The sequence below is a fragment of the bacterium SCSIO 12741 genome, from assembly GCA_024398055.1.
Lineage (GTDB): Bacteria > Bacteroidota > Bacteroidia > Flavobacteriales_G > Salibacteraceae > SCSIO-12741.
The window spans coordinates 3,287,274-3,344,944 of sequence record CP073749.1 but is presented as its reverse complement, the minus strand read 5'-3'; the positions used below and the strand labels follow the sequence as shown (position 1 = coordinate 3,344,944).

Sequence of the window (57,671 nt, the reverse complement as noted above, 5' to 3'; positions counted from 1 at the left end):
GAGGAACATCGATTCTTTATTGACGAACAAAAGTTTGGTCCTTATTCTTTCTGGCACCATCAGCATTGGTTTGAATCTGTGGAAGGTGGAACTGAAATGCGAGACATTCTGCACTACCGCCTGCCCTTTGGCGTGTTAGGGAAAATGGTTCACACTCTTTTCATAAAGCAACAGGTGGAAAACATCTTTAGCCACCGCAAAAAAGTCCTTAACCAGCTCTTCCGTCAGCTGCATCCAGCTTAGGTATGAAAGCCATAATAATCGGTTCCGGAATTGCCGGATTGGCAGCTGCCATTCGACTCCGGATAAAGGGTTACCAAGTTCAGGTGTTTGAAGCTCAGAGCACCATTGGCGGTAAGGCCGGAGAGTGGCACGAACAAGGCTTTCGATTTGACTTGGGCCCCTCCCTACTCACCTTGCCCGAATTGATGGATGAAATTTTCATCCTGGCGGATCGTAATCCAGCGGATTACTTCAACTACGAGCAGCTGGACATTATATGCCGGTATTTTTGGGAAGATGGCACCCGATTCGACACACGGAGGAATGCTTCTGCCATGGCTCAAGATGCCTGGGAAAAGTTTGAGGTTCAACCTCAAATCTTGTCGAAGTATTTAAAATCTACCGCTGAAAAATACGAGCTCACCTGCTCCACCTTTCTCGAGCATTCCTTGCACAAGGTTTCTACCTGGACCCAATGGAAAGTCCTCAAAGCCTTGTTTAAACTTTCCAGACTTCACCTGATGGAATCTATGCATGAGCGCAACCTAAAGGCGCTAAAAGAACCTCACCTGGTTCAGCTGTTTGACCGATATGCCACCTACAACGGATCCTCGCCTTACCAGACTTCTGCGCTATTCAACCTTATTTCCTATCCTGAGTTGAAACAAGGCGCCTACTTTCCTAAGGAAGGCATACGCTCTATACCCGAATCGCTTCATCGGTTGTCCGTGGAGCTTGGAGTTGAATTTCATCTCAATCATTGCGTCGAAAAAATGGAGAACCAGAATGGGCAAGTTAGAGGCATACAATCCAACGGCCGATTCTATGCTGCCAATGTAGTGGTTAGCAATATGGATGTATACCCCACCTATCAAAAGTTGTTGCCCGAGATTCCCATGCCCAAGTATGTGCGACAAGGTGAACGCTCTACCTCGGCCGTCATATTCTATTGGGGAATGAACCGGACAACGCCCGAATTGGATGCCCACAATATCTTCTTTAGCGAAGATTACGTTGAGGAATTCCAGGGCTTATTCCAAACGGGAGTGCTTTCAGATGATCCAACGATCTACGTGCACGTATCCAGTAAAATCAATGCAAAGGATGCTCCTGAGGGTAAGGAAAATTGGTTTGTCATGGTGAATGCCCCTTCTCTGGAAAGGCAATCTGAGGATATTCAACTCGAATCACTCAAGGAAATAGTGGCTAAGAAACTGCACCGCATTTTGGGTTTCGATCCCAGGCCCTACATAGTTTGTGAAAAGGTGAGAGGCCCTCAGGATATTGAGAAAGAAACTTTGTCTCATCTTGGATCGTTATATGGAACAAGTTCAAATGAGTTGTTTTCCGCTTTTCATAGGCACCCCAATTTTTCGCGTCACTTGAAAGGCCTTTATTTCTGCGGAGGAAGTGTTCATCCGGGTGGTGGGGTTCCACTTTGTCTCTATTCCGCAAAAATTGCAACATCTTTGATTCCAGATGCTTGATCTAAAAAAGTACATATCCATAGGCTTTCTGAAGACCTTCATTCTTCTCTTGCTTTATGGAATTGGTTTAGGGATTAAAATTACCATGCCCGAGAAAAATTTGTGGGATCAAACCTGGATTATTTTGATCATAAGCTTCGCTCTGGTCTATCCTTTTGGAGCTTCTCTGCGATTTCATTTGACCAGCCTCCTGATTATAATTCTCGGCTTTTCCGTGGAGTGGTTAGGTGTGCACACCGGTAAAATTTTCGGATCATACGGATACGGAGAAAACCTGGGTTTCAAACTCCTTGAAGTACCTCCCATTATTGGTTTGAACTGGTGGATCGTAGTAGGTGGCGGATTGGCCATTAGCAAAATCATTTTCCCAAGATTTTCACACCCTTGGATGATAGCCCCGGTATTTCTATTATTCCTCGATTTCTTCATGGAACCCTTAGCTCCCGTTTTGGGTTTCTGGCATTGGAAAGATGGAATCATTCCGCTTCAAAATTTCATTGCCTGGGGAATTATTGGAGGCGTTTTTGCCTGGTTGCTTTATCGAAGTTCTCCGGAAGAAAACTTTCCTCGGGCGGGAACCTTATACCTTGTTCAATTGTTGTTTTTCGGAAGTTTATGTCTGATGCACCAGTGGGCCTAATTATTCTCAGTTTTATTCTGTCATTTATCGCCATGGAGGCCGTTGCCTGGTCCACCCATAAATTCATTATGCATGGTCCCTTATGGTCATGGCATCAGGATCACCATCAACCCACACCTGGATTTTGGCAACGAAACGACCGCTTCTTTCTTCTTTTTGCAATTCCCGGAGCCCTGTTAATGGTAGGTGGGTCGGTTTACCATTTTCCGATTGCCGTGTCCGCCGGTGCGGGAATAACGGCTTATGGAGTCACCTATTTTTTGCTCCACGATTTACTGATTCATCGCCGCTTGGTAATTTTTAAATCCGTTAAAAATCCCTACCTGAGAGCCATTCGAAAAGCACACCAGGTTCACCATCGCCACCGTGGTCAAAATCCAGGAGAATGCTATGGTCTCTTGGTTGTTCCCATTCGTTACTTTCGTGAAGCTTATCGCAAGGCCTAATGGAATCTTATCTCTATTTGCTCGTCAACGTGTTTACCATTGGAATGCCATTGGCCTTGAGCTTTGATAAAAAGGTACATTTTCGGCAGTACTTTCCCACCATTTTAAAAGCCCTCCTTTGGGTAGCCATTCCCTTTATCATATGGGACATCCTTTTTACCCATTACGGTATCTGGGGGTTCAATGAGCGGTATTTAATCGGCATCGGTCTGGCAGGTTTACCCCTGGAAGAGATTCTATTCTTTTTTACCGCGCCTTTTGCCTGCCTATTCATTTACGAATGTCTAAACGCCTATTTTGGCACCTCCAGAAAAAGTTTGATATACAGGGCCCTTTCTTTTGCTTGGGCTCTCCTCATATTGCCTTTAACCCTCATTCACTACGATGATGTTTATACCCTATTCGCGACGGGGTTAACCGTTTTGACCCTGGTTTGGATAGGTATTCAAAACGCCTCATGGACTGGTCAATTTTATGTATCATTCGCCGTTAGCCTTATTCCCTTTATTCTGGTGAATAGCCTGCTTACAGGTTCCTGGATCGAAGAAGAAATTGTGTGGTACAACCGCCTGGAAACTCAAGGTGCAAATTGGGGTACAATTCCCCTCGAAGATTTCTTTTATTGCTTCATTCTACTCTTTTGGAACACCTGGTTTTTCGAGCGTTTCAAACCATCTTCCCCAAAAAGCTGACATACCTCATATTCTTGTGTGACCTAGGACACACGCCATGAAAGTTTTCCGTTGTTCTTTTGTATGACAAGAAGGAAACTATGTACTGGGAACACATCATTTACTTCTTCACCGGGAACACTCTTTACGCACGTAATTCTGTAGTTTATAATCGGATACGCCCTAAAAACTACCCCGTTGATTACTTGCTGTTGGAGAAAAACAACAGACGATGAATTGTGCGCATTGCGGTGATGAATGTCCTGACAAAAGCCTTCAATTAGAAGACAAGTACTTCTGTTGTCAAGGTTGTCAAACGGTTTACCAAATTCTTCATGAGAATCAATTGGAGGATTACTACCTCATGGAGAATGCTCCTGGGCTGAAATTGAAGGGTACGGTAAATCAAGATCAATTTGCCTTTCTGGATGATCCGTCCATGGCTTCTCGCTTTATCCAATACGAAGACCATCAGGTGACCCGTGTATCCTTTATGGTACCGCAAATTCACTGTAGCTCCTGTATTTGGCTATTGGAAAATCTAAATCGATTGCAGCCAGGAATCCAGTCAGCGTCAGTAAATTTCCCAAGGCGCCGACTCGATGTCATTTTCAAAAACCAGGAAATTTCTCTTCGTCAGGTCATGGAACTTCTTGCTTCCATTGGTTATGAACCTGATTTAAGAAACAGCGGACGAACCGAAAAAGGTAAATCCGAATCACGTTCTTCTTCTGACAAAACCATTATTTACCAAATTGGTATCGCTGGCTTCTGTTTTGGTAACATCATGTTGCTGGCTTTTCCAGAATACCTGGGAATAGATACCAGTTTTGAAAGCTTCCGATCATTTTTTGGCCGCATTCAATGGGTACTATCCTTTCCCGTCCTGCTCTACTCAGGCAAGGGTTATTTGATTAGCGCCTGGAAGGGCATTCGTCAACGCTTCATCAATATGGATGTTCCCATTGCTCTGGGAATGATCACTCTGTTTCTAAGAAGCAGCTACGAAATTTTTACGGCAACAGGCAGCGGTTACTTCGACTCTCTTGCCGGGCTGGTCTTCTTTCTCCTCATCGGAAAATGGTACCAGCAAAAAACCTATCAATCCCTGTCCTTTGATAGAGACTTTAAATCCTACTTCCCCATTGCCGTGCACAAGGTTAAGGGCGAAGAACGAATTCCGACCAAGATCGAAGAGCTTAAACCTGGCGACCGGATTGAGTTGCGCAATCAGGAGCTTATTCCCGCTGACGGAGTGCTGCTTCAAGGAGAGGCTTGGATCGATTACAGCTTCGTAACCGGAGAATCCGATTTGATTGAAAAGAATGAAGGTGAATTGCTTTATGCCGGTGGTCGTCAAACCAGTGGTAAGATTCAAGTGGAACTTACCCGGGAAGTAGACAACAGCTATTTGACTCAGCTGTGGAATCAGGACGCCTTTAAAGGTCAGAGCGGAGCAAAAGACCTCAAGCAAATTTCGGATCAAGTGAGCCGCTATTTTACGGTTGTTGTATTGGGAATAACTGCGGTGACCGGTATTTATTGGTACCTGAATGATCCCAGCGTAATGTGGAATGCCATAACAGCTGTACTTATCGTAGCATGCCCTTGTGCCTTGGCTTTGTGTGTGCCCTTTACCCTCGGAAACTCCATGCGTCTCTTAGGGTCTCGTGGACTCTATTTGAAAAATGCGGCAGTCATTGAGAAAATGGCTCGCATTACCGACATCGTTTTCGATAAAACCGGAACCATTACCCTCAACAACCAAATGCAAGTCAAATACCAGGGTCAGCCACTTAATGATACCGAACAAAATGCCATTTACACCCTGGTGAGTCAATCGATTCACCCGTTGAGTACTGCCATTCACAAACACCTAAATGGTGCGCAGGAACTGGCTACGGTCAAATTTGAGGAAATCCCGGGCCGCGGAATTGATGGTCGTATTGGGACTGATCACATTCGAATGGGTTCAGCTGAATTTATTGGAGTTTCTCAACCTGAAGCAACCCTGACCTCCGAGGTTCATTTGGAGATCAATGGTGAGGTAAAAGGGTGTTTTCAGCTCAAGCAACAATACCGAAAAGGACTCAAAGATCTTTTAAGCATTTTAAAGGCCCATTTCGAGCTCTATTTACTTTCTGGCGATAAGGACCATCAAAAAGAGGAATTGAGGCAAAAATTTGGCTGGGAAGCCATGTATTTTGATCAATCACCCATGAACAAGCTGGAATTCATTCAGACTTTACAAAAAGATCAGAAAGAAGTTATGATGATTGGTGATGGACTCAACGATGCCGGAGCGCTCAAGCAAAGTGATGTTGGGGTGGCCATTTCAGACCAGGTTCATCAGTTCTCCCCGGCATGTGATGCCCTATTTGCTGCGGGTAATTTTAACCGGCTTCCAAGAATTCTGGAATTCGCTCGAAAAAACCTTGTATTGATAAAAATTGGTTTCGTCATATCCTTCTTGTATAACATCGTTGGATTGTCGTTTGCAGTAAGCGGAACCCTCTCTCCGGTGATCGCTGCCCTACTTATGCCGATTAGTTCTGTATCCATTGTGGTTTTTGCCACAATCGGAAGTAATTATTACGCCCCAAAAATCACCTAAATATTTTAAAAGCTATGAATAGAAATCGTGTCAATTCCGCAAACCCTTACACGCCAAAGGATACTGAAAAATCAGGGCTTTCGAGCCGATTTTAAAAAACTGACAAACATCAGAATTTTGTATGACTGCATACCTTTTTTAACAGTTGTTTATACTTTCTCTTTGTTGTAAATTGGGAACGCAAATAGAAGACCAATGAGTGTCATCTTTCTTTTAATTTTAGTCAGCCTCCTAGTAGCAGGCGGCTTTTTGATCGCCTTTCTTTGGGCCGTCAAAAGTGGTCAATACGAGGACGATTACAGCCCAGCTGTACGAATACTCTTTGACGATCAGCAGAACCCTTCTTCAGATAATATTTACCCTAAGAATAATCACGTAATCTCAAATGGAACCGGAGAAAAAGAGTCCGATTCCAAAACATCTCACTAATATGGAACTTCAGAAATTTTCCTACGACAACAGTATCGTCAAAAAATTCCTCGTTGCGACTGTCGTTTGGGGAGTAATCGGAATGATTGTTGGATTGCTGGCGGCCTGTCAGTTGGTTTGGCCAGATCTGAACCTCACTTCATGGCTCTCCTTCGGTCGAATCAGACCATTGCACACCAATGCCGTTATTTTCGCCTTTGTTGGTAACGGAATTTTTGCAGGGGTTTATTACTCGCTCCAGCGTTTGCTTAAAACCAGAATGTGGAGTGATGCCCTGAGTAACCTCAATTTCTGGGTTGGCAAATCATCATTTTAAGTGCCGTTCTCACCCTACCATTTGGATATACCACAGGTAAGGAATATGCGGAACTTGAATGGCCGATTGATATTGCCATCACCTTATTATGGGTAGTTTTTGGACTGAACATGTTTATGACCATTTTGGTTCGTCGGGTTCGTCACCTGTATGTAGCCATCTGGTTTTTCATCGCCACTTTCGTTACGGTAGCGGTTCTGCACATTGTGAACTCTTTTGAACTTCCCGTTTCCTTCCTAAAAAGTTACTCTTGGTACGCCGGGGTACAGGATGCCTTGGTTCAGTGGTGGTACGGACACAACGCGGTGGCCTTCTTCCTCACCACTCCTTACCTGGGATTGATGTACTACTTTATTCCTAAAGCGGCCAATCGTCCCGTATACTCTTATCGTCTATCGATTATCCACTTCTGGGCCTTGATCTTCATCTACATCTGGGCTGGACCTCACCACCTTTTGTACACCGCTCTTCCTGGATGGGCACAGAGTCTTGGTGTAGTGTTCTCTATTATGTTGATCGCTCCATCTTGGGGAGGTATGCTTAACGGACTTCTCACCCTGCGTGGTGCTTGGGACAAAGTTCGAGACAGTGCAGTATTGAAATTTATGGTGGTAGCAGTTACCGCTTACGGTATGTCCACCTTCGAAGGTCCAATGATGTCTCTTAAAAGTGTAAACGTTCTTTCTCACTTTACTGACTGGACCATCGCTCACGTACACGTAGGTGGTTTGGGCTGGAACGGAATGTTGACCTTCGGTATGCTTTACTACCTAGTACCTAAGATGTGGAAAACCAGATTGTACTCTGACGCTTTGGCAAACGCCCACTTCTGGATTGCTACTTTGGGTATTCTTCTTTACGCCGTTCCTCTTTATTGGGCTGGATTTACCCAAGGATTTATGTGGCAAGACTTTAACCCGGACGGAAGCTTGACCAACAAAGACTTCCTGGAAACTGTAACTCAGTTGCGTCCATTCTACATGATGCGTGCTGTAGGTGGTGGATTGTACATCGTAGGTGCCTTGATCATGGTTTACAACTTGATCAAAACAGCTGCCATGGGAACCTTTGTTCCAAATGAAGATGCTGAAGCTCCTGCTCTACCAAAAACAGTTACTACTCACTCTGGAGAGTACTGGCACCGTTGGATTGAAAGAAAGCCTACCCAAATGTTGATTTTGAGTTTGGTTATGATCCTTGTTGGTGGTATTGTAGAAATGGTACCTACCTTCTTGATCAGCTCTAATGTACCTACCATCGCAAGTGTAAAACCTTACACTCCGCTGGAACTTGAAGGTCGCGATATCTATATCCGTGAAGGATGTTACAACTGTCACTCTCAAATGGTACGCCCTCTACGTTTCGAAACCAAGCGTTACGGTGAATACTCTAAAGCTGGTGAATTTGTTTACGATCACCCATTCCAGTGGGGTTCTAAACGTACCGGACCAGACTTGCACCGTGAAGGGGTTGGTAACCTAAAACAAAACAAGAGTAACTCCTGGCACTATGATCACATGATTGATCCAGAGAGCGTATCTCCAGGTTCTATCATGCCAGCCTACGAGTTCTTGAAGGAAGATGATCTCGACCGTTCCATGACGGAAGACAAGATCGGAGCCATGAGAACTTTAGGAGTTCCTTACCCAGAAGGGTTTGAAGAAAAGGTTCAGGGTCACATGGATGCTCAGGCTTCCAAAATCGCTGAGGACATCGTAAAAACTAAGATGGGTGGTGATGGTACTTCTGATCAGGTTGAGAATCTGAAAAACAAAGAAATTGTTGCCTTGATCGCCTACTTACAACGCCTTGGATCTGACATTCACAATACCACGAATGATCCGTTGAACGAACAGATTTCTGAAAACAGCAATAACTAAAAAAGAACGATCATGCTAAAATTTATCAAACATCACATGACAGGAATCGAAGGGATTGAAATCTTTCCCTTGATATCGATGAGCATATTCGTTTTGTTTTTTACCGGACTTCTGGTTTGGGTGATGGTAGCGAATAAGGAAAAAATTAAAGAGATAAGCGATTATCCATTAAACGACTAATAAAGAAACAAGCAGATTATCATGGAAAAGCAATGGATATTTTGGACTCTGGTAGCAATGGCAGCCCTGCTATTGTTCCTAATTGTATTGACCGGATCAGCTATCAAAGGATTGCTACGAAGCGATGCCTTTAAGAAAAAGTTAGAACGGTCTAACCGCCAATCAAATAGTAACCTAAATGCGTTACTGCTTTTGATTGGGCTATCTCTTCCCACATTCGGATTGGCTATGTCACCAGCTGCTGAAGCAACCGCCGAAGCTACTGGTTTTGTACCAACAAATGAGATGATTCTGGCCGCCTTTATCATCAACTTGATTTTGCTCTATTTCCTCTACTATTTGAGGAATATGTTGAACTCTCTGATCAACGTAGACAAAACTGAGGAAGAATTGGCCAAAGAATCTAAGGAGGCTTCCGAGCGCTGGTCTAAAGTGCTTACCGACCGTGTTTCTATGGAAGAAGAAGGTTCTATTCTTATGGATCACGACTACGACGGTATCCAGGAGTTGGACAACAACTTGCCGCCTTGGTGGAAGTACGGATTCTATTTGTCTATCGTATTCGCAGTGATCTACCTATTCAACTATCACGTGGTAGGATGGGGTGATCTTCAACACGTAGAATACACCAAAGACAGCCTTAAAGCAGAAATTGAAAAAGCAGCCTACCTCGAATCTCAAGCAATGAGTGTAGATGAGAATACAGTTACTTACCTCAGTGATGCAGGAGCTCTGGCTAGCGGTGAAAGCCTGTTCCAGCAATATTGTAAAACCTGTCACTTAGACAAAGGACAAGGAAACATTGGTCCTAACTTGACAGATGATTACTGGATTCACGGAGGTACGATCAACGACGTTTTTGCCACTATCAAGTATGGTGCACAAAACGGTATGAAGAGTTGGCAGGATGAGCTTAACCCAATACAGATGCAACAGGTAGCATCTTACGTAATGTCTCTAGAATACGTAGCACCACCAGAAGGGAAAGATCCGCAAGGTGATTTGGTGGCTCCGGTAGAGGAAGCTCCAGCTGCCCCAGTGGACAGCACACAAGCTGAAGAAACTCCTGTAGCAGCGGCGGATAGTACCGCCACTGCTCAGGTTGAGGAATAACATCACTTTAATGGAGGAACAAAAATCCTTTAGGGATTCCATAGCAACCGTTGACGAGCAGGGTAAACGGATTTGGATATTCCCTAAAAAACCTTTCGGAAAATACTACGACAAGAGAAAACTACTCAGCTACCTGCTGCTGCTCTTGTTATTTTCCGGACCTTTTCTACGCATCGGCGGGGAACCCGTCCTGATGTTTAACGTGCTCGAAAGAAAGTTTATCATCTTCGGGCAAATCTTCTGGCCACAGGACTTACACTTGTTTGCCCTGGCCATGATCGCAATGGTCATCTTTATCGCACTATTTACTGTGGTATTTGGCCGATTGTTCTGTGGATGGATCTGTCCCCAAACCATTTTTATGGAAATGGTTTTCCGGCGGATCGAGTATTGGATTGAAGGCGACTGGAAACAGCAAAAGAAACTGAAAAAGGCGCCTTGGAATGCAGAAAAAATCCGTAAAAAGACGATTAAACACGTCATTTTCTGGACGATTTCCTTCTTGATTGCCAATACCTTTTTGGCTTACATTATTGGAAATGTAGAGCTCTTCCACATCGTTACCGACAATCCGATGGAGCATATAACGGGCTTGATCAGTATTGTCATCTTCACCACTGTATTTTACCTGGTATTCTCCAAAATGAGAGAGCAGGTTTGTACCGTAGTGTGTCCCTATGGACGTCTGCAAGGAGTGCTATTAGATAGCAAGTCCCTGGTGGTAGCCTACGACTATGCACGTGGAGAAAACCGGGCAAGATTTCGTAAAAACGAAGACCGCCAGGAATTGGGCAAAGGAGATTGCATCGATTGTAAGCAATGTGTACACGTCTGCCCTACTGGTATCGATATCCGAAATGGAACCCAGTTGGAATGTATCAACTGTACAGCCTGTATGGATGCCTGTGACCACATGATGGAAAGCGTGGGTCTCGAAAAAGGCCTTATTCGTTATGCATCTGAAGATGGAATTAAGGACAAAGCACCTTGGAAATTAACGTTAAGAATGAAGGCTTACATTGCGGTTCTATTCGCATTGTTGGGCTTACTTGGTTTCTTGATTGTAGGTCGTTCTGATTTTGAAACAACCATTTTGCGAACTCGTGGAAGTTTGTACAACAAGGTTGAAAAAGGAGTTTACAGTAACGTGTACGATGTTACCTTAGTAAACAAAACAAACGACGACATGCCCATTGAGATAAAAATTATCGATGGAATTGGAGAATTGCAACCTGTTGGTGATCCTTTATTCCTTCACGCTCAGGCGGAAGTAAAAGGGAAATTCATCATCATTGCTCGTCAGAGCGATTTTACGGGAAGCAAAACCCCAATTACACTCGGTATCTATGGCAATGGTGAATTGATCGAAGAAGTAGAAACAACATTTTTAGGACCATCACTATGAAGCTTAACTGGGGAACAGGCATTACCATTGCCATAGTAGCTTTCATGTGTTTCATTCTTTATTTGGTAATCAGCATTAGCAGTGTAAGCACTGATTTGTATGCTGAAGATTACTACCAGCAAGAGATTGAATATCAGAATCGTATCGATCAGAAAAAAAACAGTAATCCCTACCAGGATCAATGGAAGGTGAAGGCAACCGCACAGGAGGTTTCTCTTGAAATGCCTGCCGCCATTACCTCTGGGGATATACAGGGAAAAGTTCAGTTTTATCGAGCAGATGATGCCTCCATGGATCGCCTTTTTGATTTGAAATTGAACAATCAGCGTCAGACGTTTGACCGTACGGCCTTTTCCAGCGGTAGATATACCGTAAAAGTAGAATGGACTCATCAAGAGGTCCCCTACTTCTTGGAAAAGGACATTTATATACCCTGATATGATCTATCTGGGCGGAGCCATAGCAATAGGATTACTCAGCAACTTGCACTGCTTGGGGATGTGTGGTCCTATTGCCTTAGCTCTTCCATTAAACCGAAGCAACTTCTTCACCCGAACGTTGGGAGTATTGGCCTACAACAGTGGCCGGATTCTCACTTATGCAGCTCTGGGTGCTGTTTTAGGTCTGTTTGGCGAAGGCTTACATTTCTTCGGATTACAACAAACATTTTCCATCGTACTGGGCGCTCTCATCATCCTTTTTGCGCTGCTCCCGGGATTACTTCAGAAAGAACAAATCGTAGGGGGCGGAATTTATCGATGGACCCAAAACCTGAAAACCGAGTTTGGAAAGCACTTCAGGAAATCGTCCTATTCCTCCCTGTTTATGATCGGCCTGCTCAACGGTCTTTTGCCTTGTGGAATGGTTTACATTGCGCTCGCTGGTGCCTTGGCAGCCTCCAGCTGGCAGCAAGGAGCCTTGTTCATGGCCTTGTTCGGAGCTGGAACCTTACCCGTTATGTTTTCACTCCCGTTAGTGGTGTCTAAACTAACCTCTCCTCTGCGGGCTCGTATTCGTAAATTTCTTCCGATTATTGCCATCGGTATGGGGCTATTGCTAATACTGAGAGGATCTAACCTGGGAATTCCCTACCTCAGTCCAAAGAGCCAACCCAATGCGCAAACAGAAGCCCCGGAATGCCACTGATTTATGGACAAAGCTCTTATTCGCAAATACAACGTTCCTGGACCTCGTTACACCAGTTATCCTACAGTTCCTTATTGGAACGAGGCGGGAATTGATCCTCAAGACTGGATTTCTACGGTAAAAAAGTCATTTGAGGAAAGTCAGGACCAAGGAATTAGCCTCTACATCCATCTTCCCTTTTGTGAAAGCCTTTGCACCTTTTGCGGCTGCCACAAACGAATTACCAAAAACCATGGGGTAGAAACACCCTATATCGATACCGTTCTGCAGGAATGGAAACTCTATTTGGATGTACTAGGTAACAAACCTCTCATTCAAGAAATTCACTTGGGTGGCGGAACCCCTACCTTCTTTTCACCCGAAGAGTTGGAAAGAATGATCACCGGGATTTTGGAGACCTCCAAGGTGGCTTCCAATTTTGAATTTGGATTTGAAGGCCATCCTAACAACACCACTCGTGAGCATCTCCAAACGCTCTATGATTTAGGGTTTAGAAGAGTGAGTTTTGGAGTACAGGACTACGCACCGAAAGTTCAGGATGCCATCAATCGAATTCAATCCTTTGAGCAGGTAAAAGAAGTGCACGATATGGCTCGGGAAATGGGTTATACCTCGATAAGCCATGACCTGGTTTTTGGCCTTCCCTTTCAAACCCTGGACGACGTTCGCGACACCATCAACAAAACCCGGGAATTGCGCCCCGATCGGCTTTCCTTTTACAGCTATGCCCACGTACCTTGGGTAAAAGGTGTAGGTCAGCGGAAATTTGATGAAAGCGATTTACCTCTTGGAAAGGCTAAAAGCACGCTTTATGAACGAGGGAAGGAACTTCTTGAAGAGGCTGGCTACGTGGAAATTGGCATGGACCATTTTAGCTTGACAACGGACACCCTTTACCAAGCCTGGAAGGATAAAAAATTGCACCGAAATTTCATGGGTTATACCACCAATACCACTCAGCTAATGATTGGGCTTGGGATGTCCTCCATTTCGGACAGTTGGTATGCCTTTGCCCAAAACGAAAAAAAGGTTGAGGACTATCAAAACCGGGTAGCCGAGGGAAAAATCCCCATCTTCCGAGGTCATCTTCTTACGGATGAAGATCGATTGATCCGCCAAAAAATCCTGGATGTTATGTGTCATTTTGCCACCGACTTTAGCTCCGTTGGTCGTGGAAGCGATCAGGTTAATTTTCCAGAAGATTTCGCCGAAAAAATCAAAGAACGTCTAACACCACTAATTGGAGACGGTCTCCTTCAGATGGAGGAAAACGAGCTTTTGGTCAATGACTTGGGGAAACCATTTGTCCGGAATATTTGCATGTGTTTCGATGAAAGACTACACCGCAATAAGCCTGAAACCCAGCTCTTTTCTATGACCGTATAGGCTCAATAAAGTCTCTCACGGAGAATCTCCGCATACTTCGGCCTTTTACCGCCTGTCTTTTTGGTATTTTCGTCCCGAATCAGGACTATGGCAAAACTTTCGGTCATAATTGTTAACTACAACGTCAGGCATTTTCTGGAACAATGCTTGGTTTCTGCACTCAAAGCTTCGCGGCAAGTGGATACAGAGATCATTGTGGTGGACAATCATTCCCTGGACGGATCGGTTCAAATGGTGGAGAATCGATTTCCAGAAGTTAGGCTTATTGCCTCCAAGCATAATCTGGGTTTTTCCAAAGGAAACAACCTGGGAATCGCTGAAGCCAAAGGGGAATACATCCTGTTGCTCAACCCTGATACCCTGGTGGAAGAAGATACTTTCACCCGAGTCGTTCAATTCATGGACGATCATCCAGACTGTGGTGGATTAGGGGTAAAAATGATTGATGGAAAAGGGCGTTTTCTTCCCGAATCCAAAAGGGGCCTTCCTACTCCACCCGTGGCATTTTTCAAAATGTTTGGTTTGGCCCGGTTATTCCCCAAATCCAAAACCTTTGGGCAGTATCACCTGAGTTTTCTGGATCCCAATGAGATTCACGAAGTGGATGTGCTTTCCGGGGCTTTTATGTTGCTTCGAAAAACGGTTTTAGACAAGATTGGTCTGCTTGACGAGACCTTCTTCATGTATGGTGAAGACATCGACCTTTCCTACCGAATTCAAAAAGCGGGCTACAAAAACTACTATTTCCCGGAAACGAAAATTATCCATTATAAGGGTGAAAGCACCAAAAAGACGAGTATCAACTACGTTTTTGTGTTCTACCGGGCCATGGTCATTTTTGCCAGTAAGCACTTTTCCAAAAACAACGCTCGCCTCTTTGGAGCGCTGATCAATCTGGCCATTTATTTTAGAGCCTCTCTCACCTTACTCACCAATTTTATCCGGGAAGGATACCTTGCTATTTTGGACGGATTCGTCATCCTCCTCGCCTTGTTTGGGGTGATGCAGCTGCACAATCACCTAACCGGTATTGACACTCCGGATCAGCTTTATCAGCTGTTTTTTCCGGTGTATACTCTGGTTTGGATCATTGCTATTTTGTTTGGCGGAGGATATGATAAACCCTATCAGGTCAAACGCTTTTTGCTGGGCACGGCCGCAGGAACCGGAGTCATTCTGATCCTCTACTCCCTATTGCCCGAGAGTTACCGATTTAGCCGAGCCATCATCATTGGAGGAAGTTTATCTGTCTTTGTATTGGGCACGGTGCTTCGCTACCTGCTTCACCTTACCGGATTGTGGGGCTTTAGACTCGGAGCAGTTAAACACAAACGCATTGCTATCGTAGGAAACAAACCTGAAATTCAACGGGTTATCGACTTACTCAAGCGATCCTCCTTTCAGCCCGATTTCGTTGCCCGAGTTTCTCCGGAACCGCACAATGAAGACGAGTTTTTCGTGGGACACTGGGGGCAGCTCCGCGAGGTAATTTCGATCTTCAACATTGACGAAGTCATTTTTTGTGCCGAGGATTTAAGTTCTTCTTTCATCATTGAGCACATGTCTCAATTGGACTACAAAAATCTGGAGTTCAAAATCGCTCCTCCCGAGAGCTTGTTTGTGATTGGAAGTAACTCGATCAATACCTCTGGAGAACTCTATTCCCTATCCAGTATCAATTCTGTGACCAGTTCCAGAAACCGCAGAAACAAGCGGATGATTGACATTTTCTTCAGTTTATCAGGGTTGATTACTCTTCCATTGAGTATTCTATTCGTTCAGCGAAAAATGGCATTTATCGGAAATCTGTTTGGAACCCTCTTCGGGCAGAAAACTTGGGTAGGCTATGATCCGGCAGGAAAGAATATTCATGAGCTGCCCACCATTCGCCAAGGGGTTATATCTCCTTCTCAATCGTTTGAAAAAGCCAACCCAGATGAAGCAGCACGCCTCAATGCCATGTATGCCCGGGATTACAGAGGCTATTTAGATCTGGTATTGATTTTAAGGAATTTTCGGTCTTTGGGGAATTGATTTCCACTTATTCGGATTTGTAATCCGAATGTTTTGAGTCGCGGATTTCAAACTGAGCATGAGACCTTATTCCCCATATTCATTCGGATTTGTAATCCGAATGCAAAGAGCCGCGGATTTGTAATCCGCAGTTCCGACTTTCAGATTATTCCCTACCGTCATGAGGCAGTTGCAAATCTGAAAGAGTAAAACTCATGAATTTCTATTCTTCTCGTTACGCCGCAAAAAAAGCTTTCAACGGATTCCAATAATACTCTTCCCACCCGTTTGAAATCGACTCGACATATTCTTCGGGAATTCCCTTATGAATAAAGGTCAAATAAGTTCCTCCATCCAGGTAGGCCATTTTAAACTGAACCGTTGAAAAGTGGTAATCCGGCCAGTTTTCTTCAATAGCCCGCCATTCTTGCACGATCATTTTACCTCGCTCAAGGAGTATGTTTTTGCCTACGATGTAGCCATTGTAAACGGTGAACTGACCTCCTGGATTAGGATCAATTTTAGCCTCTCCCTCGGTAAAGGCGGCATGTTGCTCAGCGGTCATGAGTGCATCATATAATTCCTCAGGTTTTGCCTCAAAATAGACTTCCTGAATAAGGTCTCGTGTTTTCATTCGATGTAATCTTTTTTGAGTACCAGGGCATAATGACCATTGCCGATGTCCAGGTAGCCTTGTTCGTAACAGAAGTGGTATTCTTTTCCGGTTTTGGTTCGGTAAATGTTGGTGTAGAAATCGAAATTAAAGCCCTCTCGATGCAGCACTTTGCGTGTACTTTTCGAAGTTCCTTTGGGGTTAAGCTCTTCGAGAATTCTTCGGTTGTTTTTTAGGATTCGGTTTACTTTTCGCATATAATTTCCAGTGGTTCGGTTGTGGCGGTTAAACCAGGCGTTGCGACAACTATCATCACAGTATTTCTTGTCCGCTCGGCCTCTAATTTCTGTACCACATTCCTGGCACACTTTTACATCGTTAGTAGTCATAGAGTTAGGTTAATCTGCATTAAATGTATGAAAAAAGGTTCTTTCGGCAGGAAGCTTGAAAAATGTCGCCACTTCAAATTCTCCTTCGATCTATGATTTCAGAAATAACCCTATTCCCAGAAACTTTCGTGTTAGAGTCCTCGTTCCGGTAAGTACAAACAGCTGTTCTCTCCAAAATGGATTAGCTTTGAATAACGAACAAAATATCTTCCATGAAAAAGATCTCCTACCTCCTCCTAATCACCCTTCTCACCACCTTCATTTCACAGGCACAAGTCAAAAACGAACAGTTTGAAGTAGACTATGGAAAACTCTTTGAACGTAAGGCTACTCCCGATGTCCAAAATATCTTTAAAGTAGGTGATGACTATGTGGTTGTTCGCAAGGAGGCGATTAAAGGTCCTGGAGGCTATCGCTATTTTGTGGAACTCTACAACGAAGATCTCAGCTTTGAGAATGAAATTCAACTGAAAAACTCCAATGAAAAAAAGGAATTCCGCGTAGAAACGGTTTTCAAGGTTCAGGATGATATTGCTGTACTCTACAGTGTGGTAGACAAAAAGGCGGATAAGGTCTTCTTCTTCGTGGATCGAATTCAAGGCGAAACCTTAGAACCCAAAAGAATGGACCTGTTTTCTTTTTCCAGAGAGCATTACCAGGAATACCACCGTATCGAAATTGAAAGTTCACCGAATGATGAGTACTTTCTGCTTACCTATATCGAGGGCCTTTACCAGGGAACGATTCAATTCGTACTCTTCTACGATTCAGACTTTAAGATGATATCCAACCTCTCTCAGGCCATCAAAAATTACGACAAACAGATTTCTCTCTTCCAAACGCTCCTGGGCAATGATGGCAACGTGTATTTCGTGGTTAAAGAAAAGCAGGAAGGCAAGGTCATGTTTGACGGGGTTCAGCAGGAATACGGAGATTTTCTTATCCTGATTTTGGACGGAGATCAATTTACACGAGTCGAAATGGAGATTGGCAATTTGCACCTAAGCCGCGTAGAACTGCGTAATACGCCAAATGGTGGAGTAAAAGGAGCAGCCATCTACGACTACTGCGGTGCCGATCGATCGGATGTAACCCTGGCAGGCTGGGGTAAAGGTGTTTTCACCTTCGAAGTCGATAAAGAGCGAGGCGATTTGAGCTATTCCAGCGGTCACCCGTTCTCGGTAGATATGGTTATGGACTACCGAAGCGAAGATGAACAAAAGAGCCTATCTAAGATCTACAAAGCCAACAAACTCAAAGAGATTGGACTTCAGGTGGCTGCCGGTGAAGAGGTGGATCGAACCGAAGATTTTGATGTGAGTGATCCAATGGAGACCAAAAACTACGTGGGTATTTACCGTCCTGTAATCCGGGATGTAGTTATTGATGAAGAGGATAATGTTTACGTGATCTATCAGGAGTTTGCCTTCGGATCTTATTACGTGAAAAGTCACCTTTTTTGCTCCAAGTTTGATGCTAAGGGCAAACATGTCTGGGATTCTAAGATCCCTTATGCTCGCAATGGTTCAGATTTTTACCCCGTTTTAAGAGCCAACGGTGGAGTTGCCATTCTCTTTTCCAATCACGGCGACAACCTCAAAGGAAAAGTATCCGGTCCTTTCACCGAATACGCCAGCTGGGATCATTTGGGAATCGGTACCTTTTCGGGACCTACAGCTGATGCAGGCAGTCTAATCGATTTTTCTTCCAAGAAAGGTTTTATCGCTCATGATTATGATTTTCCTGTAATCAACAACGGCAAAGAGGTACTGATCATAACCATGACTAAGGAAGACGGGTTTCAGCTAACCCGGATCCGGGAAAAATAAAAAAAGCGGGAATCCCAAATGGGTCCCGCTTTCCAAATCTTTCTTTTAGCTAAGGATTAATCCTCTATCGTAAAGGAACCCAGTTTTACTCGAAGCGGAGCATAAACGGCCATTACCCAAACGGTGAATTGCTTGGTTCTTTCATCAGCAAAGCTGAATCGTGGAACAGTTAACAACTCTACATCAGGCTCAGTAAACAGAACCTCTTTGGTTACCTCACCTTCGTTATCCACTTTGGTTAAAACAGTAGCTGCGTCCTTGCCTTTAACCCGAGCATCAATAATTCCATCACGCTCTTTACGGGTAGCATTTTCCTTACTGTCGGTATGCAAGAAGTAAAGAGAGTTGTCTGCCCCTTTCATGTATTGGAAAGATCCCCAACGACCGCCAAAAGTTCCGTCCAGGTTCTTCTTACCAATCTGGCTATTCCAACTCATTTCAAAATTCTTATCAAAGCGGGTAACCATAATAATACCATCCAATCCATAGGCACTACCCACTTGCAGGCCAAAGGAGGAAATTTCATTACGACGGTTTGATACTTCACCAATCAAGTAATAACCACCATCACTTAGCGGAATAATGTGACGTACCATAAAACCTCCTTGCTCAATATGACGATCATCGCCTTTGGCCAAATCTTTTTTAAGTGCTGCCCTATCTTTATCATTCATGAAGTAGCCAATATCGCTTTGGGTAAAGGGATATAACTCTGAGTTAAACCCAGAACCAGCAGACTCTTCTCGCATCACAAAGATCCCCACATTGTAATCAGTATTTTCCAATGAGTAGTAACCCATTACCACAACTTCGTCCTTTTCAGTCAGTACCAATTCTGCATCGTTCACATAGAAATCGATGTCTCCGATATCCAGAGGATTGATCTGCCCTTCAGCCATATCCACCAATACAGCAGCTTTCGATGGCTTTCCTTTTTGTCTTAGTTTTTTAGGAATTTCATAAACGTAAAAAGCCGCAATCCGGCCAGAATTAGAAATCACGAATTCACGAGTTCTCAAGTAGTCCTCACTTCCGTGCTCCATGCTCAACTCATCCTTCAACTCGAATGCATTGTCAAACACCCTCAAGGTGTAGAATCGGTTCCCATCTTTGATGTTATTGTGCGCAACCAGAATGTGTTCCTCATTTTCGGAAAAATAGAATTCTGGATGCTCCAAAAATCCTTCGCGTAAGTAGTTGATGGTGGTTAAGAATATAGGATCACCTTCTACCTCAAAGGTTTCAGTATTTACCTTTTGCAAGAAGAAATCAAAGCGTTTCTTTTCCTTCAATTCTACCCGGGTAATCATGTAGAAATCGCCATAGGCATTAACATGACTGGAGTAAATCACTTCTCCGTCAGCTGGGTGCATCCATTTAATTTCATGCTCTTCGGTCATCTGCATTTCGTCGTTGAATACACGCATGCTGATGTAGTTTTCATAAGCCCAGAACATACAGAACTTATTCCCAAATTTTTCTTTGTAAACGTTATTTAGTGTCTTGGGTTTCAATAAATTAGACCAAGCCAGGTCGGTATGTGCAACCTCTTGGGCATGCAATGAGAGTGTTAACCCCAAAAGGGCGAGCCAAATAGAAAATGTTTTCATGATTTTGGTTTTGATTGTTTTTGATAGATCCAGTGCGAAAATAGGTATATGCCGGAATTAAATCCAAGGAATTGCCTGTAGTATCGAAGGATTTCCATTTCTTTTACGTCTAATAGGCAGGTATGAACACCAAAAAGCTACAAGAGATTAGCGTTCTGTTGGTTGCGGCAGTTCTGGTATGGCTTCCGATGGGCAATTCCTGGGCGCAATCGGAGATCAACGTGACTTATATCCCTCAATTTGCAGGACAGAAACTATCCCCTAAAAACAGCGATTTTAGCTACCAGAAGAAGCCCTTAAAACTGTCAAAATTCCGATGCTATGTATCTGGCCTGGAGTTTTTAAAAAATGGTAAGGTCGTGTGGAAGGAAGAAACGCGCTATTTTCTGCTGGATGCCTGGAAACCAAACACATTAAGCCGGAAAGTATCACTTCCTCCCCAAGTGTTTTATGATCAGGTACGCTTTCAAATTGGGGTAGATAGTTTAACGAACGTATCCGGTGCCTATGGAGGTGATTTGGATCCCACCTTGGGCATGTACTGGACCTGGAACAGCGGCTACATTAACTTTAAGTTGGAAGGAAAAAGTGAACTCTGTACTACCCGGAAAAATCGTTTTCAATACCATATAGGTGGCTATCTCCCCCCCTATTCTACTGCTCAATCGGTAACGATCAAGAGCGCACCGGGAGAAAATCTTGAAATTGGCATTTACCTGGATGAATTCCTTTCGCAATTGAATTTGACGGAGGAACCTGAACTAATGATACCTGGACAAAGGGCCAGTGAATTGGCCACGATTAGTTCACAAATCTTTCGCACTTCACCTTGAAAATTTTGCTGAAATACGGTTCTCTAATCTCTGTTCTGCTCTGCCTATCCTGGATGGCCAAAAGAGAGGTGGGATATCAAATTCCTATACCCAAAGGTTGGCCGGATTCCAAATATGAAGCAACCCTCCAAAATCTTAGCCCAGCAAAAATTGAACTCGGCCGGCAACTCTTTTATGACCCAATCCTATCGAAAGACAGTACTATATCCTGTAGCAGTTGCCATTTGCAATTCACGGCGTTTACCCATGTAGATCACGACCTAAGTCATGGGATTGATGGTCGTATTGGAATTCGCAATTCTCCCGTTTTGATCAACCTGGCCTGGAGCGACTTGTTGATGTGGGATGGTGCAATTAATCACCTCGACGTACAAGCCTTGGCTCCTATTTCTCACCCTGATGAAATGGGCGAAGATCTACCTCAGGTACTAACCAAACTGCAAGGAACCAGGCGATATCCGCAATGGTTCAAAAAAGCCTTCGGTTCAGACAGCATTACCGGCGAACATTTGCTTAAGGCTCTGGCCCAATTTCAGCTCACCTTAATCAGTGCCAATTCAAAGTACGACCAAGTTAGAAGAGGAGATAGTGGTGTTGCCTTCACAGATCAAGAGATGAAAGGATATCAACTCTTTCAAAAACACTGCAACAATTGCCACACCGAACCTCTTTTTACCAACCATCAGTTTCGCAATAATGGCTTACCGGTGGATACTACACTCAACGACTGGGGCCGAATGAGAATTTCCCAAAGCCCAGCTGATTCCCTATTGTTCAAAGTGCCCACCCTGCGAAACATTGAATTTTCCTATCCCTACATGCACGATGGACGCTTCGAAAACCTGTATGATGTGCTTAAGCATTATTCAAAAGGCATCCAAGCTCACCCTACCCTTTCACCAGAACTTCAAGAGGGAATCCCACTTTCTTCCCATGATAGAATCGATCTACAGGTCTTTTTGCTTACCCTTACCGACAAGGAGTTTCTATTCAATCCAAAACACTCCTTCCCACGTTAAATAATACATCGCAACCTTCTTAATTTAAGATCGTTAAGGAAATTGTTTTATTTTTTTAGATCCTTCGAAGGAATTCGAAAAACATACCGTCTAATAGTACAGAAACAAATTACTCGGATATGAAAAGCATTCTCTCTCTACTCCTTTCTCTTTTGCTCGTTTCATGGGCTCAGGGCCAAATTTCCGACCCGGAAATAACCCAGTGGATCATCAATACCACGGGTATTACGGGGCAACATTATGTATCAGGAAACTCTACTCCTATTTCAGATACGGCCAAGGCCAATGTGCAAAAAATACGCTACTCCAACGACAATGTCTATGTCAATTGTAGTGGTATCCCCTCTTACATAATTGGTCCCTATTTAGATGGCAATCCCGCCATGGCGACCAATAACAACTGGTTATTTCAGATTCCAAGAAATCCGGTTAAAAACTCGGGAACATTGACCGAAACACCTTTGGGCCCCATTGGAGTATTCATCAATGGAGTGCCTATCTACGATTACAAGGATGGATATTCGTACAACAATGAAGGCGTTTGGAATCGGGATGCGATCGTGGCCGAAAATGATGGCTTTGACTGTGCCAAGGGACATCCCTCTCCCATCTTCAGCGGACCTCCGGGACCTGGTGGAACCTTGGAAGGCGGAAGCTATCATCACCATCAAAATCCAACAGCTTTTAATCTTGACCTTCAGCAGGTTTCCAATGTGTGTGACCTCTACCTTGCTGATGGCCTTTATGCGATGGACAGTACCAAACACTCTCCCCTGCTCGGTTATGCATTTGATGGTTATCCCGTATACGGAGCTTTTGCCCACGCCAATACGGATGGAACCGGTGGAATTAAAAGAATGGTTTCAGGCTACGAATTGAGAAACATTACAACCCGTACCACCTATGCAAACGGACAGTCAGTAAGTGCAGGCCCAGTGGTGGATGCCACCTACCCGCTTGGCTTTTTTAGAGAAGACTATGAGTTTACCGGAAATGGTGATCTGGATGAATACAATGGACGATTTGCCATTACCCCTGAATATCCCGGAGGCACCTATGCTTACTATACTACCGTTGATGAATTTTGGAATTCAGCCTATCCCTATGTGGTAGGCCCCGAATACTACGGTGTGGTCGAAGAAGATAATTTCGTAGCTATGGGCGGTCAAAACTCCGTTTCTATTAGCGAAACCGTGGACACCTACGATCCCTCTGGTGGAACCACATCAACTGAGAATGCAGCGAACCAAGACTACAAAATTCTAATCTACCCAAATCCTGCTACCGATTTTATTGCGGTTCAAGCTTTAGGTAATTTAGTAAAAGAAGAGATTAAGATTTCCCTATTCAGCATGGATGGTCGTTTGGTACAATCCAAAATCATTCAACCTGGGAGTACTATCAACTACTTAGACACCAGAACCTGTTATAACGGTGAATACCTAATCCGAGTGGAAAGGAGCGGACAAAGTCAAGTGCACCGAATAGTGATCTACAGGGACTAAAGAAACCCATTGACCCGCTCAGGGGGAGTTTTTGGGTCATGTGGGACCAAAAAGGCCGGGGAATGCGTCTCTCCGGCCTTTTTTATTTAGCAGCATCCACCACCATCATAAAACCAGGTGGAATCGGAAATAAATAAGTCAGAGCGATTTAAGGAAGCCAGTGCACCAGCCGTTTTATCACATACCGACAAGGGCTGATTCGGCATCATGATATGCCCCTTGTGATCATCCAAGTATTCCTCATTACCGTAATAAATGGCCGTTTTTCCCGTAAAAACGCACGGTCCATCTTCGGGCATTGGATCTTTAATGGCACATACCTCCACACTTTCAATGTAGATCAGCTCATTAGTATCGTAATGCTCCGGATCAAGAATACGGTAGGGTCTTTTGGCCCGTACTTCCACGGTTCCAAATCCAGCATCAGTAATCATTTTCAAGTAATCTTTAAGCGGCATAGCTCCACTCAAACACAAGGCACGTAGCTTTTCGTCCTTCTGTAAGTTTTCAGGCATCTCCTGATCACAAATCGGATCGGATAGAACCAAACGACCATGAGGCTTAAGCACCCGGTACATTTCGGCCAAGGCCTTTTTGAGATCTTCTTGAGTAAAAATATTGAACAAGCAATTCTGAGCAGCAACATCTACCGTGGAGTCTTCAATGGGAAGTTCCAAGGCATTGCCTTTACGTAAATCGATGAAGTCTTTCTTGAACCAATCGTTTTGAGCCTCCGCTTCCACAAAGTTTCGTTCGCAAGCTTCCAGCATTTCGTCTACTACGTCGAGACCAATAACACCGCCCTTACGTCGACTGAAATAACTGAATTGCAACAACTCCATTCCTCCTCCTACTCCAACATACAGTACTGTAGGCTCATTGACCAGGTCCCGGGAATTGACGGTGCTTCCGCAACCGTAATTCATTTCCTGCATAATCTTAGGAATCTCCAAACCTGGCAGTTGCCAAATGGGAGTTGTGGTACAGCAAAGCCCTACATCAGGAGTTAGGGCAGCTTCTTTGTATACGTTTTCAGTCGTCCGTAAATAGGAATCCATGTTCAATATTTTGATGCAAGTATAAAGGCCACCTCTTAAAAAGAGTGTTACCCAAATAACACTTCAGCCTTTTCCCGCATATTGTAAGAAGATGCCATTACTTCGGCATAGGCTCCAGCCGATCGTATGGCAATCAAATCTCCTCGTTCTGATAGAGGGAGTTCAACGGCTTTGCCAAAGGAATCTGAAGACTCACAAATGGGCCCCACAACATCATACTTTTCACGCTCACCGTCCAAATGTCCTTTACTCAAGTTCTCAATCTTGTGATAAGACTGGTACAAAGCGGGCCGAATAAGTTCAGTCATGCCAGCATCGAGCACCAAAAAATTGGTTTTGAGTCCTCTTTTCACGTACAGAATTCGTGAGACCAAGGTTCCCATATTGCCCATGATGCTGCGTCCCAATTCAAAATGAACCTGCTGATGTGGGCGCAATTTTAAAAATTGCTTGAACAGATCGAAGTAGGCTTTATAATCCGGGTAGGCATTCTCATCCGGATTCATGTAGTCAATTCCCAAGCCACCGCCCAGGTTAATATGATCTACAATGATTCGATGATTGTAAAACCATTCCTGAATCTCATTTACCTTATTGCATAGATTTTTGAAAGGGAATAGTTCGGTTATCTGCGATCCAATATGGAAGTGAAGACCTTTAAGCTCAATTTGCTCACATTCTTTGAGCAATTCCAACACTTGATCCAATTCCCAAAGATTGATCCCAAACTTGTTTTCCTCCAATCCAGTGGTGATATAGGCATGGGTATGCGCATTTACGTTGGGATTCAATCGTAACGCCACATTCGCCTTTTTGCCTTTGGCCCGAGCTAATTCGTTAATAACCTTAAGCTCTTCCAGACTTTCGCAATTGAAACAAAAGATGTCTTGATCCAAAGCATAATTGATTTCCCAATCGGCTTTACCTACTCCGGCAAAAACAATATGATCTGAAGGAAAACCACTTTCAACAGCAGCCTTAACCTCGTTTCCGCTTACGCAATCGGCACCCAATCCATAGGACTGAACAATTTCCAGAATCTTAGGATTGGTGTTCGCTTTTAGGGCATAGTGTACCTGGTAATCATGAGGATCACTGGCCGCTTTGAGCGATTCAAGATTTTCCCGAAGCAAGGGCAAATCGTAGAAATAAAAGGGCGTTTCATGCCCCTCGAATTCCTCTATCCTTTTTGAATTCATACTTACAGATTAAAAAGGTGAGTATTCAATTGCTGCAGGGCTTCTTGTTTGAATTCCGATTTCACGAGGACAGAGATATTGTGGCTGCTCCCGCCGTAAGAAATCATACGGATAGGAATGCTGTTCAAGGCCTCAAAAATGCGTGCAGCATATCCATGGCCACCGTGTACGAAGTCTCCAACCACACAAACAATGGTTTGATCGCTATCCACTTCCACATTAGAGATTTCTTCCAATTCTCTCACGATTTCTGCCAAATGAGTATCATCGTCAATGGTAACAGAAACCGCCACCTCAGAGGTGGTGATCATATCGATTGGCGTTTTGTAACGCTCAAAAATTTCAAAAACAGTTCTCAGGAAACCGTAGGCCATAAGCATTCGCCCGGAGCGAATCTTAATCGCGGTAATGCCATCCTTAGCAGCTACGGCCTTGAATCCGGATTGCGAAGTTTTGCTGTGAATCAAGGTACCGTGAGCCTCGGGCTTCATGGTATTCTTCAACCATACCGGAACATTTTGCTCCTTTGCTGGACGAATACTCGCCGGGTGTAGAATTTTGGCACCGAAGTAGGCAAGCTCTGCTGCTTCTTCAAAAGACAGTTCACTTATCGGCATAGTTTGCTCAACTACCCGAGGGTCGTTGTTGTGCATACCGTCGATATCGGTCCAGATCTGAATACTATTGGCCCGAATGGCAGAACCAATCAAAGAAGCCGTGTAGTCGCTTCCTCCTCTTTTGAGGTTGCTGATTTCACCATAGGCATTACGGCAGATGTATCCCTGGGTAATAAACAGTTCTTTCCCTGGATACTTAGAAACTTCAAATTCCAGATTCTCTTCAATAAAACGGCTGTCTGGCTCGTCTTTATCGTCTACCCGCATAAAATCGAGGGCTGGTAGCAACACAGCCTTTACTCCAATACTCTTTAGGTAGTAGTAGAAAATATGGGTGGAAATCAACTCTCCCTGAGCCAAAATGGAACGCTCAATGAAGAGGTTAATCTGTTTTCGGGTAAACGAGCGAATTCCATTGATCATGGCGAGAACAAGCTCCAATACTTCTTCCCCCTCACGGCTTTCTGTAACTAATTCCGAAATAAATTCCCGGTAACGCTCTTCGAGTCCGTCGATCAATTCAAGTGCACGATCCTGATCCTTCTTATAAAGAGACTGACAGATTTCAACCAATGTGTTCGTGGTTCCACTAACCGCCGACAACACCACAATCTTCTTCTCTCCGCCCGTAATAAGCGTGGCTATCTGCCTCATACGCTCCGGACTTCCAACCGAGGTACCCCCAAATTTTAAGACTTCCATAACTTGTAAAAAATTGGCTGCAAAATTAGCATACTTCGTTGACCTGCCGTCATTCAAATCCCGCCACTGGCTTATTCACATTTATTTCGAGACGGACACTGGCATTTTGTACTAATTTTGGCCGCTGATTTCCATTTATGGTCACCCTACTGAGAAAAGAAATAAGCGGATTCCTCAATTCCCTGATCGGATACATAGTCATGATCATCTTTCTGCTCGCCGTAGGATTGTTCCTCTGGGTATTTCCGGGTAGCTACAATTTGCTGGATGCCGGTTATGCGAATATTGATTCCCTCTTTGTATTAGCTCCCTGGGTATTTATGTTTCTGGCCCCGGCCATTACCATGCGGATGTTTTCGGAAGAAAAAAGAACCGGAACTATTGAACTTCTTCTGACCAAGCCCGTGAGCGACTGGCAAATCATTGTAAGCAAATATTTGGCTGGAATCCTCTTGGTAATTTTCACTCTGGTTCCCACCCTGCTTTACTTCTACACGGTTAGTGTATTAGGCGCACCTCCTTTTAATGTGGACACCGGAGCCATGTGGGGATCATATGCCGGCTTGGTCTTTTTAGCATCCGCCTTTGTCGCTATTGGTTTATTTGCCTCTTCTATTTCGGTTAATCAAATTGTGTCTTTTATTCTCGGCGTTTTCCTGTGCTTCTTTCTTTACGTTGGATTGGAGTCGATTAGTAGCCTCGAGATTTTAGGAATTGCGGATCACGTTATCTTAAAACTGGGTATCAACGAGCACTACATCTCCATGAGTCGTGGGGTAATTGATTCCCGCGATGTCATCTACTTTTTGAGCTTGATCGTTTTGTTCATGCTCCTCACCAAATTGAAATTAGACACTCGGAAGTGGTAAACCATGAGTCGTAAGTATACCGACATATTGCAATTGGTGGTGGGAATCGTCGTTTTGATTCTTCTCAACTACTTGGGTTCTTTTTTCTTTTCCCGAATAGACCTTACTTCCGATAAGCGTTATTCACTTTCTGAAGTTTCCCTCGAACAGGCTCAGGAGTTAGACGATTTCGTTTACGTTCGTGTCTACCTCGACGGAGATCTTCCAGCCGACTACAAAAAGCTGAGAGAAGCCACCCAAGAATTGTTGGATGAGTTCCGAGCCTATACCGGCGACAATCTTCAATATGAATTTATCGACCCATCAGCTAATCCCAATGAGGAAGAGCGTGAAAGGGTTTACAACAAACTGGTTAAAGAAGGACTCAAGCCCACTACCCTCCGAAAAGAATCGGTGGAAGAAGCTTCTCAGAAAGTCATATTTGCCGGTGCCATGGTCACTTACAAAGACCGCACCCTCCCCTGGCAATTACTGCGCACTCAATTGGGTGTTCCAGAGCCTTTAATGATCAACAACTCCATCCAGCAGTTGGAGTATGAATTCTCAAGTATTCTTCGCAATCTGATGACCGTGAACAAAAAGCGGGTGGCCATTTTGCAAGGGCACGGAGAACTGGATGAAGCCTCTATGGCGGACATTAAAAAATCGCTGCTTGAATTTTACGCTGTTGAGGAGGTTACTCTTAATCACCAACTTCGGGCTTTGGAAGGATATGATGCGGTTATTGTAGCCGGTCCGGATTCAGCTTTTGACGAGAAGAACAAGTTCATTCTGGATCAATTCGTGATGTATGGTGGAAAGGCACTTTGGTTAGTTGAACCCGTTTCCATTACCATGGATTCTTTGCAATCGGCTTCAACCACTTTGGCACTTCCAAGAGACTTGAACCTGGATGATCAGTTTTTCCGCTATGGGGTTCGAATCAATCGGGATTTGGTGATGGATATGCAGTCTATGCCCATTCCCGTTGTTACAGGTCAAATTGGAAATCAACCACGACAAGAGTTATTCCCTTGGTTCTATTTCCCCATGATTATTCCGGGAAAACAGCATGCTATTGTTAAGAACCTGGATGCCATTAAATCGGAATTCATTTCTACCATTGACTTTGTAGGAAAGGATACGGCGATCAAAAAGACCGTTTTGCTTACCTCATCGGATTACTCCAAAGTAGTTAGCACACCTAATCGAGTGAGCCTAAACATTTTGAGAATGGAGCCCGATCCACGGCAGTTTAACCTCGGCCCACAACCTCTGGCCGTTCTTGTAGAAGGAAAATTCACCTCCAATTTTAAGAATCGATTGGTGGATAAAATTGCCCAGAATCAAGGAATCGCTTTCCGTGAATCGAGTTATCCGACCAAGCAGATTTTTGTAGCCGACGCTGACATCATCCGCAACCGGGTAAACCGAAATACCAACGAATTCTACGCCCTTGGATTTGACCGCTACACCCGTAGAATTTATGCCAACAAAGACTTTATCATGAATTGCATGAACTACCTACTCGATGATTCCGGATTGCTGAATGTACGAGCCAAGGAGTTTAAAATGCGCTTGCTTGACCGTCCCCGAATTGAAAAACAAAAATTCTCCTGGCAGCTGGTGAACACTGTCGTTCCCGTATTGATCATATTGCTGTACGGCTTAATTAGCTATTACTGGAGAAGAAGAAAATATACCCGTCGATGAAAAAAGGATTTGTCTTTTTGTTGGTACTGGCCGTAATTCTGGGAGTTGCAGCCTGGATTTTAGGAGGGAAAAACAATTCCACCATTCAATCTCAATTGACCGATTTTGCCATTGAAGATACGGGTGCAGTTACTAAAGTTTTTCTCGCTGATAAAGCCAACAGAACTCTAACGGTAGAACGAACCGAAAACGGCTGGATGGTTAATGGAGATATTAAAGCTCGTCAAGATGTGGTTAATGTGCTTTTGAGTACCCTAAAAAACATCAAAGTTCGTACTCCGGTATCTAAGGCTCAATTTGACTTGGTGGTAAAAAAACTGGCCGCTAAATCGACAAAAGTGGAGGTCTATAGCAACTACCAGGATGTGCCTACCAAAGTCTATTTCGTGGGTGGCGCAAATGCTGAACATACTGGTACCTACATGCTGTTGGATAATTCCACTGTTCCCTTTCTGATGCACATAGAAGGGCATTATGGTTATTTAGGACCTCGGTATCCAACGAATCCAAACTTGTGGCAAGACAACTCGATTTGGTCTTATCCTGGGGAATTGGTCAAAACCATTTCTTCCATCAAATTAGAGCATGTTCAAGAACCTGGTAAGTCGTTCGAAATCGTGAAGAATGGAGAGGAAAGTTACTTATTGAAGGATGCTAATGGCAACGTTGTCCCAGACGCCAATCAAGCCATTATCCGCGATTATGTAATTCGTTTTAAGCAAATTAGCTACGAGGGTCGAGAAGAAACAAAATCGCAGCAATTTCTTGATTCTCTGCAAATTGGATCTCCTGTTCAGCATGTGTTTACTGTAACGGATGAAAGTGGAAACAAAACTGAAGTTGCCACCTACAAAAAGCCCGTTCCAGAAGGCTACCAGGACTTCGAGCAGCAAATTTTGGACTATGATATGGACCGGATGTACATTTCCATAAATGGAGAGGGACTGGTCATTGCCCAATATTTTGTTTTTGACCCACTTACCGCTCCGCTTTCCTTTTTTCGAGGTACTCCAACTCCCTAAACCGGGAAGGGCACTCGAAAAACTGTGAACAACTGCTTAGCTTTTGTTGATAAATACCCGGCCCATCGCGGCAAAATTGTTTGGGCCTACCCATCAAAAAAATAATTTTGTTTGCGTAACACTCACCTAACTTGAGTCATTTATGAAATTCATTGTTTCGAGCTCTGTATTACTGAAAGAATTGAGCGCCATTTCCGGTGTATTAAACGCAAGCAGTACCCTTCCTATCTTAGAAAATTTCCTTTTTCACATTGAAGGTGAAGAGTTGACTGTTTCTGCTTCTGACCTGGAAAGCACTATGACCACATCCATTAAGCTGGATAAAGCTGAAAAAGATATTCATGTGGCCATCCCTGCTAAGCTTTTGCTTGACACGCTAAAAACTTTTCCTGAGCAACCGTTGACATTCAACGTAGATCCGGATAATTTTTCAGTGGAGGTTGTTACCGACAATGGTAAATATAAATTGGCCGGTCACAATGGTGAGGAATTCCCAAAGACTCCTGAATTGGAATCTCCAACGGGAATTACCATGAACATGGACATTCTGTACAATGCGGTGAACAAGACCTTGTTTGCCAGTGGCAATGATGAATTGCGTCCGGTGATGTCAGGCGTGTTTTTCGAATTGAATACAGATAATGTGACCTTCGTGGCCACAGATGCTCATAAACTGGTACGTTACCGCAGAATGGATGCTAAGTCCGATAAGGGTGCATCTTTCATTCTACCTAAAAAACCAGCGACTCTGCTTAAGGGACTTTTGTCTAACGCTGATGGTGAAGTAAAGGTTGAATTTACCGATACAAACGCTTTCTTCGCTTTCGAAAATGTGACCTTGATCTGTCGTCTGATTGATGGAAAGTACCCGAACTACGATGCGGTAATTCCAAAGGAAAACCCAAATCGAGTAACGGTTGATCGCTCTTCTTTCTTGAGCTCTATCAAGCGTATTTCTATCTTCTCCAATAAGACTACTCACCAGGTTCGTTTGAAGATTACTGGAAACGAGTTGGCCATCTCTGCCGAGGACTTGGATTTCTCCAACGAAGCAAACGAACGCTTGACTTGTGACCACGAAGGAGAAGATATCGAAATCGGATTCAACTCCCGCTTCTTAATCGAGATGTTAAGCAACATCGAAAGCGAGCATGTAGTTCTCGAAATGTCAGTTCCGAATCGTGCCGGATTATTACTTCCAGCCGATGGAAACGACGAAAACGAGAACTTGCTGATGCTGGTTATGCCGGTGATGCTGAACCATTAGGAGGAGCGAGCCCGAGTCTTGAGAGTCGAGGTTTATTCTTTGGCCTAAAAGCTATCCCCTTATTTTACTGAATTAGATTTCCCAATTAAGGGAGCAAATTTACTATGCCCTTAATCAAGCAATCCCGCATTTTTATTCTCACTCTCGATTCTCAACTCTCCACTCTCGATTCTCAATTCTCGATTCTCAACTCCCCCTTCCCTCGCTTCTCGAACCTCACACTCGCACTAGGCGACAAAGTCGCCTCCCCCTGACATAGGGCTGTCACATCCCCGTTCTACTTTTGGGTCAACAAATCAAACGACGCAAAATGGAAAAGCATGAAATTCTGAATGCCGCACAATCTTACCCCCTGGCATTTCAGAAAATGGACACGGATTTAATCGACAATCAATTCACGAAAGATGCCACCAAAACAGGTTTCATATACGACCATGAAAACAAAAAATGGCTGGATGTTTCAACCGTTGGTATTGCCGAAATCAAAGAGTGGGTCGTCACCTTCAACCAAGACAACATTATGCCTGACACCCCAAGGACCATGAACATTCTGGATGCACAGGATCGAACGGCAGTAGTCAAATTGGAAATGGAATGGTCGCAAGGCTTAAAAGGCTGTGATTACATCAACTTGATTAAGGAAGACGGCCAATGGAAAATTCAAACCATCGTTTATCAAAGCATTTTGTGATATGACAAAGCACGAATGGCGCAAAAAGGAGAAATCCATTTATCAGCCTAAAACTGAACCTCAGTTTATCGATGTTCCATCCTTTCAATTTATCACCCTGGCGGGAGAAGGGAACCCAAATAGCGAGTCCTTTTCTGAATACATTGGAGCTTTATATTCCCTGGCTTATGGCCTAAAAATGAACCTCAAAAAAGAGGCGTTGCAACCGGAAGGCTACCAGGATTTCACAGTTTATCCGCTGGAAGGAGTTTGGGACCTTAACGAAGAAGCCAAAAGGACGTTTACGGGAACATTTTCCAAGGACGATTTGGTTTTCAACCTAATGATTCGGCAGCCTGACTATATTCCTCTGGAATACATGGAACACATCCGCCAGGAAGTCTTGAAAAAGAAAAGCAATCCACTGGTGGAACAGATCAAGATTGAACGTATTCAGGAAGGACCATGTGTACAAATGATGCACGTCGGAAGTTACGATGACGAACCAGCAAGTTTTGCCCGAATGGAAGATTTTACTAAAAAAATGGGCAGTACCCGATTATCCAAAATCCACCGTGAGATCTACTTATCCGATTTTAGAAAAGTGGACCCAGAAAAACTTAAGACTATTCTTCGCTTTGGGGTAGATAAAATTCCAGGATAATTTATTCAGAAGGCCATTCGCCCTTGAACACGTATTTGGCAGGACCTACCAAGCGGATGTTATTAAACTCGTTTCCTTCACGATCATAATAAACTTCCAGTGTTCCACCTCTGGCGACCAGGTGTGAGTGGCCTTCATGGGTATTTTGACCGGTAAGCTCAGCTACCAGAGCTACCGCGGTAATACCTGTACCACAAGCCAGGGTTTCGTCCTCCACTCCTCTTTCATAGGTCCGAATCATTAATCGATCTTCCAGAGGTTCGAAGAAATTGACGTTCGTTCCTTCCTGTTGAAATCTCTCGTTGTAGCGAATGGATCGAGCTGAACGAACCAAGTCCATTCCGCCCACGTCCGGCACTTTTCTCACGTAATGAGGTGAACCAGTATCCAGGAAATAGTCACTCCCTACCTGTTCCACTTCAACAACATCGATCATCTCCAGGCTAATTTTGGACTCCCCCAATACCTCTGCCTGATGGGGACCATCTATGGCCACGAATGAGGTATTGATTCCAATCAGATCCAGGTCATAAGCAAACTTGACAATGCAGCGTCCGCCATTGCCACACATGGTGCTCTCGTGACCATCCGAATTGAAATAAACCATTCGAAAATCATAACCCTCGGCGTTTTCAAGTAGGATCAATCCATCTGCTCCAATGCCAAAATGGCGGTCGCACATATCTTCTACTTTTTCTGGGGTCGCTTGGAAAATATGGTCACGGTTATCGATCAATATAAAATCGTTTCCGGCACCTTCGTATTTATAGAACTCAATCATTGAACCAACTAATGCCTCCAAAATTACGTTTTTATAGATGGAACGGGTAAGTAAACAATCACCTTTTGGTTTTTGAAAATAGGCAGGAAGGGAGCTTAACATTAGTTAACCTGCCAAATCTGAACTATCGGGTAAGATTGGAGTTATAGGTATAGGAATTGTTCATCCTAATTCCAATAACAAAAAATTTACCTGAAGAATATGAAACAGACCTGGAAAACATTTCTGAGTGCTTTGTTGGGAGGAGCCATCGCTCTTTCCGGTTACCATTTTGTGGCCAAACCTGAGCCTGTGCAACAGGCTGTAGTCGTGCAGCAGGAAACCGTGCCTGCTCAATTGGTCAGAAATCCTGGAGTTCCAAATCCACTACCCGATTTAACCTTTGCGGCTGAAAAGTCCCTGGAATCGGTTGTACACGTTAGAACGGTGTACTCTGGACAGGAATATTACCAGTCCAATCCCCTGTTTGACCTCTTTTATGGAAGACCTCGCTACAATCCTCAACCCGAGGGAACAGGATCCGGTGTGATTATCTCGGATGATGGATACATTGTAACCAATAATCACGTAGTAGAGGGCGCTGAAAATGTAAAAATAACCTTGCACGATAAGCAAGTTTTTGAAGCCGAGGTGATTGGTCGAGATCCTTCTACGGATTTGGCTCTATTGAAAGTAGATGCAGAAAACTTGCCCTACTTGTCCTACGGAAATTCCGATATGCTCAAAGTGGGTGAATGGGTACTGGCAGTAGGAAATCCCTTTAACCTAAACTCTACCGTGACCGCTGGAATCATCAGCGCCAAAGGAAGAGACATTAATATTTTGACCACGAATGACCCTAATGGGAGCTCGGCTGTGGAGGCTTTTATCCAAACCGATGCTGCCGTTAACCCAGGTAACAGTGGTGGAGCACTTGTAAATGCTCAAGGAGAATTAATTGGGATCAATGCAGCGATTAAGTCCAATACCGGATCTTTTATGGGATACTCCTTTGCTATACCGGCAAACATTACCCGAAAGGTGGTAAAGGATTTAATGGAGTTTGGCAGCGTTCAACGCGCCTTTATTGGAGTTTCTATTCGAAACATCACACCGGAATTGGCCGAACGCGAAAAACTTAAAACCCGGGATGGAATCTATGTAGCCGGTTTGGCTGAAAAAGGATCTGCCCGAGAAGCTGGAATCGAGGCTGGAGATGTGATTACACACATTAACTCCCGCCAGGTCAATGATGTACCTGAATTGCAAGAACAGCTAAGTAATTTCCGCCCAGGAGATAAGGTGAAGGTTACTTTGATTCGGGACAATGAATCGATTGAGATTCCGTTGGTACTTCGCAACAAGTTTGGAAACACCGACATCATCGACCGCAAGGACGAAGGAATTCGGACCGTTCTTGGCGCGAATTTTGAGGAAATTACAGAAAAACAGAAAAGCCGCCTCGGAATTTCATCGGGAGTTCAAGTAATTGATCTCCAATCGGGAAAATTGATGAAGGCCGGAGTTAGGGAAGGATTTATCATCTTACGCATTGATGGGCAGCGCATTGGCAGTTATCAAGACTTGTCAAATGCCCTCGATAATAAAAAAGGAGGCGTACTGGTGGAAGGAATTTACCCCAACGGTAGGGCTGCTTATTATGGTATAGGTATGTAGAGGATAGAGCATAGATTTTTGAAAGCCGATTTAGCTAGGGGTAGCACAACGATTAATGAACGAATACTAAGTTGTTATGAGGCAATTAAAAATCACGAAGTCGATCACAAACCGCGAAAGCAAATCACTCGATAAATATCTTCAGGATATTAGTCGGGAAGAAATGATTACTGCCGACGAGGAAGTAGAATTGGCAAAGCGGATCAAGGAAGGCGATCAAAGAGCGCTCGAAAAGCTCGTGAGGGCCAACCTTCGATTTGTAGTATCGGTTTCGAAACAATATCAGAACCAGGGACTCAGTCTTCCTGACCTTATTAATGAAGGCAATGTGGGCTTGATTAAAGCCGCAGGAAGGTTTGACGAAACCCGAGGATTTAAATTTATTTCTTACGCCGTTTGGTGGATCAGGCAGAGCATCTTGCAAGCCTTGGCTGAACAGGCCCGGATTGTTCGTTTGCCGCTCAATCAGGTAGGCTCGTTGAATAAAATCAATCGAACCTTCTCTCAGCTTGAGCAGCACTTTGAACGCGAACCATCTGCTTCGGAAATTGCGGAGACGCTCGAGATGGACAGCATCAAAGTAGCTGATACCATGAGGGTATCCGGAAGGCACGTGTCGGTGGACGCACCCTTTAAGGAAGGCGAAGACCACGGTTTGTTGGATGTGTTGAGTAGTTCAAACTCGCCCAGCACAGACGACAACCTGATGCACGAATCACTGATCAAGGAAATTGAAAGGTCCCTCACTACCCTATCGGAAAGGGAAAGAGAAGTTGTTCGATTATTTTATGGAATTGGTCGAAAACAAGGCCTTACCCTGGACGAGATCGGAGACCGCTTTGACCTTACCCGAGAACGCGTACGACAGCTGAAAGAAAAAGCCATTCGCAGATTGCGGCACAATTCGCGTAGCAAATTGCTGAAGGCATACTTGGGCTGATTTATATCATTTACTTACAAGATTATTGTAGTACTTTTGCAGCGCCTTTTCATGAAGAGAAGGCGCTTTTTTATTGCTTAAGTAAAAATTAAAAACACATGTCTTCAGAAGTCCTAAACCAGGAAGCCCTTGAATACAGCACCGCTCTGAACAAATGGGTTAGCCGTGAGCAAGCCGCCGTTGAATTGATTGCTGCCGTTGGAAAACTCATGTATGAAAAGCAGGTTGAGTTGGTTTTGTTCCGCAACCACTTGTTGGATCAAAACACATCCGAAATCCTTCGCTTGCACGACTATGCAGCCAACGTTGTTGGTAAACCAATTGACGCTCACGAATCTGCAGAGCTAGCTAAGAAATTGGCTAATCTGGATTTGCCACCGGCTAAAATTGACATCGGAAAACTGGCTTACGAATGGAGCACCGAAAGTGCCAATTTCGAAAACCAAGACGACTTTATCTCGCAAAAGCTTAACAATATCATCAACGCCGATACTGATCCAATCACCCCTCGTGACGTAGTTCTTTTCGGATTTGGACGTATTGGTCGTTTGGCTGCTCGTGAGTTGATCAAGCAAGCTGGTAAAGGTCAGCAATTGAGATTGAGAGCTATCGTTACCCGTAATGCTTCTGAAGAACAAATTATCAAGCGTGCTGCCTTGTTGCGCAACGATTCTGTACACGGTCCTTTCGACGGAACGGTTGAAGTTGACGTTGAAAACAAATGCTTGTTGTTAAACGGTCAGCGTATTAACATGATCGAGGCCAAGCAACCGGAAGATGCAGATTACGAATCCTACGGAATTCACGACGCACTTTTGATTGACAACACTGGTGTTTACAACAACCGTGAAGCTTTGTCTCGTCACTTGAAAGCTAAAGGTGTTTCTAAAGTATTGTTGACTGCTCCAGGTAAAGAGATTCCAAACATCGTTTACGCGATTAACCAGGATACTGTAGATCTGGAAACTGAAAACATTTACTCAGCTGCTTCTTGTACTACTAACGCTATCTCTCCTGTATTGAAGGTAGTAGATGACGCTTTTGGTGTAGTTAAAGGACACATTGAAACGGTTCACGCTTATACCAATGACCAAAACTTGTTGGACAACATGCACAAGAAACCACGTCGTGGTCGTTCTGCTGCCATCAACATGGTTATCACTTCAACAGGTGCTGGTAAAGCGGTAACTAAAGTAATTCCAAGCTTTGAGAACAAGTTGACGGCTAACGCTGTGCGTGTTCCAACTCCAAATGGATCTTTGGCCATTTTGAGCTTGACTGTTGACAAGACTACTTCTAAAGAAGAGGTTTTGGCTGAAGTGAAGAAAGCAGCTTTGGAAGGTAAGTTGGTAAACCAGATCCACTACTCTTTGGATGAGGAATTGGTATCTAACGACATCATTGGAAATACCTGCTGTTCTGTATTCGATGCTCCTGCTACTATCGTGAGCAAAGACGGAAACAACGTGGTACTTTACGTATGGTATGATAACGAATATGGCTACACCAAGCAGGTTATTCGTTTGGCCAAATACGTTGCCAAAGTAAGAAGATTGCAGTACTACTAAGTAGACTGATTATCATAGCATAAAACCCCTTTTCGGCTTGTCCGTCAAGGGGTTTTTATTTTCTCCTCTCGGCTCTTGCAAGCAACTTGAGCAATTATCTATCTTTACCTTTTTCGAACTAACGCGTTTACCATGTCTGATACTTCTGTTTTTAAAGGTGGAATCTTCGATGAAGTGATGGGACTTACCAAAAAGACCTCACCACAAGTAATTCTGGCCTCCCTCCTGTTTTTCATTTTAACCCTTATTCCGTTAGCAGGAATTTTTGCCATCGTTTTTGCCCAATCGGCGAACTTCGATCTTACGACCATCCAAAACCTTCAAAATGATCCTGCCGCTGCACAGGCTTTTGGACTTCAAATGGTAAGCATGTTTCAATCACCGGCTTTCATCGCTGGAATGGTGGTTCTTTTCTTAATCATGATTCTTATCTCCGCTTGGCAATACAACCTAAATTTCCTCTTGGTTAATCGTCGTGTTTTTGATGATACCGTGGATTTTAGCAAAGCTTTTAAAGATTCTATGAATCGTGGCATATTCCGCATTATCGGGTTCATCCTTCTCTCTTACCTGGTGCTGGCCGTGCTTGGTGGTTTGGTTGCCGGTTTATCCTATTTGGCTGGAGGCATAGGTGCATTTTTCGGTAGTATCATCGTCATTGTGTACGTTTACCGCTGGTTGCTCATCCTGCCTGCATTTCTCATAGGAAACAAGTCTTTATCCGATGCTATTACCTTCAGTCACCGCCACATTACCTGGATCAGAGCGCTTAAACTGTTTGGTGCATCCATTCTTTTTGGATTGGTACTCATGGCCTTGTTTTTTATCATTGGACTCTTGGGAATGGCTTTGAACTTCATCCCTTTTGTAGGCGTGGTTTTCAACTATGCTTTGCAAGTGGTGCTCACTGGAGTTATCACTGCCTTCATGGTTTCTCTAATGGTTGGTCTATACTACCGCTATGCCGATATTGTTGGAAATGAAGAAGGAGACCCACTTGACTACTTAGTGGGCGATTCTGAATAGACTGCAATAGTTCTTGTGCTCCATCGTTTGCTTGGGTACTATGATTCGTACTTTGCTCGGTGTTGCAGTCCTCTTCTTACTGGGATCCTTCCAACCATCGGAAGAATCGAGACCTGAAATTCGTTCTCAAAAGGGCCTGGAGGCCTTGACTTTTGCCCAGGAGAATGGAATGAATACCGATTTCTGCATTTTGATCGATATGGGCATCCATTCGGGTAAAAAGCGACTCTTTGTATGGAATTTGGAAAGCCAATCTGCGGATCAATCAGGAATGGTGAGCCATGGAAGTTGCGAGCACCCTTGGTCGGGTACAGAAACGAAGGAGAATCCTATTTTCAGCAATGTTCCGGAAAGTCACTGCTCTTCCCTGGGCAAATACAAGATTGGTAAACGAGGTTATAGCCAATGGGGCATTCATGTGAACTACAAACTCCATGGGCTGGAGTCATCCAACAATAAAGCCTATTCCAGAATCATTGTGCTACACTCTTGGGAGGCCGTCTCCAATGATGAAGTCTACCCGGAAGGTACTCCGGAAGGCTGGGGCTGTCCCGCCGTTGCTAACGATTTTATGCGAAAACTGGATCACTTGATTTCATCCTCCGACAAGCCGGTTTTAATGTGGATTTACAATTGAGCTTTTTTATGAGGTAAATGTGAGAAAAGCCTTCTAAATTAGCAGAACCATGGAAGGCATTCTTTTACTGATCATTGCGGTTACCGCCTACTTTACCTACAAAGGACTTCAATCGTATTCGATTCTCAATCGCTACATGTTTCTTGTAGATGGCGTTTTGCGATTCAAGCAGTATGACCGTATGGTAAGCTCGGGATTTCTGCATGTGGATTGGATCCATTTTGCCTTCAATATGTTTGCCCTCTACTCTTTTGGCATTTCGCTAATGAGAGGGATAGGCGTAATCGGTTTTCTGGTCATGTATTTTGCCAGTATGATAGGTGGAAATCTCTTGGCTTTATTCGTTCATCGGTCTCATGGCGATTACAGTGCCGTAGGTGCATCGGGGGCAGTGAGCGGATTGGTATTTGCTAGTATTTTCATTGCTCCGGGAGCCAAAATCGGACTGCTTTTTATTCCGATAGGTATTCCGGCTTGGATCTTTGGGTGCTTGTTTTTGGCCTACTCTATTTATGGCATAAAGAATCAACGTGATCGAATTGGACATGAAGCTCACCTGGGAGGAGCTTTGGTGGGATTGGTAATGGGATTGGCTTTGGTTCCGCAGGCCTACTCGGCTAATAGCTGGGTGTTCTGGTTGCTATTTTTACCTACGGTGATCTTTATCTTTCTGATTCACCGTTACCCCAACATCCTTCTTTTGAAGTCCTTTAGCAAAGGCATTCAAGCGACTCCTCCTCCCAGAAACAAATTCTACAGAGACCCGGAGCCATCAAGGCAGCAACAACTTGATGCGCTACTCGACAAAATTCAAAAGAAGGGAATTGAAAACCTCACTCAGGAAGAAAGGGATCGCCTAAAGGATTTGACCGACAAGATTTGACCTAATTTTTTACCTGAACCAATGAGTAAAGCGAAATAGTTCCGAAGCCAAAAGCCAACATGATGTGAAAGGGATACAACCCCCAATCCTTTACGTAATATCCGATTCCTAAAGCAGCAATAAAGTAAAAGGTAAGAATGAGCTCCAGATAGGTAAACAATCCGGCTTTCCCTTTGAGATAAGCATTGCCCTTCCATCCACCCTTTTCGGCTACAATATTGAACTTGGGTGTTCTCACAAAAGGAGTTTTTCGTCCCAGGTATCCTTCCACTACAGCCACGGCGTTGTGAAGAGACAGCCCCATGTAAATGGCCAAAAAGAGTGGAAAATGTTGAACGAAATACCGTATCATCTTCCAGGTATTATCGAATTGAACCCGGCAAGCAGCCCCATAAAAAAGGGCCAAAAACAAGAAACTAATGGAGAAGATAGCAGCTACTTCAAAAACCAAATTGTACTGCGCAAATTCGCTCTTGATCAACAAGAGTGGAACGCTTAAAACTCCGGTCACCAAAATGCAAACAAACACGAAGCTGTTGAGCAAATGAAAAGTGGCATGCATCCGGGTGGCCCAGGGTAACTCTTTTTGCTTTAAAACTTTGGGTAGGTTCTTAACCGCACATTCAGCAGCCCCTTTGGTCCAGCGGTATTGCTGGGTTTTAAGAGCATGAATAGCAGCCGGCAGTTCAGCAGGAGAACCGTGATCTTCCAGGTAAAGAAACTTCCATCCTTTTAGTTGAGCTCGATAACTCAGATCCAGGTCTTCAGTTAATGTATCGGCATTCCAGCCTCCTGCATCCGAAATGGTTTTCTTTCTCCAGATTCCTGCAGTGCCATTAAAATTGATAAAATGCCCCAGAGCATTCCGCCCTGCCTGTTCTACTGTGAAGTGAGCGTCCAAACCAAAGGCCTGAAGGCGAGTCAACATATTGTAATTCTGGTTCAAATGCTCCCAGCGGGTTTGCACCATACCTATCTGTTCATCCTTAAAGGAAGGAAGAGTAGCTCTAAGAAAATCGGTTCGAGGCAGAAAATCGGCATCAAAAACGGCAATGAATTCCCCCTTCGCTACCTCAGTACCTTCGGCCAAGGCTCCCGCTTTGAATCCAGCACGATTGGTCCGGTGAATTCTCACAATATCGAATCCCTGCGCCTGATAAAAATCAACCCACTTCTGGGTAATTTCCTGGGTTTCATCGGTTGAATCATCCAATACCTGAACCTCCAGTAGCTCTTTAGGGTAATCCATGTTTAGTGTGGCCTTGATCAACCGCTCCACCACGTATTTTTCATTGAAAACAGGCAACTGAATAGTTACTTGGGGAAGTGGCCCCTGCGCCCTATCTGTTGGAAGTTCTTTTTTCTTTTTGAGGTATTTTAAAGCCAGACTTAACTGGATAATGGAATAGCTAAATACGAAGAGCATCAAGCATCCATAAACCACAAAAAGAATCCAGATCAACACTTGCATCATCAACTATACTGAAAGATTGTCATTAAAATTTTATACCCAGCCATTACGGTACCCTTTACGGTTCCGGATATTTTCGATTTACCAACCCGGTTTCTGTAGTTCACAGGAACTTCGGCATAACGTAACCCATTTCGCACGGCCTTCAATTGCATTTCCACCGTCCAACCATAGGTTTTGTCTTGCATATTCAAATCTAATAGAGCTGGAAAACGAATACTACGAAATGGGCCTAAATCGGTAAATTTTGCTCCATAAATCCATCGAAGTAAAGTGGTTGCCAGCCAATTTCCAAATACTTGAGGTATAGTCATAGATCCTCGTTCACGCTGACCCAAAGCCCGGCTTCCGATCACCATGTCGATTCCATCTTTATTTATCGGATTGACCAAATGGGGTAATTCTTCCGGATAATCGGAATAATCGGCATCTAAAAATACAATGATATCGGGGCGAGGCGATCGCTGGCGGCAGTACTCTATGCCCTTCAGGCAAGCGGCTCCATAACCTTGAAAGGTTTCCTGAAGCACAGTAGCCCCAGCATCAGTTGCGGCTTGGGCGGTTTGATCGGAGGAATTGTTGTCAACCACAATTACCTCGTTAACCCAGTTAGAGGGAATATCCGCCAGAACTTTTCCAATGGCATTCTCTTCATTAAACGCCGGAATAATCACCACAATTTCCTGCTGCTTCATCCAGACGGCTAAAATACTTTTACTTCCCGAATGGAACCGGTGGAATCGTAAAAAGTCCAGGTGCCAATGGTATCTCCCTTAGCATATTCTCCCTGAGTCTTCAATTGACCTGTGGAATAATAGGAAGACCACCAACCTGATTTCTCCTCCTGGTGCATCCAACCCTCGAGCTGTAGTTGACCATTGTCAAAATAAGCCTTGTGGTAGGACTTATGCAAATCCTCCGGATTTCGTCCCCATTGAGACCAATCTGCCCAGTGAGGTTTGGCCCAAGCAGTATATCCAGCAACTGCAAGCAGGAGAACCTGAACTCCAATCATCCAATACTTACTCACCACCCAATAGGTTCTCGTTAATTTTCACCTCTTTTCCAATGATTATAGGGTTATCATTGATACGACCTTCTTCAGGTCCATTCTCCAATTTCAACACCCCGCGTGGACAAACCGAGGAACAGATACCACAGCCCACACAGGAGGCCCTAACAATGTTTTGCCCACGCTGGGCATACCATCTAACATCTATACCTTGCTCGCAATAGGTAGAACAATTTCCACAGGAAATACACTGCCCTCCATTCGTGGTGATTCGAAAGCGAGATTTGAACCGTTGAATAATTCCGAGGTAAGCTGCCAAAGGACAACCAAATCGACACCATACCCGACTACCCAAAACTGGGTAAAAGCCAACTCCAATAACTCCACTAAAAGCAGCTCCAATCAAAAATCCATAGGGCCGACTAACGTAATGGTAAATATCAAATCCCCAGAGTTGGCCTGTGTTAAAGAAGTAGCCATAAAGTACAATAGCCGTTGCCAAGCCGATGTAAACCAATACGGCATGGATTAAAATGCGTTCAATTTTCCAGGCTTTCAAGGACTTATCGGATAATTGACGGAAAGAGTCACCCGCAGTTTCGGCCAATCCGCCACAGCCACACACCCAAGAGCAATACCAGCGTTTTCCCACAAAATAGGTAATCACAGGAGCTACAAAGAGAACCAGCAATACTCCCCAAACCAGGTAAAACATTCCCAAGTTTCCACCTTGGGTCATGTTGTTTAGGTGCCAGGTATCAAAAAAGAAATAGTTGAGTGGCCACATGTATTTCAAGTCCTTGGCAAAGTAAGCTTGCCCTTGATTCAGGCCTTCCAGAATCTCGGGAATTAAATAAGCCAGAAGAAGCTGAAATAGCATAACCGACCACGTACGAATAACTTGATAACGATTGCCTCTATACTTCCATAGAAACTTGATACCCAAAGAAATAATAGCTACCGTATAAAGTGTACCATAGGCAAACCAATGTGATGCGGGCTTTCCGGAAAAGAACTGGCTCAACGGATCAAACAAGGCGATCAAACCGGTATTGGCCGTTCCGTCAGAACCTAAACCTAAGTACTCAGGAAACCAATAAAGTAGAACATAAAACGAAGTCAAAACCACGCCCACAATCCAACCCAACCAACCCCGATTGCTTAAGGCATTAAACCAAACACCATCGTTTTTGATTCCAACGCTTTTACCAGCATAGGTTCCATAAGAATAGAGAATGGCCCCAGCCAGTAACCCTGACAAGCAGAGAACAAGTGCCATACTGTGTCCTGTAATTCCCCAATTTAACCAGGCTGCGAATAGAATTCCCAGCGAAAAAAGACTAAAACCTACTCCTGATATCTGCTTGACGTTCAATTCTTGCGGTATTTAATTTTGTAGATATAAGCCCCGGAAACACCAATGGATTGCCCGATATTTCGACCGGAAATCACAAAAAAGGCTCCTAAAGCTACTCCGGATTTTCCGGAAGAAAAGGGTTTGTAAAAGGTTCCTCCCACCTTGTGGTAGGATACACCAAAGGTCCGGAAGGAAGCGTTGTTTCCATCCCGGTAATCGTTTCCACCATAAGCATGCTGAAAATCATACCATACATCCCAATAATACTTGGCTTTGGCCAATCCAATCTTCAGTGCTGCAGGGGTAGATGAGGGTACCGGGTCCAAGCGGTAAGTATAACCGGTTTGGGCCATTACGAACCATCCCGATGGCCAGCGGTATTGCCCATAGATCCTACCGTCAAAAGAAGTAGCCTGCTGTCCTATTGCAAAGAGTGATTGTGTTGGGTAATCCATCATGGGCGTGCTAAAACCTAAGGCCGTACCCAAAGTGAAATGATGGTTATCTGACGATCTTTTTATCCAGGCGTATTTTAGGAAAATGGACAAATCTTGTAAGCCACTCTGATCGGGTTTTGTATAGATCACCGGAATATTGATTTGGGCATCAAGTCGATCGGTGATTCCAGCCGCGGCAAAAATGCTAAACGCTGTGGTTGCCCGGTTTATGGAAACAGGCCCATCATGAGCAAAGTACTTGCTAAAAGATTCAAAGGTGAGTCCACCCACCAAATCCAGGTTTCCTTTGCCCTTGGAAAACCCATCGATAGGCGGTTGAGCCCAAGCTCCCAGGGTCAACATCATAAAACACCATACTCCAACTAAATTCCTAATATTCTTTTCCAACTTTTCTTCTCCAATTGAAGGGCTGTGCCCCATTCCTGATTAAACAATCGATTGATTTCCGGCCCTGATGAACGATAGAACTCAGGATCAAAATTGATATCCTCAAAGTAGCGGATCAGGTGATCCACTTTTTTCTTTTGGCCAAACCATCGATCCAACACTTCATGTCTCATTCGAATGCCAAAGGCATGTACTCCTATTAACAATCGAGACTCGCTATCGAAAACCAGTTTCAAGCATTTTTTTCCATCCGCCGATTCCCAATAAAATTGAGCATGCCCTTCAACAGGCCGCGACGGAACACTACCATACACTTGGTATTCGATATCAAAAAACTTGGCTGAGTTGAACCAATGTCCAGGCTTGTAAGCTGTTTTGTTTCCGGCTAAGGTTTTTCCCAAGGCCTCCCCCATCATTCTACCAGTGTACCATACCTGTTCCAAAGGTGCTCTACCCGCAGAGGGATACTTCATTTCAGCACAATCGCCGGCGGCAAAAACATCTGGAATATTGGTTTGCAGAAATTCATCGACCACAATTCCCCGATTAATTTCCAAGGAAGAATCCTTTAAAAACCCAACATTTGGGTGGACTCCGGCTGTCAATCCTACAAACTGGCAGGGAATTTCGTCTCCCTGGTCCGTCTTTACCGATTTGGCTCTTCCGGTTTCGTCGGCCAGGATCTCCAGCATATTGGTATTGAATCTAAGGTCAACTCCATGGCGCCTAACTTCCCGGGCCACCAATTCGCCTTCTTTTTCCGGAAGAACATTTCCCCAAAACCATTGATCTCGAACCAAAAAAGTGACATCAATACCTCTGGATCTGAGCATTTCAGCCATTTCCACACCAATAAGTCCTCCTCCAACAATGACCGCCTGTTTGATTCCCTTGGTATTTTCTTCCATCAGCTCCAGATCGGGATAAGAATACAATCCCTGCACTCCTTTAAGGTCTTGACCCGGCCATCCAAATTTGTTTGGCGCTGATCCCAAAGCCAATACCAACTGATCGTAGGCCATATTGGTACCGTCCGAAAAATGAAGATTCTTTTGATCGAAATCAATCTGTTGAACATGCTGTTGAAGGAGATCAATACGATTCTTTTTCCAGAAGTGATCTTCATAAGGTTTGGTGTGCTCAAACTTCATGTGCCCCATGTATATGTACATGAGCGCCGTTCGAGAAAAGAAGTGTTTGGTCTCGGAAGAAATCACAGTAATCCGATAATTCGGATTGTTTTTGCGTACAGTCCGAGCCGTGGTAATACCGGCAATGCCGTTTCCTATGATAACCAGATTTTTCATGCTCTTGGATAACAAATAAATAAGTCAGACATGACAATCGTTGTCATAATCGTTACAATCAAATCAGACTTTGGAGATCCCTACCGAAGGGTCAAATACGCGACAAAAAACCGGGATCCTATCAAAAATAGATTATTTCCTTCACCGCTTACCGAAAAAATCCGCTCCAACCGGGAATTTTCCCCAACCTATCCGGGTTTGCTTAGGTCTACTTTAATAAACAGGGTAAATGCTGATGAAGAACAGCTTTATGATTCATTACTTATCACTCATTCAAGATCGGATACTACATCCTCTCCTTAGCGCATTTCGTTATACTTTTAACCCGGTTTCCGCCGGCAGGTATGCGGTCTCTGTGGCAGCTGGAGATTGTAAAATCTCTGCCTTGAACGCGGATAAATTGAACTGAACTTTAGAATCACAATGTTAGTTTTGAACGGAGTATACAGACCATATAGGAAAAACCACCCACTAACCACGGCCTCATTTGGTTGGGGCAACGGTGTATTTCGGTTGGCCTTTACCCTGTTTTTTGTTTTGGGCTCTCTTTCCTTATCCGCTCTGAATGTGGAAGCATCGGGTGTAATTAGTCACGGCGGTGTCCCCTTACAAGGCATCCTCGTTAAGGCTAACGCACCCGGGGTGCAAGATTCGGCTTATACAGATGTCAATGGGAATTACTCCATAACCCTAAATACTCCGGCCAACTCTGGTGTATTAGAAGTGGTAATGAAAGATTGCCAACAATCGGATCAAAAACAAAGCTTCAACTTCACCACGTCTTCCACTCAATTTACAGCGGATTATACCACCTACTGCCCTCAAAACACCCTGAATGTCTCCGGGCTCCTTTCCCATTTGGGTCAGGGAAAACCCAACGAGTTAATCTGGTTTTCAGTGGATGGTTTTACCAGCGTCCTGGATTCAGTAAGCACCGATGCAGGTGGGAACTTCAATCATACGCTCAATATGACTGGCCACCCTCAGGGTACACTCACCGTTCGTTTTGTGGATTGCGAAAAGAATAACCTCGATAAGGATGTATCCTTCCTTTTGGGCGAGTCCTTGCAGTTTGATCTAAACTACTGTAAGGATGACACCTTGGTTATTTTTGGAAGAATTACCACGGGCGGGCAAATGTTGAACGGTCAAAGAGCACGGGTAGAGACCTACTTCTACAATCCATCGACGCAATTTTTTAGCCTGACAGAAATTGATACCACACTGACCGACGGAACCTACAAAGTGAATTTGAAAAAGGAAGGCGAATACCTGATCAAGGCCTTGCCTTTGGATAACCTTAATCAAAGTGCGGCAGGATATGGCGGAAGCCTCCTAACCTGGGAAACCAGCACGGTGATTGAAGTGAAAGAAGATCAACCGGCAAATCATGTGGTCGATTTAGCCGAATTTCCAGTTCATTCAGGAACTGGGACCATTACAGGAACCACCTATACTTCAATGGTGAATTCCAGTGGAGAAATTCTTCCACATGCTCCACTCTTATTGAGAAAAAGCAGTGACAAAACACTGGTTAGCTATACCCAGTCAGATGAATTTGGAAAATTTGAATTCAGCCAACTTCCAGACGGTGAGTACGAGGTGTATCTCGATGTTCCGGGATTACCTACAGAGGCCCCGACCATCCAAATCAACCAGTCGACCCCAGATCAAACGACCGAACCTATTCGGGTGAGTCGGAAGGGAGTAACCTTTGGAGATTACCTGGGAACCCAAGAAAAAGTAACAAAACCGGGCACGGAAGTATATCCAAACCCGTTTGAGAATAAATTGAATATCCGTAACTTAGAGGTAAACAGCACCATTTCTCTGTTGGACTTGACCGGTAAGGTGGTTATGCAAGAAACCACCCAAAGCCTTCAAATCAATTGGGATACGCAGGAACTGTTGCCCGGATTATACGTATTGAAAATTGAAAGTTCCCTCGGTGAGGATACTGCCATGAGAGTAGTGAAGAGCCGATAGATGTTCTAATGGACAGAATTAGGAAGGAGATTTTGGACGCCTGTATAGCAGGAGATCGCAAGGCTCAATTGACCTTGTACAAGGCTTGCTATGGCCCATTACTTCTGATCTGTCTAAGGTATAAACGTGACCGTGAAGAAGCCGCCTTTCTCTTGAATGGCGCCTTCTACAAGGTATTGAAAGGCTTAGAAAAAAAGGACGAAAGTGTTCCTTTTAAAGCCTGGGCAAAGCGGGTAACCATCAACTATTGTATTGATGATTATCACAAGAACAAAACGGAAACCGAGCTTCTTCCTTTTGATGAAGAACTTGACTTTAAAAGCATCGCCGCGGATCCGTTTGAAGCTGCCTACACCCAGGCCAAGCACGATAAGATTCGTGAAGTTCTGCGCTTTCAAATGAAAAAACTCCCGGATAAATCTCAGGAGGTTTTTCAACTCTACACAATGGAAGGATACTCCCATGCTGAAATTGCTGAGTTACTCAATATTTCAGAAGGAACTTCCAAGTGGCATTTGAATAATGCCCGAACCAAACTTAAAGAGCTATTAAGCATGTCGTTGAAGAATATATTGCCAAGTGTGCTATGAACGAGAAGGATTGGATAGATAAGCTGTATAACTCCTACTTCCAGGAATCGGAGGTCCCATTTGATGAGGGCCACTGGAAGCAGTTTGAGGCAGATTATCTGGTAAATAAGAAGAGCAAGCCATTTGCCTGGATCGCCATGGGAGCCTTAGTGCTGGCGTCGGCTGGATCGGCCTTATGGCTGACCAACAGTGATGTTGCTGCACCTGCCGTATTGGCGGATGCCCAAGCATCCCAAAACAATCAAGTTATTTCATCTCCAAAAGCGGATCAATCATTTGCTCAAGTCTCGGATGAAACAACTTCATTTACCGATGCCCAAAATGCATCGAACAGCAATCAACCTACTGAATCACTGGCTAATAACTCCAATCAAACGGAGAACATTGAAACTCATTCGCCTGGTCAGTCTGGTGGAATAGGAAGTCATGTACCGGTCGAAACTTCTTCGGATACGGGTATGGAGCCTAACCCATCATCAGTTGCCCCGAGTTCGGAGAATCAACCTGAGCCCACGTCCACCACAATCGCTGCGGCGGCCCATGTGGGAGGACAAACATCTGTTGCTTCCGAGCAAGCCTCAAGTGTAAACTCAACTCAAACCGAGCGCACCGATGTGTCTTCAGAAATGGGTTCAAACCTGAGTTTACTGTCACCAAGAACTTCAGGCCTCTTCGCTGTTCCGCTTCAAGGTGAGTTGTATAATCCAGGATTGTCTAATACTGAGGCCGCCGTTGCCCCTGCCCGATATGCCCGGAAAATGGATTGGTTTGCAGAATATTACGCTTCGGCCAATCAATTGAATCGGACTTCAGTATCAGGAAGTGGGATTAACCATCAATCCATCAGCGATTTCCAAATGGAAGATGGGTATGCATTCAATACAGGAATTAGAGTTGGAACCAAGGTTAAAGACTTCCTCTTTATGACTGGAATAGGATACCGCTATGAAAACCAAAAGTTTAGCTGGAACTACCACTACGATGAAACGAAAACGGTAGAGACGATTACCAACGAAACCATTTACACGATCAATACCAATGACACCTTACCATTGGTGGTGAATGAAAATGGAAAGTGGGTTCAGGTCATTCGTCATCCAGACACTACGGTAACTCAAATTAGCGATACTGTATCCCAAGAGATCACAGACTCATACGTAAGAGCTTTGAAAAGCCATCTGCGCACCCATTATGTTGAAGTGCCTCTATTGGTCGGTTACGAATTGGAAAAAGGAAAATTAGGATTTCAGGCCGTTGGTGGTGTAATTCCTAAAGTACTTGCCGGTTCCAAAGGAGCGAATTACACAAGTGAAGGGGTTGCTTTTCCACTCAACTTGGGTGACGACATTTTGAATCCTGTGGCTTTGGATTATCAAGTGCAAGCTCGGGTGATGTATCGTTTTTTCCCGCAATGGAGAGTTTTCGCCGGAGCTCAGTATAGAGGTAATTTAACCTCAGCCTACAAAAACTCCTCCCCGATCATCTACAAGCACTCAGGTTTAGGTTTGAGCTGTGGAATTCGGTTGGATTTTTAATAAAGGCTGTTAAGACGACATTCGTATTTCCCGTTTTGTAAGGGAAGTAACAATTTCCCATTACTTAACCCTTCAATTTTGAGTCTGAATCATGAGATTTATGTTGATGGGTAAGATTTTCACTACGTTTTTTATAGGACTGCTAATAGGTGGTCCTTTGGCATTATTAGGCCAATCCTCTGTGCAGCTGGAGGATGAGATGGATTCATTCTTTAAGCAATCAGTAACGAACGGCCGGGTTGACTACGACCAACTACACAATCATCCGGAGCAACTTAAGGCACTGGTAAAAAAACTCGAGCCGGCTTCCCAACTCCCTCAAGACTCAACGGATCAAAAGGCCTTTTGGATCAACGCGTACAATGTTCTGGTTATCTATGAGGTAATTCAAAACTACCCCCTCTCTTCTGTAAAAGACGTACAGGGATTTTTTGAACGCAAAAACTACGTTGTAGCTGGAAACAAACTCTCCCTCAACGATATTGAAAACAAAATTCTCCGCAAGCAATGGAAGGATTCAAGAATCCACTTCGTGCTAGTATGTGGAGCAATAGGATGTCCTCCGATTATACCAGAAGCTTACCGCAGTTCTCAACTGGATGATCAATTGACTCGTCAAACCCAAGCAGCTTTGAACGATCCCAAGTTCATTCAGGTTAAAGACGGAGAGGAAACGGTTCTATTCTCATCCATTTTTAAATGGTATAAAAGCGATTTTCTTAACGAATCGGATGGATTGATCTCTTACCTTAATACATACCGTGAAACAGCAGTTCCTGGCCATTACAAAGAGGAGTATTACGAATACGACTGGTCCTTGAATGGTAAGAGTAGAACAAGCAACTCCGCCACCAGTAGCGCTTCGGATGAACTGAACTTGCAACAATACACCCCATCCGTTTTGCTAAGCTCAGGACAATGGGAGGTCAAGCTCTTTCAAAATTTGTACACCCAAAAAGGGGGCTACGACGACAACAGTGAATTTGCGGCCTTTGGTCAGCGCAGTACTTTCTTTACCTCAATCAATCAATTTACCTATGGTATTAATCGCCGAATTAACGTGGGTGCTGATCTCTGGGTAAAAAGTGTGCTTTACCACAATCCTGACGACTCTCCCCTACAGATTTTCCGGTTTCAGAATACTCCGGATAGCCGAACGGCTTTGAGTGCCGTAGGACCAAGAATTCGAGTCAACCCGATAAAAAAATGGTCGCATTTTGCGGTACAAACTACCTTCTTAATTCCGGTTGCCGATAATCAGGACGGGAGTGATGATCCAGAACTACCTTGGTTGAGCCGGGATGCCTATCTCTGGACGGTTCGCCTGAATTATGACATGATGATGGGACAAAAGTTTCAATGGTTCTTCCAGATGGCCTCTTGGTATACCGTTGGAAAGCCTGGGGAAGCCACGCCCAACCAATTGGAATTGCCGGTGGACATATTCCTGACCTATTTTCCCACTCAGCGTTTGTCCTTTTATGCTCAGAATCAATTCTGGCCCCAAATCAAGGAAAATGGAGAACCCAGCGGTTATTTTCTTCAGGGTGGTTTAGGTGCTAAGTTTCAGCTCATTCCAGGTTTTATGGAATTGGAAACCTCCTATACCAATTTCTATTATGGTCGCAACAGCGGTGCTGGTCAAACCTTCAATTTGGGTATCCGACTCTTAGGCGGCTAAATCTCCTCGTGTCGAAAGATTGAATAAGTTGACGATTAGTTAACTTGGATTTCTCATGGCTCAATTACTATTGCCGATGTACGCAACACCCTAATTGCCATGACCCGAAATATCGAAAAAGTTCTATTGATACTTCTCCTTTCAGCCTTTTTCATGTTTATTTTTCTCATGGGCATCTCGGCCCAACTACACGGCTAAAAGAATTTAGTGAGCCAGTGCCCCACTCTTCTGGACTACTTTGTCACCATTGATTGCAGCTTGCTTGGTTTTCCAATCAAACCACTTTTCTCCCAATGATTTTCTCATCAAATCATCAACGGTAGAGATAACTCCTGCTTGCCAAAGACCAGAAATGGTATTACCTGCTCCACCTAAACTACGGAAAGACATTCCAATTCCAGGCTCCATATAACGGATGTAGTGCCAGTATTTACAAGGCATGAACAAGGTTTCGCCTTTTTCCAAAACCGTATGCTGACCTCGAGCATGGTGAAGTGCTGGGAATTTATCATAATCCGGTTCCTCAATTTCAACGGCACTATGCACGCTAAATGGATAGCGGTACAAAGCTTCGTCTTGAGAAGGTGGAAATAGGGCAATGAATTTTTTACCCCAAAACTCGGTCAGAAAGACATTCGCATTATCCATATCGCGGTGAATACGCGTTACAGCACCTTGTCCTCCAAAGAAGGTGAAGGGCATCTTTTTCAAGATACGGTCCGCAATGTCAGGAAATTCGAAGTCGTTTTTCAACTCTGGCTTTAGCTTAAACACATCAAAAAGGAATAAGCGCTTATCCGTGGGCTCTGAAAGAATGAGGTCTATATATTGGGAGAACTTCATTATTTCAGGTGGTGTTTTGTAAGATCTATCGAGGTAAGATTTGTCTCCGTTAAACACGCCAATTTCGTGATGCCCCAACTCTCTTTTGAAGTAATCAGGCGTCCATTTGCGGTTTGCCTCTGAGTCACTCAGCAAATGCTTAATCTTCACTGGCCTTTGGGGCTTCATGAAGTTCTCCTGAAAATCCTTGTAGGAAATTCGGTCGACGGTTTCAATTTCTTTGCTAAAATCTATGGGCATAATGTCTTAATCTGAATCTGACCACAAAAGTAAGGAAACCCCCATTGAATGAACAATGACAATAATCAATTACCGTAAGTAGGGCGAGAAATACCCAGATCAAGGTATGTAGCCACGACGGAAGGCTTTTTCAGAAAACTTGAGGTGATCCTCCGATACTTCGAATTGATCTCCGTCCAAATCCATCTCTTCAACCGACTTGACTTCATAAACGATGTTTTCGTTTTTGAGTCGTAAAACGAGTCCTTTTACGGGAAGAACTCCAATAGGAGAAAGTCCGCCCTTAATCTTGGAGTATACCAAACGAGGTACTCAATGTTGTTTACCAAATCTTTGAGAATCACCTTCTTCGCCTTATAACCAGCAATTTCCTCTACTACTGAAGTAGATTCAATGGTATAGCGATCTTTTAAGTTGCTGTAAAGGATGCAACAGTTGGTATCCATCGCCTCATATTTGTAGGAGTTGCTACCACTTTTCCAGATGTAGGTCTTCCCCTTCTCTTCGATAGAATCCAAGGTTTGATCACTGAATTGGACGTAGATTCCCTTGCCCTTGTAGAAATACATGCTGTTTTTAACTTTCAGCATTTCTGGAAGGGTATTAACAAGTTCAGCCTGTTTTTTACTCTTGCCCGCTTCAATGGTAATCAGGTATTCGGCTTTACCTGACTTCTGGGCTAAAAGTGGATTAGCGCTTAATAAAAGAACGGCCAGCCCGATGAACGCCATCATGGAGATGGAGGAGGTAATTCCCCGGGGGCAAATCACTGACGGTAAGGGAAAGTTTCTTTTCATGAGCCTCCAAAGTTACATTATCCCAACGCTTCACCAAACCTCCTTGCAGGTTGTGTATCTCTACTTGAAGATTTTCAGAGCCTTCGCCGATATAAGACAGGTGTAACTCCTCTCCTACCGGATTTGGATAGATCACTCCCCACTGCGAAGTAGAATTGATTTGAGAGTACACCATACCGCTTATAACGGTAGTATCTGTTGTATCCGTGGTGTCGGTAGTATCAGCAGGCATAGCGGCCCAATCTAGGCGCCCCAGGTACATTTTAGGACCTTGGCTATCACGACCATCAGACCAAACTACCCAGGTTTTGTTGTTATGAGAAACAGCTGTGGTGTAATCCCCGAAAAAGGAAGAGGACCCATATTGGCTAAAAATGGTTTTTCCCAAGGACACTCTTTGAGTCTTGCTAAAAGTTGCCCCTTGATCAGTGGAATGTACGGAGTAGTAATACCCGCCATCCTGAGCCTGATCTAAAGCATGCCAACTAACAGTCACCTTTCCATCTCCCGTAGCTGATAAAGAGGGCATTAGAGACTGAGTATTGGTGAAAGTGGTATCCAGAGTTGAAAGATCTATTCGGTTGCTCCAGGTATCTCCAGTATCCAAAGACCGAATAAAATACCCGCGGGTTTGATCCTGATCGTTGGAACCATAAACGACGTAAACACCACCTTGGTCATCAATGGCCATATTCACAGCGGCATTAGCTCGATCATGAACCTTTACCCCATTATTCCCGCCCAGTCCAGGCACACATACACCCAAGGAGCTTTTTTGAGGAAAGGTTTTCCCACCATCTCTTGACAACAGGTGAAATACCTCACCAGAGCCCAAAACCACATAAGTGATATGAAGATTTCCAGCCTTATCTACTTGAACATTTCCAAACTGAACCCCATTTTCGCTGCTTACGGGAATAACGGTATTGGTGTAATCGGAAGCGCCTGGCTCCAGTTTCTTCATTACAATTCCTTGATTGAGATGTGTACTATCGGGGTTAGGAATGAGCAAACAAGTGGTGTACAATGTTCCATCTCTCGGGCCGCCGGAGCGATCTACCGCCATCCATTGACGGTCAAATACCCCTTGCCCTACTCTACCGGCTGTGCCGCTAAAAGTGAATTCGCCATAACCCAACGTGTGGTTATCAATTCCAGGGTTCCAGCTAAAAGTTTTACCCTTATCCGTACTGGTAGCGAAATACATTGTCATGGGCAAAGAATTGTTGGCCGCATCGAACCCTAGATAAATCCAAGTGAAAAACAATTTCCCATTTGCATCGAAGGCAAACACGGGATCTCCTCCTCCTTGAACGGCCACATTCGGAAAGTCTGCCCGATAAGGGTCTCTGGTATTGAAATTACTTTCCGTCCAGGTTACTCCGCCATCCAATGAATAATATACCGGGAAATTCAAGGATTGAGTTCTTGACATAAAACTCAGTACCAAATTCTGAGAATCGGTTGGATTCATGGCAATAAAAGCTTCTGCTTCGGAAGTTCCACCGGAAGTGGATGATGTCACCTTCCATTCAGTAGATTCTGCCCGGCTCCCCATCAACTCATTCAACGCTGGAATGGATTGATCTTGGCCTGCTGAACCCGGACGGTATTTTTCTTTTAAAATTTCCTGAATTAATTCCTTGGTCAGGTCATCCTGGGCTTGTACAGTCCCTATTAAACCAACCATCATTATCCCGAGTACTAATTTCTTGATCATTGACGTCAAATGTAGTTCAATCCAATAACGCTCTAAAATTAAAAACGTTGGCTATGATACAAGGGTAAGCTGGCAGACAGGACTATCGGATGAGGCTAAAATAACCTTCTTCAATGGATACCTCTTCATCGTAGGTACGCACCTCGATCACGTAAATGTAGGTTTCCATGTTTTGTAATTCTCCTTTGTAGTAACCGTCCCAGCCCAATTGATCAGGGGATGATTCAAAAACCATTTCACCCCAGCGGTTGAATACCTTAAAGCTGATGATGTCTTTGATTCCCCATCCCGCCGGAAATATGACATCATTCACCCCATCACCATTTGGAGTAAAGGCTTCAGGAACATCGACGGAGTATTTTACCTCCACTTCCACTTTTACTACTTGAATGGCCTCAAAGCAACCCAAGGAATCCTTGATCGTTAAGGTGTATTCGGTGGTCCGCAATGGTTGAGCAATAGGTTCTGCACAATCGGCACAAGACAGACCTGTAGAAGGCGTCCAGCTCCAGGTATAAGCCTGGAAGGCCGTCGGCATTAGTTGAACTTGTTCACCCACAATTATTACTGTGTCCGGGGCATGGTGAGCGTTGGTTTTTGCTGTACAAATACCCAGGTGGTATCGTAGTTAGCACACCAATTACTATCACGTCCCTCTACGTAGTAAGCACGGGTTTCTGAAGGCCAAACGGTTGGAGAGGTCTTGGTGGTATCGTCAATTTGATTATTGGGCGACCAGTTGTAAATATTTCCTCCAGTTGCGGTCAATCGAATACTGTCTTCTAAACAAATCCATTGATCCGAAGAGGCTGTGATTACTGGTAAAGGGTGAACCCGAACTGGTTTTTGAATGGTGTCTTTACAGCCATTTTGGCTATTCTCATAGACCAAGGTAACGGTGTAGTCGCCATCTTGCAGATAGGTATTCTCCGGATCAGCTTGATTAGAACTGTTGCCATCTCCAAAACTATAGGTCCAGGTATCTCCTAATTGCGAGCGATCCTGCAGTTTCATCTCAAAAGGCATACAACCGATGGAATCTGGATTGAATCTGAAATCAGCAATCACTTCTTCCACCACAACTTCCCGGGTATTGAAAACCTTACAGGTCTTGAGGGAATCTTCTAAGACCATAACGGCGTTGATCTTTCCCACACGGGTATAGACATGGTGAAGCGTGTCCACAGACCTTCCGGTACTATCCACTCTTCCGTCACCGAAATCCCATACAAAGGAATAGGCAAATGGATTCATCGTATCCAGAACAAAACTTAGTGGCTCGTACTTACA

General features: G+C 44.2%; 52 protein-coding genes and 1 pseudogene (2 of these 53 cut by a window edge). 35 read left to right on the top strand and 18 right to left on the bottom strand.

Annotation, left to right across the window (positions count from 1 at the left end):
• The 15 genes and pseudogenes from KFE98_14250 to KFE98_14180 form a co-directional block, all read left to right on the top strand.
• On the top strand, window positions 1-243 hold the 3' portion of the coding sequence (locus KFE98_14250) for an SRPBCC family protein (GenBank protein UTW61168.1). Its footprint begins 228 nt before the window's first position; the window shows 243 of its 471 coding nt (coding positions 229-471); its start codon lies off the left edge, out of view; its stop codon occupies window positions 241-243.
• A 2-nt stretch (window positions 244-245) separates the two neighbouring features.
• Window positions 246-1,709, top strand: coding sequence for a phytoene desaturase (gene crtI / locus KFE98_14245; GenBank protein ID UTW61167.1), 1,464 nt, complete (start codon window positions 246-248; stop codon window positions 1,707-1,709).
• Window positions 1,702-2,349, top strand: a complete 648-nt coding sequence (locus KFE98_14240; GenBank protein ID UTW61166.1) for a carotenoid biosynthesis protein — start codon at window positions 1,702-1,704, stop codon at window positions 2,347-2,349. The genes crtI and KFE98_14240 overlap by 8 nt, the downstream gene beginning before the upstream one ends.
• Entirely contained in the window at window positions 2,325-2,795 is a 471-nt protein-coding gene (locus KFE98_14235; GenBank protein UTW61165.1) for a sterol desaturase family protein, read from the top strand. The genes KFE98_14240 and KFE98_14235 overlap by 25 nt, the downstream gene beginning before the upstream one ends.
• Complete coding sequence (locus KFE98_14230; protein ID UTW61164.1) at window positions 2,795-3,487, top strand: lycopene cyclase domain-containing protein; 693 nt, start codon at window positions 2,795-2,797, stop codon at window positions 3,485-3,487. The genes KFE98_14235 and KFE98_14230 overlap by 1 nt, the downstream gene beginning before the upstream one ends.
• 211 nt (window positions 3,488-3,698) lie before the next feature.
• Entirely contained in the window at window positions 3,699-6,080 is a 2,382-nt protein-coding gene (locus KFE98_14225; protein ID UTW61163.1) for a heavy metal translocating P-type ATPase metal-binding domain-containing protein, read from the top strand.
• A gap of 195 nt (window positions 6,081-6,275) precedes the next feature.
• Window positions 6,276-6,509 carry a cbb3-type cytochrome oxidase assembly protein CcoS gene (gene ccoS, locus KFE98_14220; protein UTW61162.1) on the top strand — a complete coding sequence of 78 codons (234 nt, stop codon included), beginning with the start codon at window positions 6,276-6,278 and terminating at the stop codon, window positions 6,507-6,509.
• Between the two features lies 1 nt (window position 6,510).
• A pseudogene (gene ccoN, locus KFE98_14215) lies at window positions 6,511-8,705 on the top strand (cytochrome-c oxidase, cbb3-type subunit I).
• Window positions 8,706-8,717: 12 nt separating this feature from the next.
• Window positions 8,718-8,885, top strand: coding sequence for a CcoQ/FixQ family Cbb3-type cytochrome c oxidase assembly chaperone (locus tag KFE98_14210; GenBank protein ID UTW61161.1), 168 nt, complete (start codon window positions 8,718-8,720; stop codon window positions 8,883-8,885).
• Window positions 8,886-8,942: 57 nt separating this feature from the next.
• A complete protein-coding gene (locus KFE98_14205; protein UTW61160.1) occupies window positions 8,943-9,998 on the top strand; it encodes a c-type cytochrome in 1,056 nt (351 codons plus the stop codon).
• 10 nt (window positions 9,999-10,008) lie between these two features.
• Entirely contained in the window at window positions 10,009-11,403 is a 1,395-nt protein-coding gene (ccoG, locus tag KFE98_14200; GenBank protein ID UTW61159.1) for a cytochrome c oxidase accessory protein CcoG, read from the top strand.
• Window positions 11,400-11,840, top strand: coding sequence for a FixH family protein (locus tag KFE98_14195; GenBank protein ID UTW61158.1), 441 nt, complete (start codon window positions 11,400-11,402; stop codon window positions 11,838-11,840). The genes ccoG and KFE98_14195 overlap by 4 nt, the downstream gene beginning before the upstream one ends.
• A 1-nt stretch (window position 11,841) precedes the next feature.
• The gene (locus tag KFE98_14190) at window positions 11,842-12,549 is read left to right on the top strand and encodes a sulfite exporter TauE/SafE family protein (protein UTW61157.1); all 708 of its coding nucleotides are present in this window, start codon (window positions 11,842-11,844) and stop codon (window positions 12,547-12,549) included.
• Window positions 12,550-12,552: 3 nt separating this feature from the next.
• A complete protein-coding gene (hemN, locus tag KFE98_14185; GenBank protein ID UTW61156.1) occupies window positions 12,553-13,935 on the top strand; it encodes an oxygen-independent coproporphyrinogen III oxidase in 1,383 nt (460 codons plus the stop codon).
• Window positions 13,936-14,022: 87 nt separating this feature from the next.
• Window positions 14,023-15,969, top strand: a complete 1,947-nt coding sequence (locus KFE98_14180; GenBank protein UTW61155.1) for a glycosyltransferase — start codon at window positions 14,023-14,025, stop codon at window positions 15,967-15,969.
• A 214-nt stretch (window positions 15,970-16,183) separates the two neighbouring features.
• Here KFE98_14180 and KFE98_14175 read toward each other — a convergent pair whose 3' ends face one another.
• Together KFE98_14175 and KFE98_14170 are read right to left on the bottom strand one after the other, a co-directional pair.
• Complete coding sequence (locus tag KFE98_14175; GenBank protein UTW61154.1) at window positions 16,184-16,582, bottom strand: SRPBCC domain-containing protein; 399 nt, start codon at window positions 16,580-16,582, stop codon at window positions 16,184-16,186.
• Window positions 16,579-16,950 (bottom strand): hypothetical protein, encoded by a 372-nt coding sequence (locus KFE98_14170; protein UTW61153.1) that lies wholly within the window; start codon window positions 16,948-16,950, stop codon window positions 16,579-16,581. Before KFE98_14170 ends, KFE98_14175 begins: the two co-directional genes overlap by 4 nt.
• A gap of 212 nt (window positions 16,951-17,162) precedes the next feature.
• Here KFE98_14170 and KFE98_14165 point away from each other — a divergent pair, with 212 nt between their 5' ends.
• Window positions 17,163-18,779: a hypothetical protein gene (locus KFE98_14165; GenBank protein ID UTW61152.1), complete on the top strand. Its 1,617-nt coding sequence runs from the start codon at window positions 17,163-17,165 to the stop codon at window positions 18,777-18,779.
• 56 nt (window positions 18,780-18,835) lie between these two features.
• Here KFE98_14165 and KFE98_14160 read toward each other — a convergent pair whose 3' ends face one another.
• Window positions 18,836-20,389, bottom strand: coding sequence for a hypothetical protein (locus KFE98_14160; protein UTW61151.1), 1,554 nt, complete (start codon window positions 20,387-20,389; stop codon window positions 18,836-18,838).
• 122 nt (window positions 20,390-20,511) lie between these two features.
• Between KFE98_14160 and KFE98_14155 the strand changes: the two genes are divergently transcribed.
• The 3 genes from KFE98_14155 to KFE98_14145 all read left to right on the top strand — a co-directional run bounded on the left by KFE98_14155 (window position 20,512) and on the right by KFE98_14145 (window position 23,746).
• The gene (locus KFE98_14155; protein ID UTW61150.1) at window positions 20,512-21,222 is read left to right on the top strand and encodes a hypothetical protein; all 711 of its coding nucleotides are present in this window, start codon (window positions 20,512-20,514) and stop codon (window positions 21,220-21,222) included.
• Between the two features lie 53 nt (window positions 21,223-21,275).
• Window positions 21,276-22,241: a cytochrome-c peroxidase gene (locus KFE98_14150; protein ID UTW64718.1), complete on the top strand. Its 966-nt coding sequence runs from the start codon at window positions 21,276-21,278 to the stop codon at window positions 22,239-22,241.
• 119 nt (window positions 22,242-22,360) lie between these two features.
• Window positions 22,361-23,746, top strand: coding sequence for a YHYH protein (locus KFE98_14145; GenBank protein ID UTW61149.1), 1,386 nt, complete (start codon window positions 22,361-22,363; stop codon window positions 23,744-23,746).
• 86 nt (window positions 23,747-23,832) lie between these two features.
• Here KFE98_14145 and arsM read toward each other — a convergent pair whose 3' ends face one another.
• The 3 genes from arsM to KFE98_14130 are packed head-to-tail and all read right to left on the bottom strand — an operon-like array spanning window position 23,833 to window position 27,322.
• Complete coding sequence (gene arsM / locus KFE98_14140) at window positions 23,833-24,804, bottom strand: arsenosugar biosynthesis arsenite methyltransferase ArsM (GenBank protein ID UTW61148.1); 972 nt, start codon at window positions 24,802-24,804, stop codon at window positions 23,833-23,835.
• A 47-nt stretch (window positions 24,805-24,851) separates the two neighbouring features.
• A complete protein-coding gene (gene lysA / locus KFE98_14135) occupies window positions 24,852-26,003 on the bottom strand; it encodes a diaminopimelate decarboxylase (protein ID UTW61147.1) in 1,152 nt (383 codons plus the stop codon).
• A gap of 2 nt (window positions 26,004-26,005) precedes the next feature.
• Window positions 26,006-27,322 (bottom strand): aspartate kinase, encoded by a 1,317-nt coding sequence (locus KFE98_14130; GenBank protein ID UTW61146.1) that lies wholly within the window; start codon window positions 27,320-27,322, stop codon window positions 26,006-26,008.
• A 137-nt stretch (window positions 27,323-27,459) separates the two neighbouring features.
• Between KFE98_14130 and gldF the strand changes: the two genes are divergently transcribed.
• From gldF to KFE98_14100, 6 genes are all read left to right on the top strand, one after another.
• Window positions 27,460-28,191 (top strand): gliding motility-associated ABC transporter permease subunit GldF, encoded by a 732-nt coding sequence (gene gldF, locus KFE98_14125; protein ID UTW61145.1) that lies wholly within the window; start codon window positions 27,460-27,462, stop codon window positions 28,189-28,191.
• A 3-nt stretch (window positions 28,192-28,194) separates the two neighbouring features.
• Window positions 28,195-29,883 (top strand): gliding motility-associated ABC transporter substrate-binding protein GldG, encoded by a 1,689-nt coding sequence (gene gldG, locus KFE98_14120; protein ID UTW61144.1) that lies wholly within the window; start codon window positions 28,195-28,197, stop codon window positions 29,881-29,883.
• Complete coding sequence (locus KFE98_14115) at window positions 29,880-30,905, top strand: hypothetical protein (GenBank protein ID UTW61143.1); 1,026 nt, start codon at window positions 29,880-29,882, stop codon at window positions 30,903-30,905. The genes gldG and KFE98_14115 overlap by 4 nt, the downstream gene beginning before the upstream one ends.
• 142 nt (window positions 30,906-31,047) lie before the next feature.
• Window positions 31,048-32,172 carry a DNA polymerase III subunit beta gene (gene dnaN, locus KFE98_14110; protein ID UTW61142.1) on the top strand — a complete coding sequence of 375 codons (1,125 nt, stop codon included), beginning with the start codon at window positions 31,048-31,050 and terminating at the stop codon, window positions 32,170-32,172.
• A 310-nt stretch (window positions 32,173-32,482) separates the two neighbouring features.
• Complete coding sequence (locus tag KFE98_14105) at window positions 32,483-32,863, top strand: nuclear transport factor 2 family protein (protein ID UTW61141.1); 381 nt, start codon at window positions 32,483-32,485, stop codon at window positions 32,861-32,863.
• A 1-nt stretch (window position 32,864) separates the two neighbouring features.
• Complete coding sequence (locus KFE98_14100; GenBank protein ID UTW61140.1) at window positions 32,865-33,506, top strand: GyrI-like domain-containing protein; 642 nt, start codon at window positions 32,865-32,867, stop codon at window positions 33,504-33,506.
• Window position 33,507: 1 nt separating this feature from the next.
• Here KFE98_14100 and KFE98_14095 read toward each other — a convergent pair whose 3' ends face one another.
• Entirely contained in the window at window positions 33,508-34,287 is a 780-nt protein-coding gene (locus tag KFE98_14095) for a diaminopimelate epimerase (protein ID UTW64717.1), read from the bottom strand.
• Between the two features lie 201 nt (window positions 34,288-34,488).
• Between KFE98_14095 and KFE98_14090 the strand changes: the two genes are divergently transcribed.
• The 6 genes from KFE98_14090 to KFE98_14065 all read left to right on the top strand — a co-directional run bounded on the left by KFE98_14090 (window position 34,489) and on the right by KFE98_14065 (window position 40,997).
• On the top strand, window positions 34,489-35,943 hold the full coding sequence (locus tag KFE98_14090; protein UTW61139.1) for a Do family serine endopeptidase: 1,455 nt from the start codon (window positions 34,489-34,491) through the stop codon (window positions 35,941-35,943).
• Window positions 35,944-36,019: 76 nt separating this feature from the next.
• Complete coding sequence (locus tag KFE98_14085) at window positions 36,020-36,883, top strand: RNA polymerase sigma factor RpoD/SigA (protein UTW61138.1); 864 nt, start codon at window positions 36,020-36,022, stop codon at window positions 36,881-36,883.
• A 98-nt stretch (window positions 36,884-36,981) separates the two neighbouring features.
• Window positions 36,982-38,451: a glyceraldehyde-3-phosphate dehydrogenase gene (locus KFE98_14080; protein UTW61137.1), complete on the top strand. Its 1,470-nt coding sequence runs from the start codon at window positions 36,982-36,984 to the stop codon at window positions 38,449-38,451.
• 132 nt (window positions 38,452-38,583) lie between these two features.
• Entirely contained in the window at window positions 38,584-39,477 is an 894-nt protein-coding gene (locus KFE98_14075) for a hypothetical protein (GenBank protein UTW61136.1), read from the top strand.
• A gap of 40 nt (window positions 39,478-39,517) precedes the next feature.
• The gene (locus KFE98_14070; protein ID UTW61135.1) at window positions 39,518-40,114 is read left to right on the top strand and encodes a murein L,D-transpeptidase catalytic domain family protein; all 597 of its coding nucleotides are present in this window, start codon (window positions 39,518-39,520) and stop codon (window positions 40,112-40,114) included.
• A gap of 49 nt (window positions 40,115-40,163) precedes the next feature.
• Window positions 40,164-40,997 (top strand): rhomboid family intramembrane serine protease, encoded by an 834-nt coding sequence (locus tag KFE98_14065; protein ID UTW61134.1) that lies wholly within the window; start codon window positions 40,164-40,166, stop codon window positions 40,995-40,997.
• A gap of 1 nt (window position 40,998) precedes the next feature.
• Here the strand turns inward: KFE98_14065 and KFE98_14060 are convergent, their stop codons facing one another.
• From KFE98_14060 to KFE98_14035, 6 genes are all read right to left on the bottom strand, one after another.
• Complete coding sequence (locus tag KFE98_14060; protein UTW64716.1) at window positions 40,999-42,468, bottom strand: glycosyltransferase family 2 protein; 1,470 nt, start codon at window positions 42,466-42,468, stop codon at window positions 40,999-41,001.
• A gap of 2 nt (window positions 42,469-42,470) precedes the next feature.
• Window positions 42,471-43,163, bottom strand: a complete 693-nt coding sequence (locus tag KFE98_14055; GenBank protein ID UTW61133.1) for a glycosyltransferase family 2 protein — start codon at window positions 43,161-43,163, stop codon at window positions 42,471-42,473.
• An 8-nt stretch (window positions 43,164-43,171) separates the two neighbouring features.
• Entirely contained in the window at window positions 43,172-43,498 is a 327-nt protein-coding gene (locus KFE98_14050; GenBank protein ID UTW61132.1) for a hypothetical protein, read from the bottom strand.
• Window positions 43,491-44,759, bottom strand: coding sequence for a 4Fe-4S binding protein (locus KFE98_14045; GenBank protein ID UTW64715.1), 1,269 nt, complete (start codon window positions 44,757-44,759; stop codon window positions 43,491-43,493). Before KFE98_14045 ends, KFE98_14050 begins: the two co-directional genes overlap by 8 nt.
• A gap of 92 nt (window positions 44,760-44,851) precedes the next feature.
• Window positions 44,852-45,640, bottom strand: a complete 789-nt coding sequence (locus KFE98_14040) for a hypothetical protein (protein UTW61131.1) — start codon at window positions 45,638-45,640, stop codon at window positions 44,852-44,854.
• A gap of 17 nt (window positions 45,641-45,657) precedes the next feature.
• Window positions 45,658-46,989 carry an NAD(P)/FAD-dependent oxidoreductase gene (locus tag KFE98_14035; protein ID UTW61130.1) on the bottom strand — a complete coding sequence of 444 codons (1,332 nt, stop codon included), beginning with the start codon at window positions 46,987-46,989 and terminating at the stop codon, window positions 45,658-45,660.
• Between the two features lie 423 nt (window positions 46,990-47,412).
• Here KFE98_14035 and KFE98_14030 point away from each other — a divergent pair, with 423 nt between their 5' ends.
• The 4 genes from KFE98_14030 to KFE98_14015 all read left to right on the top strand — a co-directional run bounded on the left by KFE98_14030 (window position 47,413) and on the right by KFE98_14015 (window position 52,781).
• Window positions 47,413-48,975, top strand: a complete 1,563-nt coding sequence (locus KFE98_14030) for a T9SS type A sorting domain-containing protein (GenBank protein UTW61129.1) — start codon at window positions 47,413-47,415, stop codon at window positions 48,973-48,975.
• Between the two features lie 8 nt (window positions 48,976-48,983).
• The gene (locus KFE98_14025) at window positions 48,984-49,565 is read left to right on the top strand and encodes a sigma-70 family RNA polymerase sigma factor (GenBank protein UTW61128.1); all 582 of its coding nucleotides are present in this window, start codon (window positions 48,984-48,986) and stop codon (window positions 49,563-49,565) included.
• A complete protein-coding gene (locus tag KFE98_14020; GenBank protein UTW61127.1) occupies window positions 49,562-51,100 on the top strand; it encodes an outer membrane beta-barrel protein in 1,539 nt (512 codons plus the stop codon). Before KFE98_14025 ends, KFE98_14020 begins: the two co-directional genes overlap by 4 nt.
• A gap of 106 nt (window positions 51,101-51,206) precedes the next feature.
• A complete protein-coding gene (locus KFE98_14015; protein UTW61126.1) occupies window positions 51,207-52,781 on the top strand; it encodes a DUF547 domain-containing protein in 1,575 nt (524 codons plus the stop codon).
• Between the two features lie 204 nt (window positions 52,782-52,985).
• Here the strand turns inward: KFE98_14015 and KFE98_14010 are convergent, their stop codons facing one another.
• The 5 genes from KFE98_14010 to KFE98_13990 all read right to left on the bottom strand — a co-directional run.
• Window positions 52,986-53,864: a cupin-like domain-containing protein gene (locus tag KFE98_14010; GenBank protein ID UTW61125.1), complete on the bottom strand. Its 879-nt coding sequence runs from the start codon at window positions 53,862-53,864 to the stop codon at window positions 52,986-52,988.
• Between the two features lie 248 nt (window positions 53,865-54,112).
• Window positions 54,113-54,598, bottom strand: a complete 486-nt coding sequence (locus KFE98_14005) for a hypothetical protein (protein ID UTW61124.1) — start codon at window positions 54,596-54,598, stop codon at window positions 54,113-54,115.
• Window positions 54,555-56,381 carry a T9SS type A sorting domain-containing protein gene (locus tag KFE98_14000; protein ID UTW61123.1) on the bottom strand — a complete coding sequence of 609 codons (1,827 nt, stop codon included), beginning with the start codon at window positions 56,379-56,381 and terminating at the stop codon, window positions 54,555-54,557. Before KFE98_14000 ends, KFE98_14005 begins: the two co-directional genes overlap by 44 nt.
• An 82-nt stretch (window positions 56,382-56,463) precedes the next feature.
• On the bottom strand, window positions 56,464-56,919 hold the full coding sequence (locus KFE98_13995) for a gliding motility-associated C-terminal domain-containing protein (protein ID UTW61122.1): 456 nt from the start codon (window positions 56,917-56,919) through the stop codon (window positions 56,464-56,466).
• A 26-nt stretch (window positions 56,920-56,945) separates the two neighbouring features.
• On the bottom strand, window positions 56,946-57,671 hold the end of the coding sequence (locus tag KFE98_13990) for a PKD domain-containing protein (protein ID UTW61121.1). The gene runs 3,159 nt beyond the window's last position; 726 of the gene's 3,885 nt are visible here — the last part of the coding sequence; its start codon lies off the right edge, out of view — the gene reads right to left on this strand; its stop codon occupies window positions 56,946-56,948.

Coding starts and splice junctions, on each gene's coding strand:
- KFE98_14100 (UTW61140.1), top strand. CDS start 32,865: ATGACAAAGCACGAATGGCGCAAAAAGGAGAAATCCATTTATCAGCCT.
- KFE98_14170 (UTW61153.1), bottom strand. CDS start 16,950: ATGACTACTAACGATGTAAAAGTGTGCCAGGAATGTGGTACAGAAATT.
- hemN (UTW61156.1), top strand. CDS start 12,553: ATGGACAAAGCTCTTATTCGCAAATACAACGTTCCTGGACCTCGTTAC.
- ccoS (UTW61162.1), top strand. CDS start 6,276: ATGAGTGTCATCTTTCTTTTAATTTTAGTCAGCCTCCTAGTAGCAGGC.
- KFE98_14000 (UTW61123.1), bottom strand. CDS start 56,381: ATGATCAAGAAATTAGTACTCGGGATAATGATGGTTGGTTTAATAGGG.
- KFE98_14235 (UTW61165.1), top strand. CDS start 2,325: ATGTCTGATGCACCAGTGGGCCTAATTATTCTCAGTTTTATTCTGTCA.
- KFE98_14205 (UTW61160.1), top strand. CDS start 8,943: ATGGCAGCCCTGCTATTGTTCCTAATTGTATTGACCGGATCAGCTATC.
- KFE98_14190 (UTW61157.1), top strand. CDS start 11,842: ATGATCTATCTGGGCGGAGCCATAGCAATAGGATTACTCAGCAACTTG.
- gldG (UTW61144.1), top strand. CDS start 28,195: ATGAGTCGTAAGTATACCGACATATTGCAATTGGTGGTGGGAATCGTC.
- KFE98_14080 (UTW61137.1), top strand. CDS start 36,982: ATGTCTTCAGAAGTCCTAAACCAGGAAGCCCTTGAATACAGCACCGCT.
- KFE98_14230 (UTW61164.1), top strand. CDS start 2,795: ATGGAATCTTATCTCTATTTGCTCGTCAACGTGTTTACCATTGGAATG.
- KFE98_14045 (UTW64715.1), bottom strand. CDS start 44,759: ATGGCACTTGTTCTCTGCTTGTCAGGGTTACTGGCTGGGGCCATTCTC.
- KFE98_14210 (UTW61161.1), top strand. CDS start 8,718: ATGCTAAAATTTATCAAACATCACATGACAGGAATCGAAGGGATTGAA.
- KFE98_14030 (UTW61129.1), top strand. CDS start 47,413: ATGTTAGTTTTGAACGGAGTATACAGACCATATAGGAAAAACCACCCA.
- KFE98_14240 (UTW61166.1), top strand. CDS start 1,702: ATGCTTGATCTAAAAAAGTACATATCCATAGGCTTTCTGAAGACCTTC.
- KFE98_14065 (UTW61134.1), top strand. CDS start 40,164: ATGGAAGGCATTCTTTTACTGATCATTGCGGTTACCGCCTACTTTACC.
- arsM (UTW61148.1), bottom strand. CDS start 24,804: ATGGATTCCTATTTACGGACGACTGAAAACGTATACAAAGAAGCTGCC.
- KFE98_14060 (UTW64716.1), bottom strand. CDS start 42,468: ATGCAAGTGTTGATCTGGATTCTTTTTGTGGTTTATGGATGCTTGATG.
- KFE98_14180 (UTW61155.1), top strand. CDS start 14,023: ATGGCAAAACTTTCGGTCATAATTGTTAACTACAACGTCAGGCATTTT.
- KFE98_14160 (UTW61151.1), bottom strand. CDS start 20,389: ATGAAAACATTTTCTATTTGGCTCGCCCTTTTGGGGTTAACACTCTCA.
- KFE98_14020 (UTW61127.1), top strand. CDS start 49,562: ATGAACGAGAAGGATTGGATAGATAAGCTGTATAACTCCTACTTCCAG.
- KFE98_14105 (UTW61141.1), top strand. CDS start 32,483: ATGGAAAAGCATGAAATTCTGAATGCCGCACAATCTTACCCCCTGGCA.
- KFE98_14025 (UTW61128.1), top strand. CDS start 48,984: ATGGACAGAATTAGGAAGGAGATTTTGGACGCCTGTATAGCAGGAGAT.
- lysA (UTW61147.1), bottom strand. CDS start 26,003: ATGAATTCAAAAAGGATAGAGGAATTCGAGGGGCATGAAACGCCCTTT.
- KFE98_14145 (UTW61149.1), top strand. CDS start 22,361: ATGAAAAGCATTCTCTCTCTACTCCTTTCTCTTTTGCTCGTTTCATGG.
- KFE98_14225 (UTW61163.1), top strand. CDS start 3,699: ATGAATTGTGCGCATTGCGGTGATGAATGTCCTGACAAAAGCCTTCAA.
- KFE98_14035 (UTW61130.1), bottom strand. CDS start 46,989: ATGAAAAATCTGGTTATCATAGGAAACGGCATTGCCGGTATTACCACG.
- KFE98_14150 (UTW64718.1), top strand. CDS start 21,276: ATGGCCAAAAGAGAGGTGGGATATCAAATTCCTATACCCAAAGGTTGG.
- ccoG (UTW61159.1), top strand. CDS start 10,009: ATGGAGGAACAAAAATCCTTTAGGGATTCCATAGCAACCGTTGACGAG.
- KFE98_14165 (UTW61152.1), top strand. CDS start 17,163: ATGAAAAAGATCTCCTACCTCCTCCTAATCACCCTTCTCACCACCTTC.
- dnaN (UTW61142.1), top strand. CDS start 31,048: ATGAAATTCATTGTTTCGAGCTCTGTATTACTGAAAGAATTGAGCGCC.
- KFE98_14005 (UTW61124.1), bottom strand. CDS start 54,598: ATGATGGCGTTCATCGGGCTGGCCGTTCTTTTATTAAGCGCTAATCCA.
- KFE98_14075 (UTW61136.1), top strand. CDS start 38,584: ATGTCTGATACTTCTGTTTTTAAAGGTGGAATCTTCGATGAAGTGATG.
- KFE98_14195 (UTW61158.1), top strand. CDS start 11,400: ATGAAGCTTAACTGGGGAACAGGCATTACCATTGCCATAGTAGCTTTC.
- KFE98_14010 (UTW61125.1), bottom strand. CDS start 53,864: ATGCCCATAGATTTTAGCAAAGAAATTGAAACCGTCGACCGAATTTCC.
- KFE98_14055 (UTW61133.1), bottom strand. CDS start 43,163: ATGAAGCAGCAGGAAATTGTGGTGATTATTCCGGCGTTTAATGAAGAG.
- KFE98_13995 (UTW61122.1), bottom strand. CDS start 56,919: ATGCCGACGGCCTTCCAGGCTTATACCTGGAGCTGGACGCCTTCTACA.
- crtI (UTW61167.1), top strand. CDS start 246: ATGAAAGCCATAATAATCGGTTCCGGAATTGCCGGATTGGCAGCTGCC.
- KFE98_14155 (UTW61150.1), top strand. CDS start 20,512: ATGAACACCAAAAAGCTACAAGAGATTAGCGTTCTGTTGGTTGCGGCA.
- KFE98_14130 (UTW61146.1), bottom strand. CDS start 27,322: ATGGAAGTCTTAAAATTTGGGGGTACCTCGGTTGGAAGTCCGGAGCGT.
- KFE98_14175 (UTW61154.1), bottom strand. CDS start 16,582: ATGAAAACACGAGACCTTATTCAGGAAGTCTATTTTGAGGCAAAACCT.
- KFE98_14070 (UTW61135.1), top strand. CDS start 39,518: ATGATTCGTACTTTGCTCGGTGTTGCAGTCCTCTTCTTACTGGGATCC.
- KFE98_14095 (UTW64717.1), bottom strand. CDS start 34,287: ATGATTGAGTTCTATAAATACGAAGGTGCCGGAAACGATTTTATATTG.
- KFE98_14090 (UTW61139.1), top strand. CDS start 34,489: ATGAAACAGACCTGGAAAACATTTCTGAGTGCTTTGTTGGGAGGAGCC.
- KFE98_14015 (UTW61126.1), top strand. CDS start 51,207: ATGGGTAAGATTTTCACTACGTTTTTTATAGGACTGCTAATAGGTGGT.
- KFE98_14040 (UTW61131.1), bottom strand. CDS start 45,640: ATGATGTTGACCCTGGGAGCTTGGGCTCAACCGCCTATCGATGGGTTT.
- KFE98_14085 (UTW61138.1), top strand. CDS start 36,020: ATGAGGCAATTAAAAATCACGAAGTCGATCACAAACCGCGAAAGCAAA.
- KFE98_14115 (UTW61143.1), top strand. CDS start 29,880: ATGAAAAAAGGATTTGTCTTTTTGTTGGTACTGGCCGTAATTCTGGGA.
- gldF (UTW61145.1), top strand. CDS start 27,460: ATGGTCACCCTACTGAGAAAAGAAATAAGCGGATTCCTCAATTCCCTG.